This is a genomic window from Clostridium sp. SGI.024 (genome assembly GCF_050315195.1).
Classification (GTDB): Bacteria; Bacillota; Clostridia; order Clostridiales; family Clostridiaceae; genus Clostridium.
The window spans coordinates 1-53,613 of sequence record NZ_JBNPON010000014.1; the positions used below are offsets into that span (position 1 = coordinate 1).

A 53,613-nucleotide genomic window follows, 5' to 3' on the forward strand; every position below is an offset into this window, starting at 1 on the left:
TTATTAACAATGTAATTTGGAAGGATTGAATCTTATTTTAAATAAGGTTAAATCCTAAAATTTTACTTTTTAAAATATTAGTACTTATTATTCATAAGATGCTTTTACCTTGAATTATTCCAACTATAATGATAAAGTATAGTGTAGATTAAAAATTGAATTAAAATAATTTTAGTATTGGCATAAAGAAAGGGTAGTTGTATGTACGAATATATAATAGGTAGATATAAAGGGATAAATAAAGATTATATAATTGTTGAAAATAATGGAATAGGATATAAAATATTCACTTCAGGAGCAACTATGTCATCAATGCCTAAAGTAGATGAAGAAGTAATGCTTTATCTTGAACAAATAGTTAGAGAGGATTTCTTAGGTTTATATGGATTTGATACTAAAGAAGAACTTGAAATGTTTAAACTTTTAATTTCTATAAATGGAGTTGGAGCTAAAGCTGCTCTATCCTTGCTTTCTATAAGCAGAATTAATAATCTAAGATATGCAATTATGATGGGAGATGACAAGCATCTATGCAAAGCACCTGGAATAGGTAAAAAAACTGCAGGCAGAATTATTTTAGAGTTAAAAGATAAAATTAAAAAAGAAAATTTAGCAGAAGATATTGAAAGTTTTGGAGATTTTGAAGATATAGTATCTGAAAATGCAAATAATATAGCTGAAGCATTAGGAGCACTTTTAGCATTAGGATATTCTGAAAAAGAAGCAGAATTAGCTTTGAAAAAAGTAGATAAATCTGATAGTTTAGAGAATATTATAAAGAATTGTTTAAAGGTTCTTATGGGTTAGGGGTGAATTAATGGAAAGAATAATAACTCCACAAGAAATTTTTGAAGATGGAAGTATCTTAAGTTTAAGACCTCAAAATTTACAAGAATATATAGGGCAGGATAAGGTTAAAGAAAGATTAAATATATTTATAAAAGCTGCACAAAACAGAAATGAGGCCTTAGACCATGTACTTCTATATGGACCACCTGGACTTGGTAAAACTACTTTAGCTAATATTATTGCCAAGGAAATGAGGGGGGAACTTAAAATTACATCAGGTCCTGCTATAGAACGAGCTGGTGATTTAGCAGCAATTTTAACAACCTTAAAAGACAATGATGTGCTTTTTATAGACGAAATCCATAGACTTAATAGAAATGTTGAAGAAATATTATATCCTGCAATGGAGGATTATGTTTTAGATATAGTTATTGGAAAAGGAGCCGCTGCAAAGTCAATAAGACTTGATTTACCAAAGTTTACTTTAATAGGAGCTACAACAAGGATTGGAATGCTTACTTCTCCGCTTAGAGATAGATTTGGAGTTCTTTGTGATATGCAGTATTATACTGAAGAGCAATTAAAGGAAATTATTATAAGATCTGCATTTGTTTTAAATTGTAATATAACTGAAGAAGGTGCTTACGAACTTGCAAGACGTTCAAGAGGAACACCAAGAATAGCCAATAGATTATTAAAGAGAGTTAGAGATTATGCTGAAGTTTATTCTAATTCAGTAATTAGTTATAAGGAAGCAAGGGCAGCTTTAGAACTATTAGAAGTAGATAGTAAAGGCTTTGATAGAGTTGATAATAAGATTTTAGAAGCAATAATTGATAATTTTAATGGGGGACCTGTTGGAATAGAAACTCTTTCCTACTTTATCGGAGAAGAACTTGGAACTATAGAGGATGTATATGAGCCATATTTATTACAAACTGGATTTATAGTTAGAACATCCAGAGGGAGAGTAGCTACAGACAAGGCTTATGAACATTTAGGAAGAAATAAGAATAAAAGAAAAACTACAGGGGAACAACAAAAATTATTTTAATAAATATACAATAAAAGATAAGGAGATAATACAATGAAGGTTAGTGATTTTGATTTTGACTTACCAGAAGAATTAATAGCACAACATCCCTTAGAAAAAAGAGATGCTTCAAAATTAATGGTTTTAGATAAAAATACAGGGAGTATAGAACATAAATCTTTTCATGATGTAGTAGAATATTTAAATACAGGAGATACTTTAGTATTAAATAATACAAGAGTAATGCCGGCTAGATTAATAGGAGAAAAAGAAGAAACTGGTGGGAAAATTGAATTTTTACTTCTAAAAAGAGTAGAAGGAGATAAATGGGAATGTTTAGCTAAGCCTGGTAAGAGAGCTAAGATAGGTCAAACTTTTACCTTCGGTGAAGGGAAATTAAAATGTAAAGTTGTTGATATTATAGAAGAAGGTAATAGAATTATTGAGTTTTTATATGATGGTATATTTGAACAAGTATTAGATGAGCTTGGAGAAATGCCACTGCCACCATATATAACAGAAAAACTTGATGATAAGGAAAGGTATCAAACAGTATATTCAAAAGAAAAAGGATCAGCAGCAGCCCCAACAGCAGGATTACATTTTACAAAGGAATTATTAGCAGAAATAAAGGCTAAAGGAGTTAATATTGCTTATTTGACTCTTCATGTAGGTCTTGGTACTTTTAGACCAGTTAAAGTTGATGATATAAATGAACATATAATGCATTCAGAGTTTTATCATTTAGATAAAGAAAATGCAGACTTAATTAATGAAACAAAGAGAAGAGGAAATAAGGTTATAGCTGTAGGAACTACATCTACAAGAACTTTGGAAACAATAGGTGATGAAAATGGCTTTGTAAGTGAACAAAGTGGCTGGACTGATATTTTTATTTATCCAGGATATAAATATAAGGTTATAGATGAGCTTATTACAAATTTCCATTTACCAGAATCAACATTAATTATGTTAGTATCTGCTTTAGCAGGTAAGGAAAATGTAATGAGTGCTTATAATACAGCAGTTAAAGAAAAATATAGATTTTTCTCCTTTGGAGATTCAATGCTTATTAAAGAATAACGTAAAATAGGAAGTGAAAAATTGAGTAAAAAAAGATATACTTTACTAAAAAAAGATGGAAATGCTAGAAGAGGAAGATTAGAAACTATTCATGGTACTATTGAGACACCAGTATTTATGAATGTTGGAACTTTAGCAGCAATTAAAGGTGCTGTGTCATCTATGGATTTAAAAGAAATAGGATGTCAAGTTGAATTATCTAATACCTATCATCTTCATTTAAGACCTTCTGATAAAGTTGTAGCTAATCTTGGTGGATTACATAAGTTTATGAACTGGGATAGACCTATATTAACTGATTCAGGTGGATTCCAAGTATTTTCATTATCAGGAATGAGAAAAATAAAGGAAGAAGGGGTATATTTTTCTTCTCATATAGATGGTAAAAAGATTTTTATGGGACCAGAAGAATCTATGCAAATTCAAAGTAATCTTGCTTCTACTATAGCAATGGCTTTTGATGAATGTATTCCTAATCCATCTACAAGAGAATATGTTGAAAAGTCAGTAGCAAGAACGACAAGATGGCTTGAAAGATGTAAAGTAGAAATAGATAGATTAAATTCATTACCAGAAACTATAAATAAGGAGCAAATGCTATTTGGTATTAATCAAGGTGGTTGTTATGAAGATATAAGAATAGAGCATGCTAAGACTATTACAAAGATGGATTTAGATGGATATGCTATAGGTGGTTTAGCAGTAGGTGAAACCCATGAAGAAATGTATAGAATAATAGATGCAGTTGTACCACATTTACCACAAGATAAGCCAATTTATTTAATGGGAGTTGGTATTCCAAGTAATATATTAGAAGCAGTTGATAGAGGAGTTGACTTCTTTGATTGTGTTCTTCCAGCAAGAAATGGTAGACATGGGCATGTATTCACTAAAGAAGGAAAGATTAATTTAATGAATGCTAAGTTTGAATTAGATACTAGGCCAATAGATGAGGGGTGTCAGTGTCCAACATGTAAAAGCTATACAAGAGCATATATAAGGCATTTATTTAAGGCTAAAGAAATGCTAGCTATGAGACTTTGTGTTTTACATAATCTTTATTTCTACAATAAACTTATGGAAGATATAAGAGCTGCAATAGATGGAGGATACTTTAAGGAGTTTAAGGAACAAAAACTTAAAGAGTGGAATGGAAGAGCCTAAAGTATTAAATATCTGTTAATACAATTGACACTACCACATAAATGTTATATATTTTTTTATATGAAATAATAAAAAAGTTTATATGGAAGGAATGAATAAAATGGAAGCTATATTATCATTAGTAGTACCTTTTGCTTTAATGTTTGCTTTAATGTACTTCTTATTAATATTACCTGAGAAAAAGAGAACAAAAAAATATAATGAAATGGTATCAGCTTTAGAAAAAAATGATGAAATAGTTACAAGAGGCGGAATTTTAGGTAAAATCGTAATAGTTGAAGATGACTATGTAGTTATAGAAACTAGTGCTGAAAGAACTAAACTTAGAATCACAAAAAATGGAATTGCAAGCAAAATAAATAAAGCAGCAGAATAAGAATAATACCCCCTAGTAAGTCATAAAATATTTACTAGGGGGTGAAATTTATGGAATGGATAAATTATTTTAAAAGCGTATTGAGAGGTCTTTTTTGGTCATTTGTAATCATTATTATTATCTCTATAATCTTTTCTTTTATAATGAATAAGATACCAATAGAAGAAAAGGTTTTTAATATTATTTATGTTGTAATTTCATGTTTGGCTTTAGTAGTAGGATCTATAATAGCTGTAAAATCATATGGAAGTAAGGGATGGATTGTTGGGTTAGCTGTAGGTTGTATATTTTACATAGTTCTATATTTAATAGGAATGCTATTTGGAGCAGAAGCAACTTTAACAATATATGATTTTATTAAATTTATTTTATGTCTATTTATAGGACTTTTATCAGGAATGCTTGGAATAAATTTATAAAAATTAATTAAAAAAAGGTAAGGAGATATTCTTCTTACTTTTTACTTTTACATAAATTTTAAAATCGGATATTGTAAAAGTCTACAAACTAAAGAAAAAGTTGTTGATATTACTTAACATAAGTAATATAATTTATATGAAAATGCACTAGAGGGGGAAGAACATGAAAGGGAAAAGCAAAAGTAAGAGCAAAAGTTCAATATTATTTGTGATTTCTGTAGTTGCAATTATATTACTTGCATTTGTTGGGTTCAAAGGAATTAAAATAGCAGGCTGGGAAGTAAAATCATTTAATAATGCAATTACAAAAGGCCTTGATCTTCAAGGTGGAGTTTCCGTTTTAATGGAGATACAAGAAGATGATGTTTCATCTGACGTACGTCAAAGAACTAAACAATTATTAGAACTTAGAGTTAATAAGATAGGTGTTGCTGAAACTGTAGTTACTGAAGAGGGAGAAAAAAGAATAAGAATAGATATCCCTGGAGCTTATGATTCTAATGAAATAGTAGATGGATTAAGTAAAACTGGTAACTTAGAATTCAAAGATGCAGATGGAAATGTAGTCTTGACAGGAAAAGATGTTAAAGATGCCACTGCCATTTTAGATGATACATCAAGACCAGTAGTATCATTAGAATTAAATGCTGATGGTCAGGAAAAGTTTGCTGAAGTAACAGCAAATAATATTGGTAAGACTATTAGTATATATATGGATGATGAGGTAGTTTCATCTCCAGTTGTTCAAAATACAATTACCAATGGTAAAGCAGTAATTAATGGTATGTCATCAATGGACGAAGCAACAAAACTTGCGGGAGTTATAAGTTCAGGTGCACTTCCGGTTTCAATAAAAGCTGTTTCAATTAATAATGTTGGAGCACAATTAGGTTCAGAAGCATTACCTAATGCAGTAAAGGCTGGAGTTATTGGAATAGGAATAATATTCTTATTTGCTATTATTTATTATAGAATACCAGGAATATTTGCAAGTATTGCGTTAACATTATATATTACTTTAGTTTTATTAGTATTTACTGAATTAAAGGTTGCACTAACATTACCAGGTATAGCAGCATTACTACTAACTATTGGTATGGCTGTAGATGCTAATATATTAATTTTTGAAAGAATTAAAGAAGAGTTAAAAAATGGGATATCAGTTAAAAGTGCAGTTAAAGCTGGCTTTGAAAATGCAATGTCATCTATCGTTGACTCAAATTCAACAACATTTATAGCAGCATTAATATTATATTTCATAGGATCTGGATCAGTAAAAGGATTTGCAGTAACTTTAATGATTGGTATTGTATTAAGTTTATTTACAGCTTTAATAGTTACTAAAACTTTAATGAATCTTTCTATTGATATGGGACTATTAAAGAAAAAGTGGCAATTTGGTAATAAAAAAGAAAGAAAACCATTTAATATAGTTCAAAAAACTAAGATTTGGTTTGTATTATCATCCATTTTAATATTAATAGGATTAGGTTTCACAGTATCAAGAGGATTAAATTTCGGAATAGATTTCCAAGGTGGTACAAAGATGGTAGTAAATCTTGGAGAAGGTTTTAATAAGGTAGAAGCAGATGAAATTGTAAAAGCATTAGTACCTGATGCTGTTACTAATGAAGCAGCAGATACTCAATATGAAATAAAAGCAAAAGAGTTAGATAGCTCTAAGGTGTCAGAAGTATTTAAGGCTTTACAAGATAAATATAATTTAGAAGATGACGATTTATTATCTCAAGATGAAATTGGAGCTTCAGTAGGAAAGGAACTTACTAGAAATTCTATAATTGCATTAGTGATAGCTTGTCTAGCTATGCTAGTTTATATTGCAATTAGGTTTAAGATGGATTATGGTATAGCTGCTATAATTGCACTTGTACATGATTTACTTATTACAGTAAGTGTGTTCGCTATTTTTAATATTCCTGTAAATACACCATTTATAGCAGCGATATTAACAATAGTTGGATATTCAATTAATGATACCATAGTAATATTTGATAGAATAAGAGAAAATTCAAAGAATATGAGAAGAGCTTCATCTACGGAAATAGCTAATAAGAGCTTAACTCAAACTATGTCAAGATCTATAAATACAACATTAACAACATTAATTACAATTACAGCTGTTAATATATTTGTGCCTACAGTTAGAGAATTTTCATTCCCATTAATTATAGGAATAGCTGCAGGGGCTTACTCTTCAATATTTATTGCAGCACCAACATGGGTTTTATTAAGAAATAGAGAAGATAAAAAATCAGTTTAATTCCAATAATATAAAAAAATAAACCTCCTATATACTTGGAGGTTCATTTTTTTTTAAGAAAACATTTGTAATATTTACAATTATACATTATAATATATGTGTTTTCTTAAGTTTCATGGAGGAGTTTATAATGCGTAAGTTTTGGGAGAGTATTTATAGTCCAAATTATATTACTGGATATAATCCCTTTATACTTAAAAATATGAGCAAAGCAATAGAGCATATGGTTGAAGCTATAAATAATAGAAAAAAGATAGTTATATATGGCGTTCCAAATGTTGATGGATTGTGTGCAATATCTTCTTTGAATTTAGTTTTAAAGTATTTGAATGCAGACATAGAATATGTAATCTGCGAAGAAGATTCAAATTTAGGAATTACTTCTAAAGAAATAATTAATAATGTTAGTTTTTTAGGAGGACAACTTTTAATTACTTTAGGATTAGACTTGAAGTCAGATGAAGAAGAAAAGCTTTGTAGGGATCTTGGGATAGATTTGATAGTATTGGAAAATAAAGAAGTTAGTAATGGAAGAAATTATATATACATAAATCCAAGTCAAAAGGGATGTAATTACAGATATAAGAATTTATCTATCAGTGGAATTACTTTTAAATTAATGCAAGCAATTGCAATATATTATAATATAAAAAGTATAAATAAATATTTAGATTTAATTCTTATTGGAGAACAGTGGGCTGAAGTTCCTTTAAAGGGAGAAAATGGTGTTATCTTAAAGGAAGGAAGAAAGTTCTTGATAAATACAAATAACTACGGTTTAAGAGCGATAATGAATTATTATAATATCATTGAAATGGATGATGAATGCATATTAAAGATTATTAAGCTTATTACACCAACTATAAATGCTGTTACTATGATGGATAACGCACGCATTATTATAGAGTTATTAACAACGAATAAAAAAGATAGAGCAGAACAAATAACAAAATATTTAAATAAGTCCAAAATGACTATATAATTTTTAAATGATTACTTTGAAATAATATTATTTATAGTATTTTTTTCTGAAGTGCTTATAATAATTATATAGTTTATAATTTTTAGTGATGGAGGAGTTATCATGGATCTAAAGGAAAAAATAAGAGTAATTGAAAATTTTCCAAAGGAAGGAATTAGTTTTAAAGACATTACCACAGTTATTGGTGATGGAGAAGCCTTAAAGTACTCAATAGATAAAATTGTAGAACACTTAAAGGATAAAAAAATAGATTTAATAGTTGGGCCAGAGGCTAGAGGATTCATTTATGGAGTTCCAGTTGCTTATGCAATGGGAATAGGATTCATTCCTGTTAGAAAACCAGGAAAACTACCAGGTGAAACAATATCAATAACTTATGACTTAGAATATGGTAGCGATACATTACAAATTCACAAAGATTCTATTAAAAAAGGACAGAGAGTAGCTATAGTTGATGATTTATTGGCTACTGGAGGAACAATAGAGGCTGTTGCAAAACTTGTAGAGTTAGCAGGTGGAGAAGTAGTTTGCCTAGATTTTGCTATTGAACTTACAGGACTTAATGGGAGAGATAAACTAAAGGAATATGAAGTTATGTCTTTAGTTGATTATGAGTTCTAATTTTGTTGAAATAAATAGACAAATATTATATAATAATAGAAAATGGCTGGTTGTTAAAACCAGCCAATTATTTTAGACTAAATCAAAGGAGATTATCCATATGTATGAAAGCCTATTGCAGAAAATTAAGGAAAATTGTAATAATGTTGATATAAATATAGTTAAAAAAGCATATGATTTAGCTTGTGATGCTCATAAGAGTCAGAAAAGGGAATCAGGGGAGCCTTATGTAACTCACCCTATTGATGTGGCTATAATTTTAGCTGAAATGGGTATGGATACAAGTACTATTGTTGCTGGCCTTCTACATGATGTAATAGAAGATACAGAATATACTTACGAAGATATAAAAAATATATTTAATGAAGAAATTGCAGATTTAGTTCAAGGAGTAACTAAGCTTGGTAAAATAGAGTATAAGACAAAAGAAGAACAACAAGCTGATAATGTTAGGAAAATGCTTCTTGCAATGGCAAAAGATATTAGAGTAATAATTATAAAGCTTGCAGATAGACTTCATAATTTAAGAACATTAAAGTTCATGCCAAAGGAAAAACAAAAACAAAAAGCTAAAGAAACATTAGATATCTATGCTCCTTTAGCTCATAGATTAGGTATTTCTAAAATAAAATGGGAACTTGAAGATCTATCTTTTAGATATTTACATGAAGAAGAGTATTATGATTTAGTTAAAGAAATAGCTGAAAAAAGAGTAGAAAGAGAAACATATATATCAGAAATAAAAAAAGATTTATATAAAAAACTTGAAGATTCTGATATAGATTGTGATATAGATGGTAGACCAAAACATTTTTATAGTATTTATAAAAAAATGGTTAATAAAAACAAAAGCATTGAGCAGATTTTTGACTTAACAGCAATTAGAATACTAGTTAATACAGTAAAGGATTGTTACGGAGTACTAGGAATAGTTCATACAATTTATAAGCCTATTCCAGGAAGGTTTAAGGATTATATAGCTATGCCTAAGCCTAATATGTATCAGTCTCTTCATACTACTGTTATAGGTCCTCAAGGAAAAACTTTTGAAATTCAAATAAGAACTTTTGAAATGCATAGAACAGCTGAGTATGGTATAGCAGCCCATTGGAAGTATAAAGAAGGTGACACCCAAGAGGAGAAAGAAAATGCTTTTGAAAGTAAATTAGCATGGCTAAGAGATATGCTAGAGTGGCAAAAAGAGACTTCTGATGCTGAAGAGTTTATAGAAGGATTTAAGATAGATTTATTTACTGATGAAATATTTGTATTTACACCAAAGGGAGTAGTAATTAATTTACCAAGCAAGGCAACACCAATTGACTTTGCTTATAGAATTCATACTGATATAGGTAATAGGTGTGTTGGGGCTAAAGTAAATGGAAAAATAGTTCCACTTGATTATAATTTGAAAACAGGTGAAATAGTAGAGGTATTAACATCTAACAATGCAAAAGGACCTAATATTGATTGGCTAAACATTGCAAAGAGTAATCAGGCAAAAAGTAAAATAAGACAATGGTTTAAGAAAATAAAAAAAGAAGAAAATATAGATAAAGGAAAAGAAGCTTTTGAAAAGGAACTTAAGAAACAAGGCGTTATATATTCGGATATAGCAAAAGGTGATGCATATGAAAAAGCAGTTAAAAGATATAATATTCATAATATGGAAGATTTATATGCTGCAATAGGTATAGGACAAATATCAGCTTCATCATATATATCTAAGCTTAAAGAAGAAAATAATGTTGAAAAACATACTTCGGAAAGTATAAATAAAACTATTGATGAGCATATAAATAAGTCAGATAAAAATACTTCTAAATCTAAATCATCAAATTCCTATGGGGTTACTGTAAAAGGTGTTACTAATTTAATGATTAGATTTGCTAGATGTTGTAATCCAGTTCCTGGAGATGATATACAAGGGTATATTACAAAAGGAAGGGGAGTATCTATTCATAGAAGTGATTGTAGTAATTTAAAATCTTTAATTAACTTTGATTCAAGCAAAGTAGTAGAAGTTTCTTGGGGATCATCTAAAGGAGCTGCCTATGTGGCAGAAATACAAGTAAGAGCTGAAGATAGAATTGGAATATTATCAGATATTATGACAATAATAACTGAAGCTAAGCTTATGTTAAATGCTTTAAATGCTAAATCATCTAAAGGAAATATAGCAATGATAAATATAAAAGTAAAAATAGATTCCATTGAACAATTAAAAGAGCTTATGAGAAAAATAAGAAGGCTTAAGGGTGTAATGGATGTATATAGAATGAATAATTAGTGAGGATTAATAATGCGTGTTGTAGTTCAAAGAGTAACTTCATCTAAAGTCATTGTAAATGATAATGTTATAGGCTCAATTAATAAGGGGTTTAACTTATTGATTGGCTTTTCAAAAGAAGATACTGAAGAAGATTTATTATATTTAAAAGATAAAATTATCAATTTAAGAATATTTGAAGATGAAAATGATAAAATGAATCTTTCTTTATTAGATGTTAAAGGTGATATATTAGCGATATCTCAATTTACCTTGTATGGGGATTGCAGAAAAGGAAGAAGACCTAATTTTATGGAAGCAGAAGGTGGAGATAAAGCTAAAGCTTTATATGAAAGATTTATTGAATTATTAAAAGAAACTAATTTAAAGATTGAAACTGGAGAATTTGGAGCTCATATGAAAGTAGACATTCAAAATGATGGACCAGTAACAATAATTTTAGATAGTAAAAAGAATTTTTAGTTAGGAGGGAAGAAAATGATAGTAAAAACGTATCCTCTTGGATCACTACAAACTAATTGTTATATAGCAATAGATGAAGATACCAATAAAGCCGCTATTATAGATCCAGGAGCACAAGCAAATTATCTTATTAAAGAAATTGAAGCTTTAGGAATTAATATAGATGTAATACTTTTAACTCATTGTCATTTTGATCATGATGGGGCAGTTACAGAGCTTAAAGATAAATATAAAGTAGATGTATATTTAAATGAAGCTGAAGAAGAATACATGAATATAGATACTACTGGTATATTTGGTAAGTTACCGAAGTTCTATAAATATTTTAATGAAGGACAAGAAATAAAAGTTGGAAATTTAACTTTTAAGACTATTTTTACACCAGGGCATACAAAAGGTGGCACATGCTTTTTAGTAGAAGATAATGTGTTTACAGGAGATACACTATTTAATAGCTCTATAGGAAGAACAGACTTTTTAGGTGGAAGTTATAATGAACTAATTAATAGTATAGAAACTAAGCTTATGACACTTGATAACAATGTTAATGTATATCCAGGACATGGACCTAAATCTACTATTATTCATGAAAGGATGAAAAATCCATTCTTAGTATAAGAGGAGAATAAATGGAAGTAATAATTAAATTAAACAATTTAAAATACAGATATGATGTATATCAAATGTTTAATATATATTATCCTTTATATGAAATTAAGTTTGAAGATAAAGGAGATTATATTATAGATATAGAAGAAGATAAAGTTTCATTTTCATATAAGAAACTTTATAAGGAAGCTTTATTAGGAGAAAATATTAAAGAAGCTTTAAAAAAATTAATCTTTTCTTCTCTTAAAGAAATAACTGGAGATTATTATCCCTGGGGAATACTAGTTGGAATTAGACCTTCTAAAATTGCTTTAAAGTATTTAGAAGAAGGTAAAAGTGAAGATGAAATTATAGAATTATTTAGAAATAAACATTTAGCTTCAGAAGAAAAGGCTAGACTTTGTATTGAAGTAGCTAAAAAAGAAAAAAAATTAGTAAACAAAGACGAAAAAAATATTGCTATTTATATAGGAATGGCTTTTTGTCCAACTAGATGTTTTTATTGTTCATTTACAGCAAACCCAATAAGGGGAAATAAGAAGCTAGTAAATCCTTATTTAGAAGCATTAACATATGAAATTAGAGAAATGAAGAAATATGTTGATGAAAGAGGACTAAAAATAGAAAGTGTATATTTTGGAGGAGGAACTCCTACAGCGGTAAATAACGAAGAATTTGAAGAAATAATGAAAGAAATATATAATGCTTTTGTTGAAAATAGAAATTTAATTGAGTTTACTGTTGAATGTGGAAGACCTGATAGCATTACATTAGAAAAATTACAAACAATGAAAAAATATAATACTACTAGAATTAGTATTAATCCTCAAACTATGAATGATAATACATTAAAAATGATAGGTAGAGGGCATTCTTCTCAAGATGTAATAGAGAAATTTAATTTAGCAAGAGAATTAGGCTTTAATGATATAAATATGGATATGATAATAGGGCTTCCTGGTGAAGGCATAAAGGAAGCTAAATATACTGCTGAAGAAATATTAAAGCTAAGACCAGATAGCTTAACGGTCCATGGCTTATCATTAAAAAGAGCTTCTATTCTTTATGAGAATTTTATTCTGAAAAAAGGAATACAAATAAAGAATCAAGAAGAACTTTCTTCAATGTATGAAATGAGTAGAATATTAGCAAAGGATTTAGATATACAGCCATATTATATGTATAGACAAAAAAATATGGTTGGAAATATGGAGAATTTGGGATATTCTAAAGTAGGAAAAGAATGTTTGTATAATATTCAAATGATAGAAGATAAGCAAACTATAATTGCATTAGGAGCTGATGCAGTTTCTAAAGTTGTCTTTTTAGAAGAAAATAGAATAGAGAGATTTGGAAATGTAAAAGACATCAGAGAATACACTAGTAGAATTAAGGAAATGGTAGAGGGAAAAAGAAAACTTTTAGATACACTTTACCTTAAATAGGAGGAGATATTATGGAAATCCAAGCACCTAAGGGTACGAAGGATATGCTACCTCAAGATGCTTATAAATGGCATTATGTAGAGGGCGTATTAAGAGAAGTTTCAAAATCATTCGGAGTAAGAGAAATAAGAACACCTATATTTGAACATACAGAATTGTTTTTAAGAGGAGTTGGAGAAACTACTGATATAGTGCAAAAGGAAATGTATACTTTTAATGACAAAGGTGATAGAAGTATAACATTAAAACCAGAAGGTACAGCACCAACTGTTAGGGCTTTTATTGAAAATAGGTTATTTAACGAAGCTCAACCAACAAAATTATATTATATTATTCCTTGTTTTAGATATGAAAATGTTCAAAAGGGAAGGCTTAGACAATTTCACCAATATGGAGTAGAAGTTTTTGGCTCTAAAGAGCCATCTATGGATGCAGAAGTTATTTCTTTAGCAATGGAAGCTTTAAAAAAATTAGGCTTAAAAAGCTTAAGTTTAAATATAAATAATTTAGGTTGTCCAAATTGTAGACCTAAATATAATGAAGCTCTAAAGAAGTATCTAGAAGAAAATTATGATAATCTATGTAATGTGTGTAAAACTAGATTTGAAAAGAATCCAATGAGAATTTTAGATTGCAAAGAAAGAAATTGTAAGGAAATTACTAAAAATGCACCAATTATTTTAGATTATATATGTGATGAATGTGATTCACATTTTACTGAAGTAAAAAGATATTTAGATGCTTTAAATATTAAATACAATATTGATCCAGGTATAGTTAGAGGCTTAGATTACTACACTAAGACTATTTTTGAAATATTAAATGACGATTTCACAGTTTGTGGTGGTGGTAGATACGATAAGCTAATTGAAGAAATTGGTGGACCAGAAATGCCAGCTGTAGGTTTTGGATTGGGTTTAGAAAGGCTTATAATGACTTTAGAGAAGGAAGGAATAGAAATTCCAAAGGAAGATGTTATTGAGCTTTATATAGGAGCTAGAGGAGAAGGTGCAAGAACTGAAGCTTTTGTTTTAGCAAATAAATTAAGAAGCATTGGTGTAAAAACAGAAGTAAACCATATGGGAAGAAGCATAAAAGCTGAAATGAAATATGCAAATAAAATAGGTGCAGTCTTTACAACTATTATAGGTGATGACGAGCTTCAAAATAAGACTTTAAAGCTTAAGAGAATGAGTGATGGAGAGCAATTTGAAGTTAGTTTAGACAATATAGAAGAAATAGCAAAGGTTATAAAATAGTTAGGAGGAAGAAATAATGGGTGAAGCTTTAAGTGGATTAAAGAGAAGCCTAATGTGTGGAGAAGTTAGAGAAAGTAATGTTTCTCAAAAAATCACATTAATGGGTTGGGTACAAAGAAATAGAAAATTAGGAGGTCTACAATTTATAGACCTAAGAGATAGAACAGGTATTATGCAAATAGTATTTGGTGAAGAGATAAATGCAGAAGCTTTTGAAAAAGCTAAAGATGTAAGACCTGAATATTGTATTGCAGTAACAGGAGAAGTTGTATTAAGAGAAGCTCCAAATCATAATATGCCAACTGGATTAGTTGAACTTAAATGTGAAAGTTTAAAAGTTCTTTCAGAATCAGAAACTCCTCCAATTTATATAAAAGAAGGATTAGATGCTGCAGAAAATATAAGATTAAAATATAGATACTTAGATCTTAGAAGACCAGATATGCAAAGAATATTTATGATTAGAAGTAAAATATCTAAAGCAGTACGTGATTATTTAGATGCAAATAACTTCTTAGAAGTAGAGACTCCTATATTAACTAAGAGTACTCCAGAGGGAGCTAGAGACTATCTTGTACCTTCAAGAAATTATCCAGGAATGTTTTATGCGCTTCCTCAATCACCACAAATATTTAAGCAATTATTAATGGTGTCAGGATTTGATAGATATTACCAAATAGCAAAATGTTTCAGAGATGAAGATTTAAGAGCAAATAGACAGCCTGAATTTACTCAAATAGATTTAGAAATGAGTTTTGTTGAACAAGAAGATGTAATAAAGATGAATGAAGGTTTAATTGCTCACGTATTTAAAGAAGTTGCTGGTGTTGATGTTAAGCTTCCTATAAAGAGAATGACATTTAAAGATGCAATGGAAAAGTACGGATCAGATAAGCCTGATTTAAGATTTGGAATGGAAATAACTAATATTACAGAAGACGTTAAGGATATGGATTTTGTAGTATTTAAGTCAGCAATTGAAGCTGGTGGTTCTGTAAGAGCTCTTTGCTTAAAGGGTGGGGCAGACCTTGGAAGAAAGCCAATAGACAAATTAGGTGAGTTTGTTAAAACCTACAAAGCTAAGGGGCTTGCATGGATTCAAATAAAAGAAGATGGAATTAAATCATCAATTGCTAAATTCTTAACTGATGATGTAACAAATTCAATAATTAAAACTATGAATGCAGAAGTTGGAGATGCTATATTTATAGTTGCTGATAAAAACTCAGTAGTATTCCAAAGCTTAGGTGCATTAAGATTAGAATTAGCTAAGCAATTTGACTTAATTAAAGATAAAAATGAATTTAACTTTACATGGATAACAGAATTCCCTCTATTTGAATATAGTGAAGAGGATGGAAGATATTATGCTGCTCACCATCCATTTACATCACCAATGGACGAGGATTTAGATATGATAGAAAGTAATCCTGGAGAAGTTAGATCAAAGGCTTATGATTTAGTATTAAATGGAGAAGAGTTAGGCGGAGGATCAATAAGAATTCATGATTCTAAGTTACAACAAAGAATGTTTAAAGCTTTAGGCTTTACTGAAGAATCAGCACAAGAGAGATTTGGATTCTTAATAGATGCCTTTAAGTTTGGACCACCACCACATGGAGGTTTAGCTTTCGGTTTAGATAGAATGGTAATGTTCTTAGCTGGAACAGAAAATATCAAGGATGTTATAGCATTCCCTAAAAACCAAAATGCATATTGCTATTTAAGTGAAGCACCTAATATAGTAGACGAAAAGCAACTTGATGATTTAGGAATATCAATAAATAAAAAAGAAGAGCAATAGTGAAAAGTTAATAAGTAAAAAAATAGTTTAGGAAGTAATTTGTTTCAAATTTCAAATAAAAAGAGGTAGTTTTAATAATTAAAACTACTTCTTTTTTTGTAAAATAATTTAGTGAAATATTGACAGTAGTGTATATAAGTATTAATATATGTATATAGATAGTATATACACTTAGTACACACTTGGAGGTGATAAGGTGAATATAATAATTAGTAATTCTTCACAAGTACCATTATATGAACAAATAGAAAGTCAAATAAAAAATCAAATAGTAAATATGATGCTAAAGCCAGGAGAACCATTGCCATCAATAAGGACTTTGGCCAAGGAATTAAAGGTTAGTATTATTACTACAAAAAGAGCTTATGAAGAGCTTGAAAAGGAAGGCTTTATAAAAACAGTAGTTGGGAAAGGAACCTTTGTAGCTGAAGCAAATAATGAGAGGCTAAGAGAAGTTGCAATGTATGAAATAGAAAATAAACTAGAAGAAGCAATCATATCTGCTAAAGCAATAGGTTTAACTTTAGAGGAAACTTTAGATATAATAAGAAGTTTGTTTGAGGAGGTATAATAATGGAAGCAATTGAGATAAGGGGATTAGAGAAGAAATATGATTCTTTTAAATTAGATTTAAAAGAGTTAATTGTTAAGAAAGGATATATTACCGGTTTTATTGGTCCGAATGGATCAGGAAAGACCACTACAATTAAATCTATTATGAATATGGTTAAAGCCGATTCAGGAGAAATTTTAGTTCTTGGAGAGAACATTACTAATGACGTAAATATTAAAGAAGAAGTGTCCTTTGTTGGAGATACCTGTGGATTTTTAGAAGAAGCAAAGGTTAAAAGCATAAAAAAATCTATTTCTAGATTTTATAAAAATTGGGATGAGGATTTGTATAATAAATTAATTAATAAATTTAATATTGATGAATCCTCAATTTATGGTAAGTTGTCCAAGGGAAAAAAGAAACAATTTGAATTAACTATAGCTTTGTCTAGAAAGCCAAAAGTATTAATTATGGATGAGCCTACAGCAAATCTAGATCCTATAGTTAGAAATGAATTTTTAGAAGTTTTACAAGAGCAAATGGAAAATGAGGATAACACTATTTTTTATTCAACACATATAACTAGTGATTTAGAAAAATGTGCTGATTATATTATTTTCATTTATAAAGGTAAAATTATTTTAGAGGGAGAGAAGGATCTAATATTAGAAAATCACTCTATTATAAAAGGTAAAAGAGAATTATTAGATATAGATACAGAAAAATACTTTATATCAATAAAAACAACTGGATATAATTTTGAAGGCCTTACTGCTAATAGAACAAAAGCCTTTGAAGCCTTTGGAAATGAAGTAATATATGAAAAACCTACATTAGAAGATATAATGCTTTATTATACAGGGAGGGAATAAGATGAGAAGAATTATAAATTTAATATTATTGCAGTTTCAAACTGTATTTGCTTTAAAAAAATATATGTTATTAATTATTGCTTTAGCAGCTTTTATGGCCTTTATTCAGCCAGATATGCTTCCTTTTGCTGGTGCCTTATTTATTATGGCTACTTGCTATAATACAGCATTTTATGAAGAAAAAAGTAAGATAAATTATTTAATATATTCCTTACCAGTAAAAAGTAGTGAATATATTTTATCTAAATATATATTTGTAGCTATAAATACTTTTATATCAATGGCTATTTCTTCAATTATATATATGTGTATGGTTCACTTTAATAAAATAGATGTGAGCACTGAGATTCCATTATGGGCATTTATGCTTGTATTATTAGGTATTGGAATATTTATGATGAGTATATTAACTCCATTAGAGATACTACTTGGTTTTGAAAAAGCAAGAATAGCATTAGTATTTTTAACTATTTTACCAATAGTGTTTTCTACTAATATTGTGAGTGTTTTACCTACAATTAACTTAAATAATAATATATATAAAGTTTTAATTGGACTTTGCGTAATAACATTAGTTTTAGCATCATACTTTATTACATCAAATATGTATGCAAAAAAAGATGTATAAGTATTATCAAAAAGTATATATAGTAATTTAATAATAAACATAGATATATAGCATAGTGGATTATTTTAGATAAGCACTATGCTATATATCTATTTATTTATAGAAAAAAATAAAATTTGTAATATTAATATTAGTGGAATACCTATTGTGAATTTTAAATGCTTAGTTTTATGGCGAAAAGTGTACATACCTATAAGAGTACCTATACTTCCACCCATTATAGATACTAAAAACAAAGTAGACTCCTTTATCCTCCATTTATGCTTTATAGCTTTTTGCTTATCTATATAAATAATAATAAAAGAAATAATATTAATTAATAATAAATAATAGAATAATATATTTTCCATAATAATCTCCTTAGTAGTTTTATAAAATAATTATATAACGGATTAATTGTTATAGGAATAAAAAATTATTTTATTGAATCTTAAGCAATTACTTTAATAATATGCTTTTAACAAAGAAGTAATAAATAATCATTGAATTATATAAATTATAAAATCATGATATAAAAAAATATATATACATCATCAAAAGTTTAATATACAAAAATTATTATATTAATTTAAATATAATAGGTATAAAAAAATAAAAAAAATGATAAATTTTTGTTCTTATTTTCTAATTTATATGATATATTGAACATAGAAATTAGATATTATATTATTACATTAAGATGAGGTGGAATGATGAAGAAAAATGAGTATGGCTTATTTACGGCCATAGGTATGATTGTTGGAATTGTAATTGGATCAGGTATATTTTTCAAAAGTGATAATATACTTATTGCTACTAATGGTAGCATTAGTTTAGGAGTAATAGTTTTCTGTATAGCTGCATTAGGAATTATTTTTGGAAGCTTAACTATTTCAGAACTTGCATCTAGGGAGTCAAAGGCTGGGGGAATAATATCTTATGCAGAATATTCATATAATGAATCTATTGCATGTGCGTTTGGATGGTTTCATGCATTTTTATATTATCCTACATTAATTGCTGTTGTAGCATGGGTATCTGGAATATATATATGTATGTTATTTGGTATCCAAGGTGGACTAGCTCTTCAAACACTAATTGGCTTTATAATAATGGTATTTTTATATGTATTAAATTTATTATCAGCTAAATTAGGAGGCTATTTTCAAAATGCATCAACTGTTATTAAAGTTATTCCATTAATATTAATTGCAATTGTTGGAGTGTTTTTTGGAAATCCTACTTATATTGATGCTGGAGAAGTTATTCATATGAAATCTGCATCTTGGATAGCAGCTATTGCGCCAATAGCTTTTTCATTTGATGGATGGATAATTGCAACATCCATAGGACATGAGATAAAAGATTCTAAGAAGAACTTACCAAAAGCATTAATAATGGCACCTTTATTTATACTGTTACTATATGTACTTTATTTTGTTGGAATAAGTATTTATGTTGGTCCAGAAAAGATAATGGCATTAGGTGATGCCCATGTAGATTTAGCTGCTAATATGATATTTGGACATTGGGGAGCTAAAATTATTTTAACCTTTGTTGTAATATCTATTTTAGGAACAGTAAATGGTTTAATAATGGGGCATATTAGAATACCATATGCTCTTGCAATAAGAGATATGTTTCCTAATTCAAAAAGAATAAAGAAAGTAAATAAACATATAGAAATGCCAATATATTCAGCTGTAGTTGCTTTTATTATTTCTATAGTTTGTTTAGTTATACATTATATAACTCAAAAGTATAACTTATTACCAAATGGAGATATTTCAGAGATATCAATAACTGTTAATTACTTGTTGTATATACTATTATATTATAAAGTATTAAAAATGGGGGTTACAGGAGAAGTTAAAGGTTTATTTAGAGGTAAGATAAATCCAATATTAGCAACTTTAGGATCTCTTATAATCTTATTTGGTAGTTTATCAAATCCATTATTTTTTATTTACTTATTAATTTGTGGATTATTACTTTTTGGTGCAATTTTATTTTGGAAGTTGAGAAAAAAGTAGAAAAAAACACTAATATATTTATTTAATAAATAATTTATCGAGTTTAGAAAAAATTTAGAAGAAAAAATATATATAAAATTATTCCCAATATATTCCAAATAGTTTATAATATTATTTAAACTAGTAAAGAAACTGGTTATATCTAATATTAGAATATTTAATTAGGAGGAATTAAATTTGAAGGGAATAATTTTATATTTTAGTGGAACTGGAAATACTAAGTTTATAGCAAATAAAATTTGCGAAGAGTTTAATAAAAATGGTTGTGAAATAGATATTTATTCTATAGAAGAGAAAATAGAATTAAAAAATTTATCCTATGATTATTTAATTTTAGGGTTTCCTAAATATTTTGAATATATTCCTAAAATTTTTATTGAATACTTAGAAGATAATTTATATGCTTCTCCTAAAGAAATTAAAACAATGATTTTTTCAACAGGTAAGGATAAGGCTAAAATTTATTATAATGAACTTGAAAAGAAATTGCTAAAGAAAAATTATAAAGTTATTGTAACTAAAAACTTTCAAATGCCAGATAGCTATACTTTAGCTAAAGGATATAAGAAAAATACACCTAAGGACCTTAGAGAAATCCTTGATAGTTCCTTGTCAGAGATTAAGAGTGTTGTTGTAAATTTTTTAACAGAGAATTATATGAAAGAAGATATAAATGAATTTTCAGCAGCTTTATATAAAACTATAAATAAATTAAAGACAAAAGATTTATATAAAAACTCCATTAGATTTTCAGTAAATTTAAATTGTGATAAATGTAATTTATGTGTAAATATTTGTCCAACGGAAAATATAGAGAATATTGGTGGCGAAATTATGTTTAGGGATAATTGTATAATGTGCTGCAGATGTGTAAATGCATGTCATAAAAATTCAATAATGTATAATGAAAAAGAACATACTCAATACAAAGAAAATATAGATTTAGTAGTTGGTTAATAAGAATAAAAACTCTATAAATTATAGCTTAAACTAGAAGGCTTAAGGCCTTCTTTTTATATTTATATAATAAATTTTATGATATTATTAAGAATATAAAAATAAAATGAGGAGAAAAGGCGAGATGAGAAGTATTTTTAATAATATGATTAAAGTTATTTATGGAATATTTATAGCTATTCTTACAATAGGAATATCTACAATTATGGCTTTAAACTCACAATTTATTTATCATTATTCAATAAATAAATATAGTTTAGATAAGCTTGGGAATATTTCTAAAGAAATGCTAATAAAAGATTTCAATACTTTAATTAAATATTTACAAAATCCATTTATAGAAAAATTAAAGTTTAATAATTTCCCTATGAGCATAAATGGAGAATTTCATTTTTATGAAGTAAAGAGGATATTTTTATTTATTTATGGTATTACAATTTTTATAGCCTTATTATTTATTGTATTATTTATTGTAAATAGAATTATAGGTAAAAAAATATATTTTTATAAAATATTAAATTATGGAGCAAATACATTAATATTTATAATAATTTCTTTTTTATCTGCTATATTTATTGATTTCTCTAAGGCATTTGTTGTATTTCATAAAATTTTCTTTAATAATGATTATTGGATTTTTGATGAAAGAACTGATCCTATAATTAAGGTCTTACCTGAAGAAGTTTTTATGCTGTATTCTATAGTTATTATAGTATTAGTCATATTTAGTATTATATTGTACAAGTTATATTATTACTATAGTAAGAATAAACTTAAGAATTAAATCTAAATAAAAAAGTATGTTATTTATAATTGATAACATACTTTTTATTTTTAATTTTGAAATATTATAAAGCTAATTTAAAAATTTCAAAGGCTTCTTTAGCTCTTATTTCAATAAAGTTACCTACATGGTCACAGTGAGCAACAAGTTTTTTAGACATTTCTTCTATACGATCATCATTAATATTAACATGACTTAATCTTGTAGGTAATTCAATTCTAGTAAAGAAATTTTCTAAAGCTTCAATACCTTTTAGGGCAGTTTCTTCAAGATTATTAAAATTAATTTCTATATTGAAAACTCTATTTGAAAATTGAGCAAATCTGTTTAAATCATGTTTATAAACATATTTCATCCAAGCTGGGAATATTATTGAAAGGCCAGCTCCATGAGCTATATCATAAATACCACTTAATTCATGCTCTATATCATGAGTAGCCCAATCACCAACTCTTCCCATGCTTAAAGAATCATTATGCGCTATCATTCCAGATAACATTATTTCTGCTCTAGCATTATAATCATTAGGATTTACATTTAATCTTAAGGCATTTTCCATAATGGTTTTTAAAGTTGCTTCACATAATCTATCAGTTAAATCTACATTCTTTTCATTAGTAAAGTATCTTTCAAGTATATGAGCTATCATATCTGCTATTCCGCATGAGGTTTGGTATTTAGGTAGAGTAAAAGTAAGTTCTGGATTTAAAATTGAAAATACAGGTCTTAAACTTTGATGGCCACAACTTCTTTTATACCATCCATCTTCATTTGTTATAACACAACCAGGGCTTGTTTCACTTCCAGCAGCAGGAATTGTTAATATAGTTGCAAGTTTTAAGCAAGTATGTTTAATTGGAGTACCTATAAATAAGTCCCATACATCTCCATCATAGTTTACTCCAGCAGCTATAGCCTTAGATGAGTCTATAACACTACCACCACCAACTGCAAGTATGAAATCAATATTATGTTTTCTACAAAGTTCAATTCCTTCTCTAACTAAAGATACTCTTGGATTTGGTTTAACTCCTGAAAGCTCAACGATTTCAATATTTGCTTCTTTTAGAGAAGATACAACTTTATCATATAAACCACTTGCTTTTATGCTACCTCCACCATAATGAAGTAAAACCTTATTAGTATACTTTTTTATTTCACTTCCAACTTTTTCTTCAGTATTTTTACCGAAAATAATTTCAGTTCCATTTTTATAATTAAAATTTCTCATAACTCCTCCTTAAATATAAATATATATTTTAATAATACTCTAAATATTGGAATTATTCAAATTATAGTTATAGGTAATTACTTCATAAGCTTCTTTAAAAGAGATAACTTATTTTTATATGGTGCGAATCTAAATGGAAGCTCTAAGAAGGTTCCTCTTTTTATAACAGACTTACTATGAGAAAAAGTATCAAAACTTGCTTTTCCATGATAGTCTCCAACACCACTTAAACCAACGCCACCAAAAGGAAGGTTTGGTGAAGCAACGTGGATTATAGTATCATTAATTGTAGCACCTCCAGAAGATACGTTAGACAATACTTTATCTATTGTATTGTTATTTTCTGAAAAATAATATAATGCTAAAGGTTTTTCTTTAGAGTTAACATAATTAATAGCATCATCAATAGTTAAATATTCAATAACAGGTAAAATAGGTCCGAAAATTTCATCTTCCATAATATTTGAATCACTTTTTATATTAGTTAAAATAGTTGGTTCCATATATAAATCTTCATAATCAAAGTCACCACCATAATAGATTTCACCATCACTTAAATAGCCTTTAATTCTATCTAGGGAAGTTTTATTTATTAATCTAGGAAAATCAGGGCTAGATTTAATATTAGATCCAAATTGCTTAATGATTTCAGATTTTAGCGCCATTAAAAAGTAATCTTTAATGCTTTTTTCAATTAATATATAATCTGGAGCAACACAAGTTTGACCTGCATTTAAAAACTTTCCCCAAACAATACGTTTTGCAGCTAAATCTAGATTTGCTGTTTCATCAACGATACATGGACTTTTTCCTCCTAACTCTAAAGTTACAGGAATTAGATTTTTTGAGGCTTTTTCAGCTATTATTTTTCCAACTCTTATGCTACCTGTAAAAAATATATAATCAAATCTTAAATCTAATAAATAAGAAACAGTTTCTTTTCCACCTAGAGGATTAACTACTTTTATATATTTCTCATGAAAATTTTCATTAATTAGTTTCTCTAAAAGTAGTGCAGTATTAGTACTATTTTCAGAGGGTTTTATTATTGCACAATTTCCTGCTGAAATAGCTCCAATTAATGGAGAAATAATTAGTTGAAAAGGATAATTAAATGGTCCAATTATTAATGTAACACCATAAGGTTCTTTATATATATAACTTTTAGCTGGAAAATGAACTATAGGAGTTCTTTTTTTTTCTTTCTTAGACCAACTTTTTAATTTTTTTATATGGAGATTTAATTCATCATACAATATCCCTATTTCAGTTGCATAAGCTTCAAATTGTGATTTTCTTAAATCTTTGTATAAAGCATCCATAATAAGTTCTTCATTTTCTTTTATTATCATTTTAAGTTTTTTTAGTGTATTAATTCTAAAATCAATATTAATTGTTTCCTTAGAATCAAAAAACTCTTTTTGTTTATTAAATATATTTAAAATTTCTTCCATAATAACCTCCATAATCAAATAAAATTGTAAAAAAAAATATATACATATATATTATACCATTTTTATTAATTAAATTATTAATTTTAAGAATTTAATTAATTGAAAGATACAATGATAAATGATAGAATATATATACCCTATATAGGTATATTAGTATGGAGGAATAAAGATGGACGAAGAGAATGAAAAGTTGAGAAAAGATATAGTCAATAGACTTAGAAGGATTGAAGGACAAGTAAAAGGTATTCAAGGAATGATGGAAAAAAATGTTTGTTGTTCAGATGTATTAGTACAGATTTCAGCCATTAGATCTGCAATTAATAAGGTTGGTGGATTAACAATTGAATATTATGCTAATAATTGTTTAAATATAGAAGAAGGCTCTATGGAACAAGAAAGTTTAAAACAACTTATAAAAACAATTAATACTTTTGTAAAATAAAAAAAATATTATTAAATTAATAATATATTTTAAAAACTATTTACAAATTTATAGTATGATGATATATTTATTTCAACAAAATAAAATTAATAAAGGCAATGAAGAGAACAAGTAGATTTAATGATTCTTCAAAGAGAGCTCTACCTTGGCTGGAAGTAGAGTAAGAAAGTTAATTTGAATAACATCTCTGAGCTGTACTCCGAAAGATAACAACTAGTAGGCAGTAATCAGGTTCACCTGTTATAGTGATAGAGTATATAAGTTTAACTTACGTACTTGATAAGATTATTAATGAGAATTAATAATGAATTAAGGTGGTACCATGGAATATTACTTTCATCCTTTTATAGGATGGAAGTTTTTTTATTTTATAAAATAATAAGGAGGAATTTATTATGCAAATTGAAGGAATAACAGTACCAAAGGATTATAAAAGTAAAACTTCATTAATCGAAACAGAAATTAATATTAAGAAAATTAAAGATTATTTTGAAAGAGAACTTGCACAAGAACTTAATTTAACTAGGGTATCAGCACCACTATTTGTAGATACTAATAGTGGAATAAATGATAACTTAAACGGAGTAGAAAGACCTGTAAAATTTGATTTATTAGCTACTGGTGAAGAAGTTGAGATAGTACATTCATTAGCAAAATGGAAAAGATTGAGTTTATACAGATATGGATTTAATGTGGGAGAAGGCTTATATACTGATATGAATGCTATTAGAAGAGATGAAGAGCTTGATAATCTACATTCAGTTTATGTGGACCAATGGGATTGGGAAAAAATAATAAATAAAGAAGATAGAAATGAAGAAAAATTAAAAGAAGTAGTAAGAAGCATTTATAATGTATTTAAGAAAACTGAAAAGTATGTTCATAGCAATCTAATAAATGGTGAAAATATATTACCAGATGAGATTCATTTTATAACAACTCAAGAGTTAGAAGATATGTATCCAAATTACACATCAAAAGAAAGAGAAGATGCTATATGTAAAAAGTATAAAGCAGTATTTATAATGAAGATTGGTGATTTACTTAAATCTGGCCAAAAACATGATGGAAGAAGTCCAGATTATGATGATTGGAAGCTAAATGGTGATATTTTATTTTGGTATCCATTATTAGAAAGAGCTGTAGAATTATCTTCTATGGGAATAAGAGTTGATAAGGCTTCTTTAGATTATCAGTTAAAAGCATCAGGAAATGAGGATAGAAAAGAGCTAGATTTTCACAAGATGATTTTAAATGAGGAACTTCCATTTACTATTGGTGGAGGCATTGGACAATCTAGGATTTGTATGTTCTTTTTAAATAAAGCACATATTGGAGAAGTACAAGCTTCTATATGGGATGAAAAAAATATTAAGATATGCAGAGAAAATGATATAAATCTATTATAAGCAATTTAATTTGATAAAATTAATATTTATGAGGATTTTTGGACTATGAGAAATATTGACATTATTTAATGATTATTTATAATAAACTTATAAACATTATTAATATGTAAAATAATTTTTGATTTAAGTTTAATATAAATATAAGGAGGCGTGTTTATGAAAGCATTTGTTGATGAAAATACTTGTATTTCATGTGGTTTATGTGAAGGAATTTGTCCAGAAATCTTCACTTTAGAAACTGGAGTATCAATTGCAAAAGAAGGAGCAGTTCCAGCAGAATATGAAGATGCAACAAGAGAGGCTTGCGATAGCTGTCCAGTTACTGCAATATCAATTGAAGAATAATAAATATTACTAAAGGAGCTGCTTAAGCAGCTCCTTATTTTCTATTTTTATATATTTTTTCAATTTCTCTAAATTCTTTTTTTCTCTTTGCTCTCATAAGTATTCGCGTTAAAGTAGAAATAAAGATTATACCGAGGGCTAAAGATCCTGCACTGGCCATTGTATTGATGCCTAACTCAATAGATTCCATAATATTGCCATTAATAGCTTCATACATTGTATAATACATTCCACCACCTGGAACTAATGGTATTAAAGCACAAATGATTAGAGTAGTTACTGGAGTTTTTAAAATCCTAGCCATAATTTCCGAATAAATACTAAATATTATTGATGTAATAAAAAATGAGGAAGTAGTATTAAATCCTAAGTTTTCACAATACATACTAATAAACCAGCTTAATCCACCACCAATACCTGCATAAAATAATTTTTTTCCTTTTATATTAAATAAGATACCAAAGCCAAGAGATGAAAAAAAAGCAAAAATTGATTGTATAATCATATTTGAAACATTCATTATAAACCTCCAAAAGTAGAAATCCAAAAGCTAAGTACAGCACCTGTACCAACTGCAATAGATATTGCTACTAAAAATGCTTCTATAGCTCTAGTTGAACCAGCTAGTAAATCGCCAGATATAGTATCTCTTATAGCATTGGTTATAGCAAGGCCTGGAACCAAAAGCATTATAGAGCCAATAATAGTTTTATCCATATCAGTTATTAATCCTATTTTTAAAAAAATAATAGACATAATAGCAACTATACCTGCACAAATACTATTAATAAAAAATTGATTTATATCTAGACTAGAGAATTTTATAGATAAGGATTTTATTATTAGTCCTATGAAAAATGCAGCTATTGCTTCAGGTAATTTTCCACCAAATAAAAAAACAAAGCAGAAAGCACCAAAAGCAGAAATTATTATCGAAGTTTTATTATTATATCTTTCGCCGTTATTAATAATTTGAAGCTGTTCTTTTAGCTGTGATACAGTTAAACCTCTATTAGTAATATTTCTAGATAAGTCATTAACTTTATCAACTTTATCTAAATCTATAGTTCTAGCAGAAACCCTTCTTATTAACGAAAATGTCTTTCCATTACTGCAAATAGAAACCATTATTCCTGTTGTGGTTACAAAGCTTTCAGCTTCTTCAACACCGTAAATTTTACATATTCTCCATATTATTTCTTCTGCTCTATAGGTTTCACCACCAGATTCTAACATGATTTTTCCAGCAAAAGTTGCTACGTGAAGTATTTCATTTAAATCCATAATATTTATGCCCCTTATAAAGTTAAAATTTCTGAAGGTATTATAACATACCAATATTGTATAGTATATAATATTGAAAATAATTAATGATATGATGTCAATAATCTATATTAGAATATTAAATTATTATATATTTTTATTGATTATTATTGAGATTATATTTATAATTTATTAAAAAGTATAAATTATAAAAAAAATTTTTGGGGTGATAAAATGAATTTTGAAAATCTTTTAAAGGAAGATAAGGTTATTGAAGAATTAATTAATAAGGAGTTAAAAAGACAACAAGATGGTATCGAATTAATAGCTTCTGAGAATTTTACATCTAAAGCAGTGATGGAAGCTATGGGATCATATCTTACCAACAAATATGCAGAAGGTTATCCAAATAAAAGATACTATGGTGGATGTTATGTTGTAGATGAGGTTGAAGAAATTGCAAGAGAGAGAGCAAAAAAGCTATTTGGAGCAGAACATGCAAATGTTCAACCACATTCAGGTTCACAAGCAAATATGGGGGTATACCTTTCTATATTAGAGTATGGTGATACTGTATTAGGCATGGATTTAAGTCATGGAGGTCATTTAACTCATGGATCACCTGTAAATTTTTCAGGAAAACTATATAATTTTGTTTCTTATGGAGTTAATAAAGAAACAGAAAAAATAGATTACGATGAAGTTAGAGCTTTAGCTTTAAAGCATAAACCTAAATTGATAGTTGCAGGGGCTAGTGCATATTCAAGAATAATAGACTTTAAAGCTTTTAAAGAAATTTGTGATGAAGTAGGAGCTTACTTTATGGTAGATATGGCACACATTGCTGGATTGGTAGCTGTTGGAGCACATCCATCACCAGTACCATATGCAGATTTTGTAACATCAACTACTCATAAAACTTTAAGAGGACCTAGAGGTGGATTAATTCTTTGTAAGGAAAAATATGCAAAACAATTAGATAAAACTATTTTCCCTGGAATACAAGGAGGACCATTAATACATACTATTGCTGCTAAGGCTGTATGTTTTAAAGAAGCTTTAGAGCCATCATATAAAGAATATATTAATAATGTTGTAACTAACTGTAATATATTATCAGAAGAATTAATAAAGCATGGATTTAAAATAGTTTCAGGTGGAACCGATAACCATTTAATTCTTGTAGATTTGAATAATAAAGATGTTACAGGAAAAGATGCTGAACACCTTTTAGACTTAATAGGAATAACTGTAAATAAAAATACAGTACCTAATGAAACTAAAAGTCCATTTGTAACTTCTGGAATAAGAATAGGAACTGCTGCAGTAACAACTAGAGGATTTAACACTGAAGATATGAAGGAAATTGCATCAATAATAAATGATACTCTTTCTGTAGAAAATCCAGATATAGAAAGTTTAAAAGCAAGAGTAAAAGCTTTATGTGAAAAACATCCTTTATATAATTAAATATAATTATTATTATGTTTTAATAAATATTATTGTTATAATATAATTAAAATATAAATATAAAGGAGACATTTATGAAGTTAATATCATGGAACGTTAATGGAATAAGAGCTTGTGTTACAAAGGGCTTTTTAGATTTTTTTAATGAGGTTGATGCAGATATTTTTTGTATTCAAGAAAGCAAACTACAAGCAGGACAAATAGATTTAGAATTACCTGGCTACTATCAATATTGGAATTATGCCGAGAAAAAGGGATATTCAGGTACTGCAATATTTACTAAAAAGGAGCCTTTAGATGTTTTTTATGGTCTTGGCATAGAAGAACATGATAAAGAAGGTAGAGTAATAACTTTAGAATTTGAAAATTTTTATATGGTAACAGTATATACACCTAATTCTAAAAATGAATTAGCTAGATTAGATTATAGAATGGTTTGGGAAGATGCATTTAAAGAGTATTTATTAGAACTAGACAAAAAGAAACCTGTAATAGTATGTGGAGATTTAAACGTTGCACATAAAGAAATTGATTTAAAGAATCCAAAGACTAATTTAAGAAATGCAGGATTTACTATAGAAGAAAGAGATAAGTTTACAAACTTGTTAACTTCAGGATTTACTGATACCTTTAGATATTTTTATCCAGATGTAGCAGGAATTTATTCTTGGTGGTCATATAGATTTAAAGCAAGAGAAAAGAATGCAGGATGGAGAATTGATTATTTCTTAACATCAAATTCATTACAAGATAAATTGGAAGATGCTAAAATACATACAGAAGTATTTGGGTCAGATCACTGTCCAGTTGAGTTAAAAATTAATATTTAGTTTAAAAAAGTTACTTTGTCATTATTTCGATAAAGTAACTTTTTTATATTATAAAGGCAGTAAAGCATTCAATATAAAATCAAGAATAATTAATTTAATCAAAGGAAACTATAATATAAGAATTTATTATAGTTTTGGAGGTTAAAATGAAGAAGTTTATAGCAATTAATATGATTATATTTCTATTAATTAATAGTAGTAGCAAACTTATAATGGCAGAAAGCAAAGAAGAAAAATTATCATTTACTATTTGTATCGATCCTGGACATCAAAAGAAGGGAGATGGTAAACTAGAACCTATTGCTCCTAACTCTAGTAATAAAAAACCAAGGGTTTCTCAAGGAACAGAAGGTATTGGAAGTAAAAAGGCTGAGTATGTTGTTAATTTAGAAGCATCACTTCTATTAAAAGATATTTTAATAAGAAAAGGATATAATGTAATTATGACTAGAGAAAGTCATGAAGTTAATATAAGCAATGCTGAAAGAGCAGAAGTTGCTAATAAAGTAAAAGCTGATATGACCATTAGAATTCATTGTGATAGCCTAAAGGATACCAGTAAAACAGGGACTAGTATTTTAATTCCATCAAGTAAGTCAAACAATACAAAGACTATATATGAAGAAAGCAATAAATTTGCTAATATATTAAAAGAAAATCTAAAAGAGAAAGGTATAAAGGTTAATGGAATTTTTGAGAGAGATGATATAACGGGTTTTAATTGGTCTACTGTACCAGTAGTAATACTAGAAATGGGATTTATGAGCAATTATTCTGAAGATAAAATGTTATGTGATGAAAATTACCAAAAAAGACTTATGAATATAGTAGCAGATTCATTAGAAATTTATAAGAAAGAAAAATAAAAAGATATAAATATTATAATGCTAGTGTGACTTGGAGATTGCCAGGTCACAGCTAGCATTATATATTTTTCTTTTTTATTTAAAAACTTTTACACTCATGGTTTTAAATATGCCGAAAAGTTCGTCTCCTTTTTCTATTGATAACTCAACTAAGGACTTTTTTGTTATTAATGCTATAAGTGGAATTCCTATATCTAAAATTACTTTTGCACTATTACCATTTATAATAACATCAGAAACAATACCTTTATGAACATTTCTTGCACTACTTTTAAAAGAACCTTTACTTAATATAATATCTTCAGGTTTAATAGAAATTTTAACATTACCAGTAAGTTCAGTATTAACTTGAATTTTTACGTTAGAAACTATAGCAAATGCAGCATCATCTTCTGATATAAGAGTTGCTTCATAAGTATTTTCATAACCTTTAGACCTTGATAAGTAAATTTCATATTGTGATTTAGAGATACGAAGATGCTTTCCCATACGATGTGCATCTAAGTCTCCACGTTTTATCATTTCATAAACTGTACTTTTAGTAATCTTTAGTTTTTGAGCAATTTCATCTGGAGTATATAATATATCATCATTCATTTTCTTCACCTTTTCATTTCTTTTTATAAAAATAATTTAACATAATATTTATATAATAACAAATATGATATTTATAATATTTTAAAGAATCTTAAAATGTATAAATTTTATTTTAAACAGAAGGTTATAGTAATAATATGCAATTGACAGTTATAAGTACTTACATTATAATAAGTATTATTTATTTTAGTTCTGTTTTGTTCTGTTTTATTTAGTTTAATATTAATAAAATGTATAAGGAGAGTATAAAATGAAAAAGAAACCAGTTTTAATTTTAACTTTAAGTTTATTATTAACATTGTTTAGTGGATGTAGTTCTAATGGATCTTCAAAAAACTCAAGTGAAAATGCTTTAAAAGAAACTACTATCACTATTGCAGCAGCAGCAAGTTTAAAAAACTGTATGGATGAAAAATTAATTCCTATGTTTAATGAAAAATATCCTAATATTAAGGTTCAAGCAACCTATGATAGTTCAGGAAAGTTAAAAACTCAAATAGAAGAAGGTGCTGAAATAGATGTATTTATATCAGCAGCTACTAAACAAATGAATGAACTAAATAAAGAAGAATTAATAGAAGATGATTCAATTGTAGATTTACTTGAAAATAAAATTGTTCTTATTGTACCAAAAGGGAATACTAAAGAAATAAAATCTTTCCATGATATATTAAAATGCGATAAAATAGCTATAGGAGATCCAGAAAGTGTACCAGCTGGACAATATGCTAAGGAATTGTTTGAAAATCTTAAAATTTGGGATGAAGTATCTAGCAAGGCAAGTCTTGGAACTAATGTTACAGAGGTTCTAAATTGGGTAGCTGAAGGTAGTGCTGATTCTGGTATAGTATATTCAACTGATGCATCTTCAAAGGATAAAGTTGAAGTAGTTATAGAAGCTCCAGAGGGAAGTGTTTCTAAAATAATTTATCCAGTAGGAATAATCAAAGCATCTAAGCATAAAGAAGAAGCAAAGAATTTCACTGACTTCTTACAATCAAATGAAGCAATGAAAGTTTTTGAGAGCTATGGATTTTCATCAAATATATAGGAGAATATGATGGATATATCACCAATAATAATATCTTTAAAAACAGCGGCTATTTCAATGATTTTAACATTTTTATTAGGCCTACTTATTGCAAAATTTGTAGTTAATATTAAGTTTGAAAAAGTGAAAATAATTTTAGATGGAATTTTAACACTACCATTAGTTTTACCTCCAACAGTAATAGGATTTTTTCTCTTAATGATTTTTGGAGTTAATAGGCCAGTAGGTAAATTCCTATTAGAATTTATGGGAATTAAGATAGTTTTTTCATGGTGGGCTACAGTATTAGCTTCTGTGGTAATATCTTTTCCACTTATGTACCGCTCTGCTAGAGGAGCCTTTGAACAAGTAGATGAGAATCTAATAATGGCTGGAAGAACACTTGGGATGTCAGAGAGAAAAATATTTTGGCGTATTATTATGCCTATGGCCCTGCCAGGAGTTGCTTCAGGGGGAATATTAGCCTTTGCAAGAGGTTTAGGTGAATTTGGTGCTACAGCCATGATAGCTGGTAACATAGCAAATAGAACGAGAACACTTCCTTTAGCTATTTATTCAGAAGTAGCAGCAGGAAATATGGATTCAGCTCTAAACTATGTATTAATAGTAACTATAATTTCATTTATAATTATTATTTTGACTAATTATTTTACTATAAAAGAAAGAAAATATTTAAAGTAGGTAAGAATAAAATGAGTTTATTTGTAGATATTAAAAAGAAGTTAAAAGGATTTTCTTTAGAGGTTTCTTTTGAAACAAATGGTGATTATCTTGGGATTCTAGGAGCTTCAGGTAGTGGAAAAAGCATGACTTTAAAATGTATTGCAGGAATTGAAACACCTGATGAAGGAATAATAGTTTTAAATGGAAAAGTCCTATTTGATTCAAAGAAAAATATTAATTTAAAACCCCAAGAAAGAAATGTAGGATATTTATTTCAAAACTATGCTTTATTTCCTAATATGACTGTTGAAGAAAATATTAGTATAGGGTTAAAATCTTCTAAGCTTGAAAAAAATAAAAAGATTGCTGAAATTATAAAATCCTTTCATTTACAAGGGCTTGAAAAGAAGTATCCAAGACAACTTTCAGGTGGACAGCAGCAAAGAGTAGCTATGGCTAGATGTATAATATATAAGCCAGATATATTAATGTTAGATGAACCATTTTCTGCTTTAGATTCTTACTTAAAAGAAAAGCTTCAAACAGAAGTATTAGAGCTTTTAAAATACTATAATGGAGAAGTACTTATGGTTACTCATAGTAGAGATGAAGTTTATAAGTTCTGTAAAAATATATCTCTAATCGAAAAAGGAAAATCAATTTTATTAGGTGATACAAAGGATATATTTAAAAATCCAAAATTAAAAGAAGCAGCTATTCTTACAGGTTGTAAAAATATATCTAAGTGTAAGATAATATCTAAAAACAAGATACATGCTGTAGACTGGGATACTTTCTTAGAAGTAGATAGTTTAGTAGATGAAAATATTAAATATGTTGGAATTAGGGCTCATGATTTTAAAATAGTTAATGAAAATGAAGTTAATAATAATGAAAACATTATAGAATGTAAAATACATAAGATAGTAGAAGAAGTTTTTGAGTATAGCATAATATTTGAAAATAATAATTGTAATTTAAAGACAAGTAATGATACCATTTTATATAAGATAAAAAAAGAAGATTGGAATAATAGAAATAATAAAGATAAGCTATTTTTAAAAATTCCAAAAGAAAGCATTTTACTTTTAGAGTAAACTCGTACTTTTTAATAAAGATTTTAAATATAAAGGGAGTTGTAGTAAATATAATTATACTACAGATCCCTTTATTTTTTAATAATGAACATGTATTAGATGAAATTTAATATTGTCATTGCTCCAACCTAAATCATAAGGAACTAAAAGTCTATTAGTGTTGTGACAGGTTACTAATGGATATCCTTTAGAATCAAAACCTGTAACAGTAGAAACATGAGTTATTCTTCCTTTCTTTTCATAAGCAACAAAATCACCAGGTCTCATATTAAAGGCTACAGTATAAATTTGCTGATAGGATCCCTTAGCTATATAAGATGCTCTACCACTATTAACCATGTAATTTTTAAAGCCTTGAGCATTAAGCCAAGCTTTAGTACCTTCTTTTCCAGAATAGTTCCATGAAGAATTTTTCTTAAAAGCTCCACTTTCAAAAAGGATTTGTGAAGCAAAGTTTGCACAGTCTCCACCATCTGGATTATGATCTTTATACTTTGTATTATATTTAAAGGTAAGATTTTCATCATCAGAGACACCACAATACATATGAGCATAATCTATAGCTTTTTGTAATTTTTCATTAGGTGTAAAACTAGGAGCTTTCTGAGTTAATATAAAATCTTTTATTTCTTCAGATTTTATATTATTTAAATCTAAGGAGTCAGCAAAGGGATCTGTATACCATTCCTTCGTAATAATATATTTATCATCAATTTTTTTTAAATTTAAATAATGATTAGTTCCTAGCCTAAAATGATTAATTATATCTGGAGAATCAGTATAATAATAATTAAAGTCTGTTGCTACATCACAAATTACTCCATATAAATCAGGTTCTTTTTCAGCTACCTTACGTATTCTTACAATAGACTTTATATCCTTAAATTTAACAGCTTGTTTTTCAGACCAGTTAATCAAATATTGAGTTTTTTTAGCTTCGCTTTCATAAGCCCATAAGCTTACTTTAATATTTAAATTATAAAATTCTTTTAGAAGCTCTGTATCATTAGAAACTATTGCAGCATTTCTTTGAGCAAATAAGTTTTCTATTAAATCTTTAAATTCTTTTTTTACTTCTTCAGATGAGTAATCAATTTTAGTAGTATTTGACTCATCTTCTAAAGCAAAACATTGTGAAATAGGTAGTATATTAAATATAAGTAAAGCAATTAAGAGTATAGTAATAAATTTAAACTTCACAAATAAATATCTCCTTTCTAAAATACTTACTTGTAGTTTGTACTAAAGCAATAAAATTTATATATAAGTTATAAGTATTTAAGTAGGATGTTTTTAGCAAATAAGGAATATTAACCATATAATATAAATAATTAATTTAAGAGGTTGTATAAATGAAGAGACTATATTATTTATATGATAGTGCTAAAGAAGTTAAGTTTGATGAGGGAGATAATATAGTTTTTATCTCAGATATTCATAGAGGAGATGGAACATATTATGATTCTCTTATGCCAAACAAGAATATATACAAAACTGCATTAAGTTATTATTATAAAAGAGGTTTTACTTATGTAGAAGTTGGAGATGGAGATGAACTTTGGAAAAATAGAAATTGTAATGATATTGCTTATATTTATAATGATGTTTTTAAACTATTAAATAAATTTAAAGAAGATAATAGAATTTATCTTATTTATGGTAATCATGATATAATAAAAAATAGAGACAGTTTTTATAATACCCAATATAAAGCACTAAAAAAAGTAGGAGATAACTATGGAAAGAACTTTTTAAAATTTATAAAAGATATTAATTATCATGAAGCTATAAATTTTAAATATATTCCGGTAAATGAAAAGTTTTTAGTAACTCATGGTCATCAAGCAGATCCAATGAATTATAATTTTTGGCTTCTATCAAGATTTTTAGTAAGATATGTTTGGAAGTTTTTAAATGGTATAGCGGGTTTTAATGATCCAACTAGCCCAGCTAAAAATAATAAAAAAGGAAATAAAGTAGACAGAAAGCTAGAAAGATGGTCTAAGGATAATGGTAAAATGATACTTTGTGGACATACACATAATAGTAGGATGCCAGAACTTAATGATCCACCATATTTTAATGATGGATGTTGTGTATTGCCTTATGCAATAACTACTATAGAAGTTGAAAAAGGAAATATTTCATTAGTTAAATGGAATATAGAATCACAAGAATCAGGAGTTTTATGGGTAAGAAGGAAGGTAATAACTGGGCCCTATAGACTTGAAACTTATTTGTTATGGGCAAGAGATGAAAGAATTAGAAGGATAGAAGATGAAAAAGTAAGAAGTAAAAGGAGAAGATAAGATGTATTCAATTGATTTGCACTGCGATACAGCTAGTAGATTGTTATATGAAAATTTAAAATTAAATGAAAGTATTTGTAAGGTAGATATAGAAAAATTAAAAAAATCAAAAGCAAAAGCACAAGTATTTGCACACTTTATAGAATTAAATATCGTTGAAAATCCTTATACAGAATTTATTAATATGTATAATAATTTTATTAGGGAAATAAAAGAAAATGAAGATACTATAGAAATTGTTAGAAACTTAAAGGAATTAGAAAGCGTTAATAGTAAGGGGAAGATAGGAGCCTTTTTATCAATAGAAGAAGGGGAAGTTTTAGAAGGAAAAGTAGAAAGAGTAAAAGAGCTTTATGATATGGGAATAAGGTTTATAACTTTAACATGGAACTTTAAAAATAGTATAGGATACCCAAATGCAGGTTATAAATATAAAGACTTAGGATTAACTGATAAAGGGAAAGAAATAGTTTTAGAAATGGAAAGGGTAGGAATAATACCTGATTGTTCTCATTTATCTGATGGTGGATTTTATGATTTAGCTGATATATGTAACAAACCTTTTATAGCTACTCATTCAAATGCAAGGAAAGTTACAGATCATTCAAGAAATTTAACTGATGATATGATAGTTAAGCTTGCAGAAAAAGGAGGAGTTATGGGATTAAACTTTTGTGCACCATTCTTAGGAAATGAAAAAGTTCCTTCAATTAATTCCATGATTCAACATATTAAACATATTAAGAATGTTGGAGGAATTGATGTAGTTGCATTAGGAACAGATTTTGATGGAATAGGAAATGAAGTAGAAATTGAAAATATAGGTGAAATAGGAAAACTAAGAGATGCTTTATTAAAAGAAAACTTTACGAATTCAGAAATAGATAAAATATTTTATGGAAATATAAAAAGAGTACTTAAAGAATGGATGTAAATGAGATAAATCCTATATTCCTTAGGAATTTTAAAGATAAAAAGTACATTCATATAGATTTATAATATATAAAACAAAAGAAAGAAGTGATAAAATGGATAGCTTAAAAGGTAAGATAGCTCTAGTTACTGGCGGAACAAGAGGAATTGGAAAAGCTATAGCTATAGAACTTATTAAAGAAGGAGCTACTGTAATTTTAAATTACTCTAAAGATGATTTATCTGCAGAAGAAACATTAAAAGAAATAGAAGCTTTAGGAGGGTATGCTAAGTTATATAAGGGGGATATATCAAAGTATGAAATATGCAAAAGCATGATAAATTTTATAATAAGTACCTTTGGGAAAATTGATATATTAATAAATAATGCTGCTATTTCCTTTAGAGGTTTATTTATGGATTTTTCAGATATAAATATAAATGATATATTTGGAATAAATGTATTAGGTGCTATGTATTTAAGTAAAGAAGCTATACCTCATATGTTAAGCAAAGGAAAAGGAAATATAATAAATATTTCATCCATATGGGGAGAAGCAGGAGCTTCTTGTGAAGTTTTATATTCTAGTACTAAGGGAGCCATTAATTTATTTACTAAATCTTTAGCAAAAGAATTAGCTCCAATGGGAATAAGAGTTAATGCCATAGCTCCAGGAGTAATAGATACAGAAATGAATTCATTTTTATCAAAAGATGAAAGAGAAGAGTTAGAAGAGGAAATACCTTTTGGAAGATTTGGAAGTACAAGTGAAGTAGCTAAAATGGTAACTTTCTTATGTAGTGATAAATGTGAATATTTAACTGGACAGATAATTAAGATAGATGGTGGAATGGTTTAGCAATGGCGAAGAATTAAAAATGAATAATGCATAATTAATAATTGGTGTTAAAAGTGAGACTGTAGAGACTGTAGATAAGTTTGTGTAATTGATTTTCTAAATTAGTTATATTACTGGAAATTTTCATTTCCAGTAATATTTTTTTAATTATCTAGAAATACTAATAAGGTTTTTAATTACCTTTTGCTAATTTAAGAACTAACCCATAATGTCATCCATATATATCCATCATCACGTTCTTCTACAGATATTCCAAATTCATTTCCTTGCATAACCTTAAAAAAACTATCTAAATCTACATCTACAAGATTTCCATTTTCATTTTCATTCAGCTGTTTAATATCTTGTATGTTTAATCCAGCGCCTTCTAATGATGGATTATATATATATCCTAAACTTTGTCCATAATTTATAAGTCTTTGTTTTACTTCAGCTAAACTTGAATATGTTGGTGCAGGTGTTGATTCAGTTTCTTCAGATGTGATAGGTGGTTGTGTTATTTCAGCTTCTTCCTCAACTTTAGCTGATTCTTTTAATTTGTTATCATTATCTTCTTCATTGTTATTATTATCTTCTTCATTGTTATTATTATCTTCTTCGCTTTTATTATTGTCTTCTTCATTTTTATTATTATCTATTTCTACAGCTTTATCTACGTCAGTATTTTCTTTTGTACTTTCATTGTTTGTCATAAATTTAGTGGATCCAATTATTACTATTCCACATATCATAAAAAATAATAAAACTTGTACCTTTCTACTTTTTAGTAATTTTTTTAATTTTTCTTTTCTCATAAATTCACACCACTTTCTTAAATTAATGTAAATAATTTTATTATATTTATTTTATGAGTTTTTATATGGAATTTTTGTTTAAGCGTGGAGGTATTTTTTAGTCAAGAATAATAAGAACTTCTTTTGATTCCCATATAATAAACACATCCTTCTTAATTTTATTATACTTATTTTCTATGTTTTTATCAAATTATATATACAGAATAAATTTTAGTTTATAAACATTATTACTTTATTCTTTTACACTGTTGTGAGTATTTTTTGTAAAGCATCTTTATGGCTAATAAAATAAATTTAAATAATAGATAAACTAAAAATATGTAAAGAAAACCATATAAACCATAGGCTATATCTGCAAATTCCATATTACCTCTGCTTGTAATTTTTTGCTGAATTTCTATTGCAAATACTATAACTACCATAACAGTTAAAGTATAAATAAAGGAAATTGCAGTAATACTATATTTTGAAAGTTTTTTAAATATAATTTGCGTAAATGCAAATATAACAATTCCTATTAAAGCCATAAATATAAAATGAAGTTGCTTATCATTTAATTCATATCCTGCAATACTTACTATATCTAAAACTTTATCATGTAAATCATTTATAAAACTTGCTACTAACTTTAATATTTCTACCATATGTTTGTCCCCCCAATATCTTATTGTTATTATATCATAAAATAACAATAGAACTAACTATATGTTATAATAGACTTATTCAGTTTACAAAAAATATAGAATAAGGTTGTTCAAGAAAGAATTATATAAAATGATAATTATTATTTTTTATAATTCCTTGTTATAGCACAGGAAAGGAAATAAAATATGGGAAAAATACTAGTACTTGCAGAAAAGCCATCTGTTGGTAGAGATATAGCAAAGGTTTTAAAATCTAATGTAAATAAAGGAGCTTATATTGAAGGAAATAAGTATGTTATAACTTGGGCTTTAGGTCATTTAGTTGGTCTTCAAGATCCAGAAAGTTATGATGAAAAATACAAAACATGGAGTATGGAAACTCTTCCGATGTTACCGAAAAATATGAAGTTAACAGTTTTAAAGAAAACATCAAAGCAATTTTATGAAGTAAAAAAACTTCTAAATAGAAATGATATAGAAGAAATAGTTATTGCAACTGATGCTGGAAGAGAAGGAGAATTAGTTGCAAGATGGATAATAGAAAAAGTAGGCGTTAAAAAACCAATAAAAAGGCTTTGGATATCTTCACAAACTGATAAGGCAATACTTGAAGGTTTTAGAAATTTAAAATCAGGAAGTGAATATGAAAATCTATATAAAGCTGCAGTATGTAGAGCAGAAGCAGATTGGATTGTTGGACTTAATGTTACAAGAGCCTTAACTTGTAAATATAATGCTCAGCTATCAGCAGGAAGAGTTCAATCACCAACTTTAGCAATGATAGTTGATAGAGAAGAAGAAATTAAAAATTTTAAGCCAAAGACTTTTTATACTATAAATGCAAAAAGTAAGGATATTAATTTTCAATGGGTTAATAAGGATAATAATTTAAGGATATTTGATGAAGAATTTGCAAATAAATTAATTAATAAAATAAAAGATAAAGATGCTAAAATAGTTTCAATAACAGAAACTCCAAAGAAAAAGTTCTCTCCAGCTCTTTATGACTTAACAGAGCTTCAAAGAGATGCTAATAAGATTTGGGGATATTCAGCAAAGCAAACCTTATCTATAATGCAAAGACTTTATGAAAATCATAAAATACTTACTTATCCAAGAACTGATTCAAGATATATTTCAAGTGATATAGTTGGTACTATTCCAGAAAGGCTTAGAGCTATATCTATTGGAGAATATAGATTAGCAGCTTCTGAAATACTTAAGAATAAAATTAATTCAAATAAAAGCTTTGTAGACAATAGTAAGGTTAGTGATCACCACGCTATAATCCCAACAGAACAAAAGCCTAACTTAAGCAATTTAAGTACGGAAGAAAAACATATTTATGATCTTGTTGTAAAAAGATTTTTAAGTGTTTTAATGACTCCTTTTGAATATATACAAACTAATATAAAGGCAGACATCAATGGTGAAATATTTGTTGCTAAAGGAAAGGTAATAAAGTCAAAAGGGTGGAAATCTTTATATGATAAAGATTATTCAGAGGAAGATTCAAAGGAGGATGATTTAAAAGATCAAGTTCTTCCTAAAATTAGTGAAGGTGATATTATAAATATTACTAAGCTTGAATTAAATAAAGGAGAAACAAAACCACCTGCAAGGTTTAATGAAGGAACTCTTTTATCAGCAATGGAAAATCCTCAAAAGTATGTAAATGTAAATAAGGAAGCAGCTAAAACTTTAAATGAAACAGGTGGTCTTGGAACAGTTGCTACTAGAGCAGATATAATAGAAAAATTATTTAATTCCTTTGTTATAGAAAAGAGAGGAAAAGAAATAGTTCCAACATCTAAAGGAAAGCAATTAATAGAATTAGTTCCTAATGAATTAAAGTCTCCATTATTAACAGCAAAGTGGGAAAATAGACTTGATGGAATTAGTAAGGGAAAAGATAATCCAAATGATTTTATTAAGGAAATGAAAAATTATGCAATAGCTTTAGTAGAAGCAGTTAAAAATGATAATAGCAAGTTTGTTCACGATAATAAAATAGGTAAAAAATGCCCTAATTGTGGAAAATATCTTTTAGAAGTAAAAGGTAAAAATGGAGTTATGAATGTTTGTCAGGATAGAGAATGTGGATATAGAGAAAGTGTAAGTAGAAATACTAATGCAAGATGCCCAGAATGTAAAAAGAAATTAGAAGTTAGAGGACAGGGTGAAGGAAAGATATATGTATGTCCTAATACTAACTGTAATTTTAGAGAAAAGGCTTCACAATTTGAAAAGAGATTTGATAAAAAGGGCAAAGTAGATAAAAGAGAAGTTAATAATATGATGAAGAAAATGAAAAAAGAAGCAGAGGATTTTAATAACAATCCTTTTGCAGCACTTCTTGGAAATATAAAGCTTGATGATAAATAAAAATTAAGAATATAAAAATAGGATATGTATTTATTGTATATCCTATTTTTATATGTTTTTTAACAGTTTAAATAAAGTGAGTGAGGTAAATTTTACCTCACTCATTATTTTATTTAATAATCCAGTTTAATCCAAATAAGATGGATATAAGTTTTTCTTCACTTGACTTGTCAGCAATATCAATTAAGTAGCTACGCCCTACTTCTTCTTTTTCAACAGCAATTGAAGCTAATATTTTTTCGTTTTTGCAAATACTAAATTGAGGACTATCTAAATTACCAATGATTGATAAGTCGTTACCAGATATTTCATAAACATTATTAAATTGTTGTATATCTTTTTTAACTACAACTTCATCATTATTAATAGATATAACTATTTGAGGTAAATCAAACAAACCAAAATTGCTTCTTATTTTTTCTATATATCCTATTTTTTCATTATGTGGGTTAATAATAGAATATTGCTCTCTAGTTGGTAATGCTTTTGATTTCTTAAAACTTAAAATTTCTTTACCATTTTCATCTGTTACTTTTTGTTCATTTGAACTTTTAAAAGTAATTTTCATAATTAAGACTTCCTTCATTTAAATATTTTATTTTAATATTATACATCAATAATTACCATAATTGCAATATAAATACAATTATTTTGCGTATTATATAAATAGTTTAGTTTGTAAAATAAATTAGAATAGGTTTAAGGTATGTATCTTTAGTTTTAGAAAAGTAAATTTAAAGTAGTAGTGTAATAATTAGATAGAAAAAGAAATTATATTACTACATATTTGGATGGCTCTTTTTCATAGAAAATACATGATATTTCGTCTAAAATGAATATACATTTACGAACCAGTATTTGGTATAATTTGCTTATTAAATATGGGAGGTGCATTATGGATGAAATGATTTTGCTTGGAATTAAGGTAGTGGCTATAATACTTGGAGTAATAATATTATTTTGGATTATAGGCTTTAGAATAATTCCAAACGATAAGGTAGGTATTGTTGAAAAATGGTGGTCTACAAAGGGATCATTAAATGAACAGATAATTGCATTAAAAGGAGAAGCTGGATATCAACCTGCATTATTAAGAGGAGGTATTCATTTTAGGAGTCCATTCATTTATAAAGTTCATATAGTTCCTTTAGTGACAATACCTCAAGGGAAAATTGCCTACGTTTTTGCAAGAGATGGTAAACCTCTAGAAGCAACACAAACTTTAGGAAAGGTAGTTAAAGAAGCAAATAATTTTCAAGATGTAAGAGGATTCTTAGAAAATGGAGGACAAAAAGGCCCACAAAGAGGAATAATAAGAGAAGGTACTTATGCTTTTAACCTTGCACAATTTGTAATTATTACAGAAAATAAAACTTATTATTTAAAGATGGGAAATAGGCAAGAACTAGATACTATCTCAACTATGTCTAGATTAATTGCTGAAAGAAGGGGATTTGAGCCAGTTATTATTGAAGGTAATAGTGACTTAGTAGGAATAGTAACAGTACATGATGGACAATCATTAGGAAGTGAAAATATAATATGTCCTATAGTTGGTGATAATCATAATGATGCAAATTACCATAATAATTTTCAAGATATTGACGCATTTTTAAGAGCTGGTGGATATAGAGGTAGACAATATCAAGTTTTAGCAGATGGTACTTATTTTATAAATAGATTATTTGCTACAGTAGAATATATTCCTAAAATTATTATTCCAGTTGGATTCGTAGGAGTTGTTGTTGCATATACAGGTTCAAAAGGAGAAGACTTCTCAGGAACTGATTATAAGCATGGAGAGTTAGTTAAGAAGGGTTATAGAGGAGTATGGAATGAAGCATTAATGCCAGGTAAATATGCATTTAATACCTATGCAGGTAATATAATTAAAGTACCAACAACTAATGTAATATTAAAGTGGATTAGTAACCAAAATGGTAGTCATAAATATGATGAAAATCTTAAAGAAGTAAATTTAATTACTAAGGATGCTTTTGAACCAACATTACCACTATCTGTAGTTTTTCATATAGACTATAGAAAAGCACCTCTTGTAATTCAAAGATTTGGAGATATAAAGATGCTAGTAGATCAAACATTAGATCCTATGGTATCTGCATATTTTAAAAATATTGGACAAACTAAAACATTAATAGAGCTTATACAACAAAGAAATGAAATTCAAGCTCAAAGTTCATTGGAGATGAAGGGAAAATTTGATCATTATAATTTAGAGTTAGAAGAAGTATTAATAGGAACTCCTGGAAGTTCTAAAGCTGATACAAATATCGAAACAATATTAACTCAGCTTAGAAGTAGACAGATTGCAAAAGAACAGCTAGAAACTTATGAAACTCAACAAAAGGCAGCAGAAAAAGAAAAGGAACTTAGAGAAGCAGAAGCTATTGCAAAACAACAAACCACTTTAACTGAATCAGATATTAATATTAGAATTCAAGAAAATCAAGGTAAAGCAGAGCTTATGAAGGCTAAGCAAGATGCTGAAAAAATACAAAATCTTGCGGAAGCAGATGCTTATAAAGTTAAAAAGCAATCTGAAGCAGAAGCCTTTAAGATAAAAGTAACAGCAGAAGCAGATGCGGATAAAGAGGCAAGAGTAGGTATATCAAAGGCTATTGCTGCAAAAGAGCAAGTAAATGCATATGGTGCTCCACAATATAAGGTTATTACTGATGTTATGACTTCATTTACAAATGCAATAAAGGAAGGTCACATTGATATAGTTCCAAAAACTCTTATTAATACTGGTGCAGAAGGAGAAGGTAAGGGAGCAAATGCTTTTGAATCTTTAGTTATGCTTCTACTTAGTGAAAAACTAACTGCAATTGGAGATAATAAATCTATTGAGGAATCTGCTGATATATTAAAAATAAAAGAAGAAATAATGAATAGTTTAAGAGAAAAAAATCCTACAGAATAAAGATAAGTAAATTGTATTATTAGATAGGTTTTTAGATTAAATTTTTTATTAGAGAAAAATAAAAAGATATGAATTTATTGACAACTTATATTTTAAGGGATATAATAATCAAGAAAACAAAAATAAAGTAAAAAGGAGGTAGGAAATATGTTAAACATGAAAAATTGTTTTAGATTAATAATTAAAAATAAGAAAATTCAAAAAGATAACTATTTTAATAATCCTATCTCATTGTGTGAATTTAAAGTTTAAAGAATTTATACAAGTTTTACTTTATAAAACTACTTTTAGTTCAATTTAAAAGTATAGTTTTATATGTAAAGTAATTAAGGCCAGGGTTATTACCAAGGCCTTTTGTTTTATTTAATTTAATGTTAAATAGTAACAAAAGGCTATGGATATCCTTGGCCTTTTTGACTTTTTAACACATGAGGAGGTTAAAAAAGCAATATATGAAACAAAAGGGGGAGTTTAAATGACTAGAATATTTAAATATGTTTCAAGGTATAAAGGCTTATTATTCTTTGGAACCTTTGCAATGATCGCAGTAATTGGCATAGACCTTTTTATGCCTTATCTTCAAAAAGTATTTATTGATGAAGGCATTATTCAAGGAAATTACAGTGTTATAAAGATAATTTTAATAGCACTTTCAGCAATTACTATAACAAAATCAGTTTTGGGGTATTTAAAGGAATTTCTTTATGACTATTTAAGCGTAAAGGTACATGCAGATATTAAAAATGATATGTTTAATCATATTCAAAAATTAGAATTTAAATATTTTGATGAAATGAATACTGGTGAACTAATGTCAAGGATAGGTGAAGATGTAGAAAATATCTGGCAAACCCTAAGCTTTGGTTTTAGATTATTTATAGAAAATATAATTTATTTTCTTATCTCTACAATAATTTTGTTTTCTTTAAACTGGGAATTAGCTTTAGCTTGTTTTATTATTATGATTCCAATAGGTTTTATGGCTATTAGTTTAGAGAAAAAGTTTGGAGAAAGTTATGGTAAACTAAGTGATAAAACAGCAGAAATTACAACCACTGCTCAAGAGAATATTTCAGGTGTTAGACTTGTTAAGGCCTTTGCAAGAGAAAAATATGAAATTAAAAAGTTTTTAAAGATGAACAGAAAATTCTATGATTTAAGTATGGAACAAGGAAAAATAATTGGAGATTACTTTCCACCTATTGAATTTTTAACAAATATAGCTTTAGTTGTAATGATAGTTTATGGTGGTTTTATTGTTATGAAAGGGAATATAAGCATTGGTGTATTGGTAGCTTTTAGTGGGTATATTTGGAACTTAATATGGCCAATGAGAATGCTTGGAGAATTACTTGACTTACTTTCAAGAAATACTGCTTCAGCTAAGAAGATATTTGAAATAATGGATAAAGAACCTGAAATTCAAAATAGAGATAAAACTTATAGACCTAAAGAATTAGTTGGAGATATTACCTTTAATAATGTTAGCTTTAAATATAAGGATGAATATGTTCTAAAAAATATTAATTTAGATATTAAGGCTGGAAGTACAGTAGCTATAATGGGGACAACTGGATCTGGTAAATCTACTTTAATTAATTTAATTGGTAGATACTATGATGTAACTGATGGAAATATAAAAATAGATAATGTAGATCTTAAAAATTATGATTTAAACTTTTTAAGAGAAAAGATGTCTATTGTTCCCCAAGATACTTTTCTATTTTCAGATTCAATAATAAATAATATAAAATTTAGTAATGAGAATGCAAGCTTTGAAGAAGTTAAAAAAGCAGCAGAATTAGCTTGTGCTTTAGAATTTGTGGATAGCTTAGAAGAAGGCTTCTATACAGAAATAGGAGAAAGAGGTATGGGTTTATCTGGAGGCCAAAAGCAAAGAATATCAATTACTAGAGCTTTGGTAAGACAAGCTAAAGTATTAATTTTAGATGATTCTACTTCAGCTTTAGATATGGAAACTGAATATAGGTTATTAAAGAATTTATCTAATAGAGAAAATACTAGTACAACCTTTATTATAGCTCATAGAATTTCAGCTGTTAAAAATGCAGACCTTATAATCTATCTAGAGGATGGAGAAATAAAAGAAAAAGGAACTCATGAAGAATTATTAAAGCTTAAAGGCAAATATTTTGATATTTACTGTAATCAATTTAAAGACTTTAATCTTTTAGATGAGGAGGTTATATAGATGGAAAATAACTCGATAAAAAAAGATGAAGAAGTAATGAGAAGAAATAAAAGTGAAATAATTCTAAAACTTATGGTTTATCTAAAACCTTATAAATTAAAATCATTTATTGTTATTTTATTAATGATTTTTGTAATGATTTCTGGAATTGTTAATCCTCTTTTACTTGAAATAGCTATAGATGATTATATAGCAAGTCAAAATGTAAAAGCACTAATTATGATTGGTATACTTTTAGTTGTATTAAACTTAGCAGCTTGGATAGTATCAAAAATTAGATGGACAATGATAACATCAATAACCAATAATATTTTAGTTAATATAAGACACGAATTATATAGTCATATTCAATATTTATCCTTTGATTTCTTTGATGGTAGACCAGTAGGAAAAATCTTAGCCAGAGTAGTTGGAGATGTTAATGCTTTAAAGAATTTATTTTCACAAAGTATTCAATCCTTTATTCCTCAAATTTTGAATCTAATATGTGTTACTATAATTATGTTTATGCTTAATGTAAAACTTGCTTTAGCCTGTTTAGCACTTTTACCTATACTAGGGATTGCAATGTTTTGTATTGAAATTTTTTCAAGAAGAAGATGGGAAATTTATAGAAATAAAAGATCTAATTTAAATGGATTTACTCATGAAGATTTTTCGGGAATAAAAGTTGTAAAAGGCTTTGCAAGAGAAGAAGGAACAGAAAAAAACTTTAAATCTATGGTTAAGGAGCAAAGTGATACATTTATTGATGCAGTAAAAATTAATGATTTGTTTTGGCCTTTAGTTGAACTATCATGGGGGCTTGGAACAGTTATAGTATTTTTAATTGGATATAAATTATTTTTAAATGGTGAAATTAAAATAGGTACTTTAATAGCATTCTCCATGTATGTAGGGATGTTTTGGAGACCTATAATGAATCTTTCTAGCTTTTATAACACTTTAATTACAAACTTTTCAGCAGCAGATAGAATATTCGATATATTAGATATAAAACCTATTATTAAAAACTCACATAATGCAAAGGAAATTGGAAAAATTAAAGGTATAGTTGAATTTAAAAATGTATATTTTAGTTACGATGAAAATAATGAGGTTTTAAAGAATGTAAGCTTCAAGGTTAATAAGGGAGAAAAAATAGCCTTAGTTGGGGCAACAGGAGCTGGAAAGACTACAATAGTATCTCTACTAAGTAGATTTTATGATCCAACTTCAGGTGAAGTCTTAGTTGATGGTAAAAATATAAAAAATGTTGATTTAGAATCTTTAAGAAGCCAAATGGGAATAATGCTTCAAGATACCTTCTTATTTTCATCAACTATTATGGAAAATATAAGATATGGAAGATTAGATGCAACAGATGAAGAAGTTATAGAAGCAGCAAAGGCAGTAAATGCCCATGATTTTATTATGAAGTTAGAGAAGGGATATGAAACAGAAGTAAATGAAAGAGGATCTAGACTTTCTTTAGGGCAAAGACAGCTTGTATCATTTGCAAGAGCTTTACTTGCAAATCCTAGAATTTTAATTTTAGATGAAGCTACTTCAAATATAGATACTCAAACAGAAAGACTAGTACAAGAAGGAATAGAAAAGCTTCTTTATGGAAGAACTTCATTTGTTGTAGCTCATAGATTATCTACAATTAGAGATTGTGATAAAATTATGGTTATAAATGATGGACAAATTGAGGAAGTAGGAAATCATGATGAATTATTAAAAAATAAAGGTAGTTACTATGATTTATATATGGCTCAATACAAATTCTTAAGTGAAGGAGTATAGATTATAAATTTTTAATTTTAAAGTTTTTAATAAGATTTTGTTAGTGAAAAAAATTAATAAAAGAATAGATTTAATAATTTAATTATTAAAGGTAATAGAAGAATATACTTTTATTACCTTTTTATTTTTGAAATAAAAAGGTACCTCAATTTTATTTAATTTTTTAATAATAATATATATATATTCAGCATAGAATTTAATAAAACATAACATAAGGATTAAAGGGTAATTTAATAGGAAGGAGGAAAGAATTTAGTGCAGGGGTTAGAAGAAATTATTATTGATGATAATATATTTTGGGTAAATGGTATTAAAGGATTTATTAAGGATTATGAAAAAGAGACTGAGAAAATATTTTTAAAAGAAAAAATTAATTTTGAAAAGGTATATGATTCAAAAAAAGCTACTATAAAATATATAAGAGATAAAAGAAAAGCATATAAAGAACAAATTTTATTTATAGAAAATAGCATTATTATATTAAATAATACTTTAAAAGATTTAGAATTTGAAAGAAATTTAAGAGCAGAAAGAATTAAAGAGAATACAAAAATTAATAATGAAGTTAAAGAAAGCTTACAAGATATTGTGGATGCAATAGAAGAAAATAAAAAAATAATACTTTTTGAAGAAGATAAAATCATTAAACTAAGAGAAGATTTTAAAAAATTTAATGATGCATCTTTAGAAGAAGAAAAAAAAGTTTATGTCTTTTTTAATTATATAAAAAGAGAATATATTAAATTTAAGAGAAATATAGTTAAAAAACTAAATTCCAATGCTTTAACTGAAGGAGAGTTAATTTTAGCTTACGAATTTCTTTTGATTATAACTAAAAAAATGATATGTATTGAGGAGGATTTATTAGGTGGATAATTATTTAAAGGAGGATTTACTAAAAGAAAATGTAAAAGAAAAAATTAAGTTACTTTATAAGGATATAGTTATAGAGGATATAAAAGAAGAAATTGTTAAAAGTAAAAATGAAGTTTTAGAAAATATCAATGATAGAAGCAATAATAAAAAAATTAATAAAGAAATACTTAATAAGTTAGATCAACTACTAATTATGGTAGATATGATTGAAAATAGAGAAGAAAAAGATATAAATATTATAGCTAAAAATAATAAAATTATTCTTATTTTAAATATTATAATATTTATTTTTTTAACAATAGGATTTTTCATATAAGATTAAAGATTAGTTTATTATATATTAATAAGATTTGAAAATATATGAGCTATTAAATACACTCCCATTAACAGTGTACTCATAAAAAAATAGAAACTCCGCAAGGAGTTTCTACCATAATTCTACATTTAAACTTTACATTTTTAGTAGCCTTCTTCATCTGAAGCTTTTTTTAAGGTAAATTCGAATTTAACACCATCTTCTGTATTATATAAGGAGTAAGAGCTATCATGTAAGCTTAAAATTCTTTTTACAATAGCAAGACCTAAGCCATTACTGTTATTTGATGAATTTCTTGCTTTATCTATCCTATAGAATTTATTATATAAGTTATCTATTTCCTCTTCAGGAATATATGCTCCTTTATTTTCAACAGAAATAGTAACTAATTCACCATTACTAGTTATTTCTACTATTACTTTATTATTAGGAGGTGTATATTTTAAAGCATTGCTTAATAGATTAGTTATGACTTGTTCTAATTGAAAAACATCACCTAAAATATAGCAATATTCTAAATCTGTCTTTAATTCTATTTTTATATTTTTTGATTGAAATTCTAATTTGAAACTTTTAATTACTTTTTGAATCAATCTTAATATATTAAATCTTTCAATTAATAATTCTAAATTACCTGACTCCAATTTTGAAAGCTCTAACATATTAGTTACTAATTTGTTCATTTTATGAGATTCATCTATTATTGTTTCAAGATAGATTAATGCATCAGCTCCAGTAGCTATACCATCCTTTAATCCTTCGGCATATCCTTCTATTATTCCTATTGGAGTTTTTAAATCATGGGAAACACTTGCAACGAAATCCTTCCTCATTTCTTCAAGTTTACGTTCTTTTTCAATATCTTCTTCTAATTTTTTATTTTTATCTTTTAAATCTTCCAAAGCTTTTTCTAAAGTAGAAGATAGAAAATTCAATGTAATAGCAAGATTTCCAATTTCATCATCAGAAGTTGTTTCTTCACATTTAGCTGTAAAATCCATAGCTGACATTCTTTTAGCAACTTTATTTATGTTAACTAATGGTTTTGAAATTAAATTTGCATAAACAAAAGAAAGGAAGATTCCAATTAAACTAAACCCTAAAAATAAATAAAAATAAAATTCTCTTATTACATCAGTAGCTTCATTAATAGGTTGCATTGAAGATACAGTTACTATAATAGAATCGTTTTTTTGATTTAGAGACATTGGAGTTAAAATACCTATTTTTGTTGTATTACTAAAAGCATTTTCAAAAACACTAGTTTGAGGTTTTCCTGTAGCAAGCACTTTATTTATAAGAGATTTATCATCAATAAGTTCTTTGCAAAATAAAGTTAAAGTTTGAAAATCATCATTATTATCATAATTTAAAAGATATTTTAGTTTACCATCTATAGAAAAAATAGCAATTTTCGAATTGTTTGATTGCTCGAATCTATATAGGGCAGTAGTTAATCTTTTTTCATCTGAAATATCATAAGAGTACATATCACTAAATTTAAGTGCTTCTCTCGTCATATGTTTAATCTTTTTACTTAAATAAAAGTCTTCAAAAAATAACATTTGAAATAACATACTAAAAATTAGTACCATAAATATTAATCCGAAGGTTATAGAAAATAATTTTTTTGATAGACTAAAATTAATTTTTCGCTTCAAATCTATATCCACTTCCTCTAACTGTAATAATATAAGAAGCCTTTTCACCAAGCTTTTCTCTTAATCTTTTTATATTAGTATCTACAGTTCTTAAATCACCATAGTAGTCTAATCCCCAAACATTATCTAATATGGTATCTCTTGATAAGGCTATTCCTTCATTATCTGCTAAGTAACATAGAAGTTCAAATTCCTTAGGAGAAAGATTAATAATTTCATCATTTATCTTAACTTCGTGAGAAAGCTTGTTTATAGTTAAGCCATCATATTCATTTAAACTTGAATATGTATCTTCAGAAGTTCTCTTAAGTAGAGCTTTTACTTTAGCTATTAATACCTTTGGAGAAAAGGGTTTAGTCATATAGTCATCTGCACCCATTTCATAACCAAAAAGTTTATCTTCCTCTTGTCCCTTTGCAGTTAGTAAAATAACAGGCACTGATGAGACTTTTCTTATAGTCTCTAAAACAGTTATTCCATCAACTTTAGGCATCATTATATCTAATATAACCAAATCTATTTTATTATTTATAAAGTAGTTTATACCTTCATCCCCATCAGCAGCTTCTATAATTGTGAAGTTTTCTTTTAAAAAATAGTCTCTTAGTAAAAATCTTATACGAGTTTCGTCTTCAATTAATAATATAGTCTTTTTCATAAAAGCCCCTCCTTGTATGATATATATATAACATTTGATAGAAAACTTAATACATTTCTAACTAACATTAAATCACATCATCATTTTATTATTCTTATTTTTTAATATATCTC

At 27.2% G+C, this 53,613-nt stretch carries 51 protein-coding genes and 1 other annotated feature; of the genes, 39 read left to right on the forward strand and 12 right to left on the reverse strand.

Annotation, left to right across the window (positions count from 1 at the left end; all coding sequences use genetic code 11):
• Nucleotides 1-201 precede the first annotated feature (201 nt).
• From ruvA to ACQRD5_RS06380, 18 genes are all read left to right on the forward strand, one after another.
• Nucleotides 202-807 carry a Holliday junction branch migration protein RuvA gene (ruvA, locus tag ACQRD5_RS06295; RefSeq protein ID WP_291624878.1) on the forward strand — a complete coding sequence of 202 codons (606 nt, stop codon included), beginning with the start codon at nt 202-204 and terminating at the stop codon, nt 805-807.
• 10 nt (nt 808-817) lie between these two features.
• The gene (gene ruvB / locus ACQRD5_RS06300) at nt 818-1,843 is read left to right on the forward strand and encodes a Holliday junction branch migration DNA helicase RuvB (RefSeq protein WP_291624880.1); all 1,026 of its coding nucleotides are present in this window, start codon (nt 818-820) and stop codon (nt 1,841-1,843) included.
• A gap of 33 nt (nt 1,844-1,876) precedes the next feature.
• A complete protein-coding gene (gene queA / locus ACQRD5_RS06305) occupies nt 1,877-2,905 on the forward strand; it encodes a tRNA preQ1(34) S-adenosylmethionine ribosyltransferase-isomerase QueA (protein WP_291624882.1) in 1,029 nt (342 codons plus the stop codon).
• Nucleotides 2,906-2,926: 21 nt separating this feature from the next.
• Nucleotides 2,927-4,069 (forward strand): tRNA guanosine(34) transglycosylase Tgt, encoded by a 1,143-nt coding sequence (tgt, locus tag ACQRD5_RS06310; protein ID WP_291624883.1) that lies wholly within the window; start codon nt 2,927-2,929, stop codon nt 4,067-4,069.
• 91 nt (nt 4,070-4,160) lie between these two features.
• Nucleotides 4,161-4,445 (forward strand): preprotein translocase subunit YajC, encoded by a 285-nt coding sequence (yajC, locus tag ACQRD5_RS06315; protein ID WP_291624948.1) that lies wholly within the window; start codon nt 4,161-4,163, stop codon nt 4,443-4,445.
• A gap of 50 nt (nt 4,446-4,495) precedes the next feature.
• Nucleotides 4,496-4,864 (forward strand): TIGR04086 family membrane protein, encoded by a 369-nt coding sequence (locus ACQRD5_RS06320; RefSeq protein ID WP_291624885.1) that lies wholly within the window; start codon nt 4,496-4,498, stop codon nt 4,862-4,864.
• A gap of 163 nt (nt 4,865-5,027) precedes the next feature.
• Entirely contained in the window at nt 5,028-7,145 is a 2,118-nt protein-coding gene (gene secD, locus ACQRD5_RS06325; RefSeq protein WP_291624887.1) for a protein translocase subunit SecD, read from the forward strand.
• 130 nt (nt 7,146-7,275) lie between these two features.
• Complete coding sequence (locus ACQRD5_RS06330) at nt 7,276-8,127, forward strand: DHH family phosphoesterase (RefSeq protein WP_291624889.1); 852 nt, start codon at nt 7,276-7,278, stop codon at nt 8,125-8,127.
• Between the two features lie 102 nt (nt 8,128-8,229).
• Nucleotides 8,230-8,748: an adenine phosphoribosyltransferase gene (locus tag ACQRD5_RS06335; protein WP_291624891.1), complete on the forward strand. Its 519-nt coding sequence runs from the start codon at nt 8,230-8,232 to the stop codon at nt 8,746-8,748.
• Nucleotides 8,749-8,848: 100 nt separating this feature from the next.
• Entirely contained in the window at nt 8,849-11,038 is a 2,190-nt protein-coding gene (locus ACQRD5_RS06340; protein WP_291624893.1) for a RelA/SpoT family protein, read from the forward strand.
• A 12-nt stretch (nt 11,039-11,050) separates the two neighbouring features.
• Nucleotides 11,051-11,500 carry a D-aminoacyl-tRNA deacylase gene (gene dtd / locus ACQRD5_RS06345; protein WP_291624895.1) on the forward strand — a complete coding sequence of 150 codons (450 nt, stop codon included), beginning with the start codon at nt 11,051-11,053 and terminating at the stop codon, nt 11,498-11,500.
• Between the two features lie 15 nt (nt 11,501-11,515).
• On the forward strand, nt 11,516-12,118 hold the full coding sequence (locus ACQRD5_RS06350) for an MBL fold metallo-hydrolase (RefSeq protein ID WP_291624896.1): 603 nt from the start codon (nt 11,516-11,518) through the stop codon (nt 12,116-12,118).
• A gap of 11 nt (nt 12,119-12,129) precedes the next feature.
• Entirely contained in the window at nt 12,130-13,554 is a 1,425-nt protein-coding gene (locus tag ACQRD5_RS06355; protein ID WP_320900392.1) for a coproporphyrinogen III oxidase, read from the forward strand.
• An 11-nt stretch (nt 13,555-13,565) separates the two neighbouring features.
• A complete protein-coding gene (hisS, locus tag ACQRD5_RS06360) occupies nt 13,566-14,813 on the forward strand; it encodes a histidine--tRNA ligase (protein ID WP_294166970.1) in 1,248 nt (415 codons plus the stop codon).
• 16 nt (nt 14,814-14,829) lie between these two features.
• Nucleotides 14,830-16,617 (forward strand): aspartate--tRNA ligase, encoded by a 1,788-nt coding sequence (gene aspS / locus ACQRD5_RS06365; protein WP_321129266.1) that lies wholly within the window; start codon nt 14,830-14,832, stop codon nt 16,615-16,617.
• Nucleotides 16,618-16,813: 196 nt separating this feature from the next.
• Entirely contained in the window at nt 16,814-17,188 is a 375-nt protein-coding gene (locus tag ACQRD5_RS06370) for a GntR family transcriptional regulator (RefSeq protein WP_291624904.1), read from the forward strand.
• Between the two features lie 2 nt (nt 17,189-17,190).
• Nucleotides 17,191-18,042 carry an ABC transporter ATP-binding protein gene (locus ACQRD5_RS06375; RefSeq protein WP_291624906.1) on the forward strand — a complete coding sequence of 284 codons (852 nt, stop codon included), beginning with the start codon at nt 17,191-17,193 and terminating at the stop codon, nt 18,040-18,042.
• A 1-nt stretch (nt 18,043) separates the two neighbouring features.
• On the forward strand, nt 18,044-18,670 hold the full coding sequence (locus tag ACQRD5_RS06380; RefSeq protein WP_291624908.1) for an ABC-2 transporter permease: 627 nt from the start codon (nt 18,044-18,046) through the stop codon (nt 18,668-18,670).
• A gap of 89 nt (nt 18,671-18,759) precedes the next feature.
• On the opposite strand, the gene ACQRD5_RS06385 is transcribed toward ACQRD5_RS06380, so the two are convergent.
• Nucleotides 18,760-19,020, reverse strand: a complete 261-nt coding sequence (locus ACQRD5_RS06385) for a DUF1294 domain-containing protein (protein WP_291624909.1) — start codon at nt 19,018-19,020, stop codon at nt 18,760-18,762.
• 342 nt (nt 19,021-19,362) lie between these two features.
• On the opposite strand from ACQRD5_RS06385, the gene ACQRD5_RS06390 reads away from it, so the two are divergent.
• The 3 genes from ACQRD5_RS06390 (at nt 19,363) to ACQRD5_RS06400 (ending at nt 22,423) form a co-directional block, all read left to right on the forward strand.
• Nucleotides 19,363-20,682: an APC family permease gene (locus ACQRD5_RS06390; RefSeq protein ID WP_291624950.1), complete on the forward strand. Its 1,320-nt coding sequence runs from the start codon at nt 19,363-19,365 to the stop codon at nt 20,680-20,682.
• A gap of 177 nt (nt 20,683-20,859) precedes the next feature.
• Nucleotides 20,860-21,639: an EFR1 family ferrodoxin gene (locus ACQRD5_RS06395; protein ID WP_291624911.1), complete on the forward strand. Its 780-nt coding sequence runs from the start codon at nt 20,860-20,862 to the stop codon at nt 21,637-21,639.
• A 124-nt stretch (nt 21,640-21,763) separates the two neighbouring features.
• A complete protein-coding gene (locus tag ACQRD5_RS06400) occupies nt 21,764-22,423 on the forward strand; it encodes a TIGR01906 family membrane protein (protein ID WP_291624913.1) in 660 nt (219 codons plus the stop codon).
• Between the two features lie 64 nt (nt 22,424-22,487).
• On the opposite strand, the gene ACQRD5_RS06405 is transcribed toward ACQRD5_RS06400, so the two are convergent.
• Together ACQRD5_RS06405 and ACQRD5_RS06410 are read right to left on the reverse strand one after the other, a co-directional pair.
• Nucleotides 22,488-23,654: an iron-containing alcohol dehydrogenase gene (locus ACQRD5_RS06405; protein ID WP_291624916.1), complete on the reverse strand. Its 1,167-nt coding sequence runs from the start codon at nt 23,652-23,654 to the stop codon at nt 22,488-22,490.
• Between the two features lie 77 nt (nt 23,655-23,731).
• On the reverse strand, nt 23,732-25,108 hold the full coding sequence (locus tag ACQRD5_RS06410) for an aldehyde dehydrogenase (RefSeq protein WP_291624918.1): 1,377 nt from the start codon (nt 25,106-25,108) through the stop codon (nt 23,732-23,734).
• A 169-nt stretch (nt 25,109-25,277) separates the two neighbouring features.
• Here ACQRD5_RS06410 and ACQRD5_RS06415 point away from each other — a divergent pair, with 169 nt between their 5' ends.
• From ACQRD5_RS06415 to ACQRD5_RS06425, 3 genes are all read left to right on the forward strand, one after another.
• On the forward strand, nt 25,278-25,550 hold the full coding sequence (locus ACQRD5_RS06415; RefSeq protein WP_291624920.1) for a metal-sensitive transcriptional regulator: 273 nt from the start codon (nt 25,278-25,280) through the stop codon (nt 25,548-25,550).
• Nucleotides 25,551-25,639: 89 nt separating this feature from the next.
• Nucleotides 25,640-25,897: a binding site (T-box leader), on the forward strand.
• A 48-nt stretch (nt 25,898-25,945) separates the two neighbouring features.
• Nucleotides 25,946-26,959, forward strand: coding sequence for an aspartate--ammonia ligase (gene asnA, locus ACQRD5_RS06420; RefSeq protein ID WP_291624922.1), 1,014 nt, complete (start codon nt 25,946-25,948; stop codon nt 26,957-26,959).
• 156 nt (nt 26,960-27,115) lie between these two features.
• Nucleotides 27,116-27,304 (forward strand): ferredoxin, encoded by a 189-nt coding sequence (locus ACQRD5_RS06425; RefSeq protein ID WP_291624924.1) that lies wholly within the window; start codon nt 27,116-27,118, stop codon nt 27,302-27,304.
• 34 nt (nt 27,305-27,338) lie between these two features.
• On the opposite strand, the gene ACQRD5_RS06430 is transcribed toward ACQRD5_RS06425, so the two are convergent.
• The gene (locus ACQRD5_RS06430; RefSeq protein ID WP_294167232.1) at nt 27,339-27,809 is read right to left on the reverse strand and encodes a threonine/serine exporter family protein; all 471 of its coding nucleotides are present in this window, start codon (nt 27,807-27,809) and stop codon (nt 27,339-27,341) included.
• 14 nt (nt 27,810-27,823) lie between these two features.
• On the reverse strand, nt 27,824-28,588 hold the full coding sequence (locus ACQRD5_RS06435) for a threonine/serine exporter family protein (protein ID WP_291624925.1): 765 nt from the start codon (nt 28,586-28,588) through the stop codon (nt 27,824-27,826).
• A 213-nt stretch (nt 28,589-28,801) separates the two neighbouring features.
• Here ACQRD5_RS06435 and glyA point away from each other — a divergent pair, with 213 nt between their 5' ends.
• The 3 genes from glyA to ACQRD5_RS06450 all read left to right on the forward strand — a co-directional run bounded on the left by glyA (nt 28,802) and on the right by ACQRD5_RS06450 (nt 31,733).
• Complete coding sequence (gene glyA, locus ACQRD5_RS06440; protein WP_291624927.1) at nt 28,802-30,037, forward strand: serine hydroxymethyltransferase; 1,236 nt, start codon at nt 28,802-28,804, stop codon at nt 30,035-30,037.
• A 74-nt stretch (nt 30,038-30,111) separates the two neighbouring features.
• Nucleotides 30,112-30,867, forward strand: coding sequence for an exodeoxyribonuclease III (locus ACQRD5_RS06445; protein WP_291624929.1), 756 nt, complete (start codon nt 30,112-30,114; stop codon nt 30,865-30,867).
• Between the two features lie 146 nt (nt 30,868-31,013).
• Complete coding sequence (locus tag ACQRD5_RS06450; protein ID WP_291624931.1) at nt 31,014-31,733, forward strand: N-acetylmuramoyl-L-alanine amidase; 720 nt, start codon at nt 31,014-31,016, stop codon at nt 31,731-31,733.
• A gap of 75 nt (nt 31,734-31,808) precedes the next feature.
• Here the strand turns inward: ACQRD5_RS06450 and ACQRD5_RS06455 are convergent, their stop codons facing one another.
• On the reverse strand, nt 31,809-32,330 hold the full coding sequence (locus ACQRD5_RS06455) for an excisionase family DNA-binding protein (protein ID WP_291624933.1): 522 nt from the start codon (nt 32,328-32,330) through the stop codon (nt 31,809-31,811).
• A gap of 250 nt (nt 32,331-32,580) precedes the next feature.
• Between ACQRD5_RS06455 and modA the strand changes: the two genes are divergently transcribed.
• The 3 genes from modA to ACQRD5_RS06470 are packed head-to-tail and all read left to right on the forward strand — an operon-like array spanning nt 32,581 to nt 35,141.
• Complete coding sequence (gene modA, locus ACQRD5_RS06460; protein ID WP_427746625.1) at nt 32,581-33,381, forward strand: molybdate ABC transporter substrate-binding protein; 801 nt, start codon at nt 32,581-32,583, stop codon at nt 33,379-33,381.
• 9 nt (nt 33,382-33,390) lie between these two features.
• Nucleotides 33,391-34,062 (forward strand): molybdate ABC transporter permease subunit, encoded by a 672-nt coding sequence (gene modB, locus ACQRD5_RS06465; RefSeq protein ID WP_291624954.1) that lies wholly within the window; start codon nt 33,391-33,393, stop codon nt 34,060-34,062.
• Between the two features lie 11 nt (nt 34,063-34,073).
• Nucleotides 34,074-35,141 (forward strand): sulfate/molybdate ABC transporter ATP-binding protein, encoded by a 1,068-nt coding sequence (locus ACQRD5_RS06470; protein WP_294362647.1) that lies wholly within the window; start codon nt 34,074-34,076, stop codon nt 35,139-35,141.
• A gap of 78 nt (nt 35,142-35,219) precedes the next feature.
• Here ACQRD5_RS06470 and ACQRD5_RS06475 read toward each other — a convergent pair whose 3' ends face one another.
• Entirely contained in the window at nt 35,220-36,341 is a 1,122-nt protein-coding gene (locus ACQRD5_RS06475) for an amidase domain-containing protein (RefSeq protein ID WP_291624939.1), read from the reverse strand.
• A 152-nt stretch (nt 36,342-36,493) separates the two neighbouring features.
• Here ACQRD5_RS06475 and ACQRD5_RS06480 point away from each other — a divergent pair, with 152 nt between their 5' ends.
• The 3 genes from ACQRD5_RS06480 (at nt 36,494) to ymfI (ending at nt 39,222) form a co-directional block, all read left to right on the forward strand.
• Complete coding sequence (locus ACQRD5_RS06480) at nt 36,494-37,450, forward strand: metallophosphoesterase (RefSeq protein WP_308780355.1); 957 nt, start codon at nt 36,494-36,496, stop codon at nt 37,448-37,450.
• Nucleotide 37,451: 1 nt separating this feature from the next.
• Entirely contained in the window at nt 37,452-38,384 is a 933-nt protein-coding gene (locus tag ACQRD5_RS06485) for a dipeptidase (RefSeq protein WP_291624942.1), read from the forward strand.
• A gap of 94 nt (nt 38,385-38,478) precedes the next feature.
• The gene (ymfI, locus tag ACQRD5_RS06490; RefSeq protein ID WP_291624943.1) at nt 38,479-39,222 is read left to right on the forward strand and encodes an elongation factor P 5-aminopentanone reductase; all 744 of its coding nucleotides are present in this window, start codon (nt 38,479-38,481) and stop codon (nt 39,220-39,222) included.
• Nucleotides 39,223-39,413: 191 nt separating this feature from the next.
• Here ymfI and ACQRD5_RS06495 read toward each other — a convergent pair whose 3' ends face one another.
• On the reverse strand, nt 39,414-40,016 hold the full coding sequence (locus tag ACQRD5_RS06495; RefSeq protein ID WP_427746626.1) for a hypothetical protein: 603 nt from the start codon (nt 40,014-40,016) through the stop codon (nt 39,414-39,416).
• A gap of 227 nt (nt 40,017-40,243) precedes the next feature.
• The gene (locus ACQRD5_RS06500; protein WP_427746627.1) at nt 40,244-40,660 is read right to left on the reverse strand and encodes a hypothetical protein; all 417 of its coding nucleotides are present in this window, start codon (nt 40,658-40,660) and stop codon (nt 40,244-40,246) included.
• A 186-nt stretch (nt 40,661-40,846) separates the two neighbouring features.
• Here ACQRD5_RS06500 and ACQRD5_RS06505 point away from each other — a divergent pair, with 186 nt between their 5' ends.
• Nucleotides 40,847-43,045: a DNA topoisomerase III gene (locus ACQRD5_RS06505; RefSeq protein ID WP_427746628.1), complete on the forward strand. Its 2,199-nt coding sequence runs from the start codon at nt 40,847-40,849 to the stop codon at nt 43,043-43,045.
• Nucleotides 43,046-43,154: 109 nt separating this feature from the next.
• On the opposite strand, the gene ACQRD5_RS06510 is transcribed toward ACQRD5_RS06505, so the two are convergent.
• Nucleotides 43,155-43,613, reverse strand: coding sequence for a hypothetical protein (locus tag ACQRD5_RS06510; protein WP_320627835.1), 459 nt, complete (start codon nt 43,611-43,613; stop codon nt 43,155-43,157).
• Nucleotides 43,614-43,940: 327 nt separating this feature from the next.
• On the opposite strand from ACQRD5_RS06510, the gene ACQRD5_RS06515 reads away from it, so the two are divergent.
• The 5 genes from ACQRD5_RS06515 to ACQRD5_RS06535 all read left to right on the forward strand — a co-directional run bounded on the left by ACQRD5_RS06515 (nt 43,941) and on the right by ACQRD5_RS06535 (nt 51,181).
• The gene (locus ACQRD5_RS06515) at nt 43,941-45,989 is read left to right on the forward strand and encodes an SPFH domain-containing protein (protein ID WP_320900408.1); all 2,049 of its coding nucleotides are present in this window, start codon (nt 43,941-43,943) and stop codon (nt 45,987-45,989) included.
• Nucleotides 45,990-46,464: 475 nt separating this feature from the next.
• A complete protein-coding gene (locus tag ACQRD5_RS06520; RefSeq protein ID WP_320900410.1) occupies nt 46,465-48,201 on the forward strand; it encodes an ABC transporter ATP-binding protein in 1,737 nt (578 codons plus the stop codon).
• A complete protein-coding gene (locus tag ACQRD5_RS06525; RefSeq protein WP_294188443.1) occupies nt 48,202-49,989 on the forward strand; it encodes an ABC transporter ATP-binding protein in 1,788 nt (595 codons plus the stop codon).
• Between the two features lie 255 nt (nt 49,990-50,244).
• Complete coding sequence (locus tag ACQRD5_RS06530; protein ID WP_291629952.1) at nt 50,245-50,865, forward strand: hypothetical protein; 621 nt, start codon at nt 50,245-50,247, stop codon at nt 50,863-50,865.
• Entirely contained in the window at nt 50,858-51,181 is a 324-nt protein-coding gene (locus ACQRD5_RS06535) for a hypothetical protein (protein ID WP_291629950.1), read from the forward strand. Before ACQRD5_RS06530 ends, ACQRD5_RS06535 begins: the two co-directional genes overlap by 8 nt.
• Nucleotides 51,182-51,324: 143 nt before the next feature.
• Here ACQRD5_RS06535 and ACQRD5_RS06540 read toward each other — a convergent pair whose 3' ends face one another.
• Both ACQRD5_RS06540 and ACQRD5_RS06545 read right to left on the reverse strand, forming a co-directional pair.
• On the reverse strand, nt 51,325-52,830 hold the full coding sequence (locus ACQRD5_RS06540; protein WP_427746630.1) for a sensor histidine kinase: 1,506 nt from the start codon (nt 52,828-52,830) through the stop codon (nt 51,325-51,327).
• A complete protein-coding gene (locus tag ACQRD5_RS06545) occupies nt 52,826-53,500 on the reverse strand; it encodes a response regulator transcription factor (protein ID WP_291629949.1) in 675 nt (224 codons plus the stop codon). The genes ACQRD5_RS06540 and ACQRD5_RS06545 overlap by 5 nt, the downstream gene beginning before the upstream one ends.
• Between the last annotated feature and the right edge of the window lie 113 nt (nt 53,501-53,613).

Coding starts and splice junctions, on each gene's coding strand:
- ACQRD5_RS06500 (WP_427746627.1), bottom strand. CDS start 40,660: ATGGTAGAAATATTAAAGTTAGTAGCAAGTTTTATAAATGATTTACAT.
- ACQRD5_RS06525 (WP_294188443.1), top strand. CDS start 48,202: ATGGAAAATAACTCGATAAAAAAAGATGAAGAAGTAATGAGAAGAAAT.
- ruvB (WP_291624880.1), top strand. CDS start 818: ATGGAAAGAATAATAACTCCACAAGAAATTTTTGAAGATGGAAGTATC.
- queA (WP_291624882.1), top strand. CDS start 1,877: ATGAAGGTTAGTGATTTTGATTTTGACTTACCAGAAGAATTAATAGCA.
- ACQRD5_RS06390 (WP_291624950.1), top strand. CDS start 19,363: ATGAAGAAAAATGAGTATGGCTTATTTACGGCCATAGGTATGATTGTT.
- ACQRD5_RS06425 (WP_291624924.1), top strand. CDS start 27,116: ATGAAAGCATTTGTTGATGAAAATACTTGTATTTCATGTGGTTTATGT.
- ACQRD5_RS06470 (WP_294362647.1), top strand. CDS start 34,074: ATGAGTTTATTTGTAGATATTAAAAAGAAGTTAAAAGGATTTTCTTTA.
- ACQRD5_RS06380 (WP_291624908.1), top strand. CDS start 18,044: ATGAGAAGAATTATAAATTTAATATTATTGCAGTTTCAAACTGTATTT.
- asnA (WP_291624922.1), top strand. CDS start 25,946: ATGCAAATTGAAGGAATAACAGTACCAAAGGATTATAAAAGTAAAACT.
- modB (WP_291624954.1), top strand. CDS start 33,391: ATGGATATATCACCAATAATAATATCTTTAAAAACAGCGGCTATTTCA.
- ACQRD5_RS06515 (WP_320900408.1), top strand. CDS start 43,941: ATGGATGAAATGATTTTGCTTGGAATTAAGGTAGTGGCTATAATACTT.
- hisS (WP_294166970.1), top strand. CDS start 13,566: ATGGAAATCCAAGCACCTAAGGGTACGAAGGATATGCTACCTCAAGAT.
- ACQRD5_RS06330 (WP_291624889.1), top strand. CDS start 7,276: ATGCGTAAGTTTTGGGAGAGTATTTATAGTCCAAATTATATTACTGGA.
- ACQRD5_RS06385 (WP_291624909.1), bottom strand. CDS start 19,020: ATGGAAAATATATTATTCTATTATTTATTATTAATTAATATTATTTCT.
- ACQRD5_RS06505 (WP_427746628.1), top strand. CDS start 40,847: ATGGGAAAAATACTAGTACTTGCAGAAAAGCCATCTGTTGGTAGAGAT.
- ACQRD5_RS06435 (WP_291624925.1), bottom strand. CDS start 28,588: ATGGATTTAAATGAAATACTTCACGTAGCAACTTTTGCTGGAAAAATC.
- ACQRD5_RS06405 (WP_291624916.1), bottom strand. CDS start 23,654: ATGAGAAATTTTAATTATAAAAATGGAACTGAAATTATTTTCGGTAAA.
- ymfI (WP_291624943.1), top strand. CDS start 38,479: ATGGATAGCTTAAAAGGTAAGATAGCTCTAGTTACTGGCGGAACAAGA.
- ACQRD5_RS06430 (WP_294167232.1), bottom strand. CDS start 27,809: ATGATTATACAATCAATTTTTGCTTTTTTTTCATCTCTTGGCTTTGGT.
- ACQRD5_RS06400 (WP_291624913.1), top strand. CDS start 21,764: ATGAGAAGTATTTTTAATAATATGATTAAAGTTATTTATGGAATATTT.
- ACQRD5_RS06455 (WP_291624933.1), bottom strand. CDS start 32,330: ATGAATGATGATATATTATATACTCCAGATGAAATTGCTCAAAAACTA.
- ACQRD5_RS06495 (WP_427746626.1), bottom strand. CDS start 40,016: ATGAGAAAAGAAAAATTAAAAAAATTACTAAAAAGTAGAAAGGTACAA.
- ruvA (WP_291624878.1), top strand. CDS start 202: ATGTACGAATATATAATAGGTAGATATAAAGGGATAAATAAAGATTAT.
- ACQRD5_RS06375 (WP_291624906.1), top strand. CDS start 17,191: ATGGAAGCAATTGAGATAAGGGGATTAGAGAAGAAATATGATTCTTTT.
- ACQRD5_RS06340 (WP_291624893.1), top strand. CDS start 8,849: ATGTATGAAAGCCTATTGCAGAAAATTAAGGAAAATTGTAATAATGTT.
- ACQRD5_RS06415 (WP_291624920.1), top strand. CDS start 25,278: ATGGACGAAGAGAATGAAAAGTTGAGAAAAGATATAGTCAATAGACTT.
- ACQRD5_RS06480 (WP_308780355.1), top strand. CDS start 36,494: ATGAAGAGACTATATTATTTATATGATAGTGCTAAAGAAGTTAAGTTT.
- ACQRD5_RS06545 (WP_291629949.1), bottom strand. CDS start 53,500: ATGAAAAAGACTATATTATTAATTGAAGACGAAACTCGTATAAGATTT.
- ACQRD5_RS06410 (WP_291624918.1), bottom strand. CDS start 25,108: ATGGAAGAAATTTTAAATATATTTAATAAACAAAAAGAGTTTTTTGAT.
- dtd (WP_291624895.1), top strand. CDS start 11,051: ATGCGTGTTGTAGTTCAAAGAGTAACTTCATCTAAAGTCATTGTAAAT.
- aspS (WP_321129266.1), top strand. CDS start 14,830: ATGGGTGAAGCTTTAAGTGGATTAAAGAGAAGCCTAATGTGTGGAGAA.
- modA (WP_427746625.1), top strand. CDS start 32,581: ATGAAAAAGAAACCAGTTTTAATTTTAACTTTAAGTTTATTATTAACA.
- ACQRD5_RS06520 (WP_320900410.1), top strand. CDS start 46,465: ATGACTAGAATATTTAAATATGTTTCAAGGTATAAAGGCTTATTATTC.
- glyA (WP_291624927.1), top strand. CDS start 28,802: ATGAATTTTGAAAATCTTTTAAAGGAAGATAAGGTTATTGAAGAATTA.
- ACQRD5_RS06350 (WP_291624896.1), top strand. CDS start 11,516: ATGATAGTAAAAACGTATCCTCTTGGATCACTACAAACTAATTGTTAT.
- ACQRD5_RS06510 (WP_320627835.1), bottom strand. CDS start 43,613: ATGAAAATTACTTTTAAAAGTTCAAATGAACAAAAAGTAACAGATGAA.
- ACQRD5_RS06355 (WP_320900392.1), top strand. CDS start 12,130: ATGGAAGTAATAATTAAATTAAACAATTTAAAATACAGATATGATGTA.
- secD (WP_291624887.1), top strand. CDS start 5,028: ATGAAAGGGAAAAGCAAAAGTAAGAGCAAAAGTTCAATATTATTTGTG.
- ACQRD5_RS06485 (WP_291624942.1), top strand. CDS start 37,452: ATGTATTCAATTGATTTGCACTGCGATACAGCTAGTAGATTGTTATAT.
- yajC (WP_291624948.1), top strand. CDS start 4,161: ATGAATAAAATGGAAGCTATATTATCATTAGTAGTACCTTTTGCTTTA.
- ACQRD5_RS06335 (WP_291624891.1), top strand. CDS start 8,230: ATGGATCTAAAGGAAAAAATAAGAGTAATTGAAAATTTTCCAAAGGAA.
- ACQRD5_RS06320 (WP_291624885.1), top strand. CDS start 4,496: ATGGAATGGATAAATTATTTTAAAAGCGTATTGAGAGGTCTTTTTTGG.
- ACQRD5_RS06445 (WP_291624929.1), top strand. CDS start 30,112: ATGAAGTTAATATCATGGAACGTTAATGGAATAAGAGCTTGTGTTACA.
- ACQRD5_RS06450 (WP_291624931.1), top strand. CDS start 31,014: ATGAAGAAGTTTATAGCAATTAATATGATTATATTTCTATTAATTAAT.